This window comes from Nostoc sp. LPT (genome assembly GCF_017115165.1).
Lineage (GTDB): Bacteria > Cyanobacteriota > Cyanobacteriia > Cyanobacteriales > Nostocaceae > Nostoc.
Genome location: NZ_JABXKF010000179.1, coordinates 57,672 through 115,342 on the forward strand (window position 1 = coordinate 57,672; position 57,671 = coordinate 115,342).

A 57,671-nucleotide genomic window follows, 5' to 3' on the forward strand; every position below is an offset into this window, starting at 1 on the left:
TATCTGGGACGTTGATTTTTTCAAATCTTACAATGATACTTATGGTCATCTTTTGGGCGATCGCTGTTTGAAAGAAATTGCAAAAACTATCAAAAATTTTCTGAAGCGTTCTACAGACCTAGTTGCCCGTTATGGTGGAGAAGAATTTGCTGCGATATTGCCTAACACGGATGTGGAGGGGGCAACATCAGTAGCCCAAACAATTTGCTCTGCTGTTCGCACACTGGCAATTCCACATAGGAATTCATTAGTAAGCAGTCATGTTACTTTGAGTGCTGGGCTTGCTACAGCGATTCCTAGACCTGGTTCTGATTTTGAACAAATAATTCTTGCGGCAGATCGGTCGTTATATCAGGCAAAGGCAGCAGGACGGAATCGTTTTCTGCATAACAGTTATCAGTGACATACTCCTACACTGATGCAACGCAAGTCAAATGATATGATGTCCGGGTAATTAACCATAATAACCGCAACTCCACCCCGCAAAAGCTGCGCTTTAGCTCCCCTGCTGAAAAGCGGGGAGGGGTTGGGGGTGGGGTTCTACAAGCGTTGCGGAACATGGGTATGAAGCCCTGCCCAACGAGAGCGATTGTCTGGGGCAAAGTACAAGCTCCGTCCTAGCCTCTCCCCAAGCTTTGAGCTCCCTGCTTCCCTGCCTCTTTTGACAAGCTCTGCACAGAAAAAATGAGACAATCAGAAAGCTAAAAAATATATGAAAGTACAAAAAGTTGTCAGCAACATCAGAGATAAAAATTAAAAATATCGAGCATTTTTATTGCTTAGATAAATTATTTTTCTGATAAAATAATTTATCTTTGAGTATTTCTTTTCAAAATTAGATTGTTTGACTGTTCTTTTCTTAATTGTCTTGATTTTTTGCGTTTTTACTAATTGTAATTTTTTTGTATTTAAATTTGAAGTGCAAAATGTGGGGTTTAAAAAGCTAGCTAGCAACACAAGAAAAGGACTTGAGAATCTAAGGCTCATGTCGGCAGGTAAACCTCTAAATCACTTGCTTGAGCTAAGTTGTTTAAACATTAATTATAACAACCTAACTTTATACACAAGTATACTCAAGCGTACAGAAGTGCTACAATAATCGTCAGTACTCAATCGGATATAAACTTTATACTTGCCACAGCACCAGAGTTACTAGATATACAAAAAGTTCCTCATACAGAATAAAAAAGTAAAAAAGATACTTTAATTAATCAGATTATACTGATCAAACCGCAATGATAGAATATTAGCTGAAGATGCTTTAAATAAATCAATAGCATTTAAAAATAGCTTACTTAGTTTCTAAGTAGTTCCGAAACGACATGTTGCAATAATGTCAAATTGAAGAATTCTTATTTGATGTGTGTAAGCTCCTATGGTCAAGCGATCGCTCCAAGGATCGGTAACTGGGATTCAAGAAGCCAAAAAAGCGTTCGCTCATAAGGGGTGGACACAAGACAATTTGGCTTTTGAAGTCAACTTAAAGACTCGCCAACCAATTTGGCGGTTTTTTACTGGACGTCCGGTTGAGCGTCATATCTTTATAGAAATTTGTTCGGTGTTGTCGTTGAACTGGCGGGAGATTGCGGCTAATCCTCCAGAAGAGTTTCCTGAATCAAAAGAACTTGGTGCTGAATTTTTAGATATTGATGCTCTAGTACAACAAGTGCGATCGCAACGCTTTGAGAAAATTGAAGATCAGTGGGGCACTTTGCAGTTATTAGATATTAGTCGCCCTGTTAAAATCGACGACATTTACATCGATGTTAACATTTTGGAGGAGATTGCAAACCTTCAGTGGTTAGAGTTTGCTGACTTGCAAAATTTTACGTCAAAAGAATTTGATCGCTTTGGCTTAGGTGAGGTATCCCAGACACAAATCGCGGGGATTAGCGCAGTTAAAACTTATTCAAAGCTGCGGGTGTTGGGAAAACCAGGAGCAGGTAAAACTACCTTTTTGCAATATCTAGCGATTCAATGCAACCGAGGTAGATTTGCCGCAAATCGGGTTGCCATTTTTGTCACTTTAAGGGATTTTGCAGACGAATCTAGAAAAGCAGGAGAGTTGCATTTACTCAACTATATTTGCAAGGAATTCCTCACCTCTGGGATTTCAGATGCGTCTGTGATTGAAACTTTGTTGTTGGAAGGCAGAGTGTTGCTGTTGCTGGATGGATTAGATGAAGTACTCGAGCAACAAAGCAACGCTGTCGTCAACGAGATTCGCAGACTCTCTGAAAAGTACGAAAAGAATATGTTTGTCGTGACTTGCCGCACCGGGGCTAAAGCTTCCAGCCTCAGACGCTTCACAGATGTCGAAATGGCCCCATTTACCTCTGAGCAAATTGCTGCCTTTGCTCATAAGTGGTTTACAAAACTCACAAAAACGAATGTCTACCAGGGGCTTGAACAGGCAGTTGAGTTTACCCTGAAACTAGATTTGCCCGAAAACTTACAATTTCGGAGACTTGTCGTCAACCCTTTATTTTTGCACCTCGCTTGCTGGGTTTTTGATCAGCAGAACAAATTCCCAACCCAAAAAGCTGCGTTTTATAAGCAATGTTTAGACCTTTTGCTGATCAAATGGGACGAAACTAAAGCAATTGAGCGAGATGAAGTGTACCAAGGTTTTTTATTACCACAAAAGCTGAAGTTGCTAAGTCAAATTGCTAGCACCACATTTGAGCAGGGTAATTACTTTTTTGAACAACGCCTTGTTGAGCAATACATTGGCGACTATATCCGTGATTTGCCGAATGCTTCCACAGAACCAGAGGAATTGCAATTAGATAGTGAAGGGGTACTTAAGGCAATAGAGTTGCAACATGGATTACTGGCAGAACGAGTGCGGGGGATTTTTTCCTTCTCTTATTTGACGTTTCAAGAATACCTGACTGCTCGACAAATCGTTGCCAATCATAATCTACAAGCATTAGAACAACCCTTAGAACGTCTGGTGAGTCATATTACTCAACCCCGGTGGCGTGAAATCTTTTTGTTAACGGTTGCCATGCTGCGGAGTGCAGATTTCCTGGTACAGTTGATGAAGCAAGAAATTGATGCGCTAGTGGCTGAAGATCCATATTTGCAAAAATTCTTAACTTGGGCAAGCCAAAAGTCCTTTGTTCCTCTTCCCCAGCCTGCTGCAATTCGGGCGTTTTACCTTGCCCTAGCTAGGACTCCTCACCTTATTAACCCACCCTTTGCTCTTGCCTGCATCCTTGATCAGAGTATTTTTCTGGATGCGGCATTGGACAAGCTAGTAATGGAATGCACTATTGACAGCAAATCTAATTTTGGCAATGCCCTAGTCTGCAACGATGCTTTGAGTAATGCTTTAGCGATTGTTCAAGATACTGGCTTACATCAAGCTTTACAACAACTTAAAGACCTACTGCCTGATCCAAAACAAAGTAAAGAAAGGTTTCAGACATGGTGGCAAATAAGTTTCCCTGCCTGGATGGAGCAGTTAAAGGCGATGCTCGCCAAGCATCGAAACATTCAGCATTACTGGCACTTCAGCCCTGAGCAACAGCAAGTATTGCAACAATATTACTATGCCAATCAGTTGCTTATCGATTGCCTCAATAGCAACTGTCAGCTAACAGACGTTGTGCGGCAGGAGATTGAAGCTAGTTTATTCTTGCCGATAAAAGAACTCTCCCAGCGAGAATGGCAAGGATTGTGATATCATATCGTGTCCGGTTAGGAACTTCCAAATAAAAAATATACCATCGCTATAGAGGCAGGGGGCAGGGAGCTCTTAGCTGGGGGAAGGATAAGTCGTAGTGAAGTCCAGAAATTGGATAATTTATTTTTTGGAGTTTCCTTAAAGACTTATCTATTTAGGCCGCAGTTCTTGCTAGGGGCAGGGGGGGAGAGGAGATATATTTTAGAATGCAACAATGAGCCTTTGATATTCATTAATGAGTCTTTGAACTCCATTAATGAGGCTCGGAACTCCATTAATGAGCCTTTGATATTCATTAATGAGGCTTGGAACTCCATTAATGAGCCTTTGATATTCATTAATGAGTCTTTGAACTCCATTAATGAGGCTCGGAACTCCATTAATGAGCTTTTGATATTCATTAATGAGGCTTATACCATGTTCTGAAAAGTTTTGATGTTTAATTATTCAAAAGACATAGATAACATTGCGCTGCTTTTATTCACTAAGAAAAGAAATTTATGCTTGGACACGACATTATTGTTATTGGCACTTCGGCAGGTGGACTCAAAGCACTAGGCGCAATCTTGGGTGCTCTGCCTGCTGAGATTGATGCTGTCTTTTTCATAGTCCAGCACCTCGCAGCGGATAAGCCCAGCATTCTCCCCCAAATTCTTACAGATGTAGGCTCTCTCCCAGCATCTCACCCGGCAGATGGAGAGCCAATTCAAACCGGGCGAATCTATGTCGCACCGCCCGATTATCACCTGTTGGTCAATCAAGGCTCAATGCGTCTCGTGCGCGGGCCTCAAGAAAACCGCTTTCGACCCGCGATCGATGCGTTATTTCGTTCAGCCGCCCGCGCTTATAGTACAAGGGTGGTAGGTGTGGTACTCACTGGCTATCTTGATGATGGCACGGTGGGGTTGCAGGCAATCAAAAAACGGGGCGGAGTGGCGATCGTTCAAGACCCGAAGGAAGCAGAATACCCCAGCATGGCCAAGAGTGCCTTGCGGTATGTGAAGGTCGATTACTGCCTGCCGCTCGCAGAAATCCCAGACCTGTTAGTGGAGTTGTCAAAGGAACCTGCCGCCGAGGAGGAGGCATATCCCGTGACCGAAGAGATCGAAATTGAATCCAAGATTGCTGAACAGCAGATGAATACCCAGGAGTTTTTAAAGAATGTAGAAGCGATCGGGACTCGAACGACTTACACCTGCCCTGAATGCAACGGCAGCATTTGGCAAATTGGCGCATCTCAGCCGCTACGGTTTCGCTGTCACATAGGGCATTCCTTTACAGCTAGTGTGTTTCTGGCAGAGCAAACTCAGAATCTCGAAAATGCGCTGTGGTCGGCTGTGCGGGCAATGGAGGAAAAGGTTACATTCTCCCGTCAAATGGCAGAACAGATGAGAAACTACAATTTAACTAGTGCCGTAACAAAATATGAGGATCATGCAGTGAATTTGGATAAAGAGGTGTCCTTAATTCGAGATATCATTCTCAATGGCTTTGCCACGAAACGAACTATTGCCCCAATAGAGGAAGATCAGCCGGAGTAGCTATAGGCTCACCCTTGGGAAATAGCCAATTGCTGGCAAACACTGTTGTCAAGCTTTTGAACAATTTGTTGAATGGCTGCGAGGTCGGTATAACAGTTAGCAACATCAATAAGGCTAGTACTGGTCATCGATCGCAACCCGACCACTTCAACCCGAACTCCTTGACTAGCAATGGTATTCACCACATAAGCAAAATCTCCATCGCCACTGACTAACACAGCTGTATCGCAATGTTGAGCCAGCCTGATCATATCCACTGCAATTTCTACATCCAGATTGGCTTTTTTGGCATTATTCTTCAACTGTGTCACTGCTTTAGTAATGACGCAAAAGCCGTTGTGACGCATCCTGGAAAGAAACCCATGCTGCTTCTGGTTCGTCGGATCGTAGCCCGTGTAGTAAAAAACATGAACCAGGTAATCTCTAGCTGTCAAATAATGCAAAAGTTTGACGTAATCAATTTCAATATTGAGGTGTGAAGCTGCATAAAACAGATTCGAGCCATCAATAAAAACAATCACTCGACCGCGATCGCCTTGATTGGGGATGCAGTTTTTATCAACAGTAAGTGGATGGGTCGCTTCAAGCGTGGTATCTGTAAAACTGGATTTTTGATTAGATACCTTCTGAGTTGCTTTTCCTAAAATCTTTTTCTTAATAACAGTATCTGCCACTTATAACTCCTTGATGAGGTGGCTAGAAAAACTCTCTTTGTTTATCAAAGCAGAATTCAGTCGCCAGAATGGGCTAAACGCCCCGCTACCGCTAACAGAATTGAATTCTCTGCGAGTGGTGAATGAATAAATGGGTTTAAGACGATGTTTGAAAAGTCGTGATTGATGTATCAAATATTTTTTACCCCTCCCTAACCCTCCCCTTTACAAGGGGAAAGAACCAAATTTTTCTTGTTTCCCCCCAATGCATCGGGGGGAGTAAGGGGGGTAACAACGCAATTAAAATCACAGCCAATCACTTTTCAAACAACCTTTAAGACCCCCGCTAAATTAAAAATTTAGCGGTCTACAATTAGTGGGGGATTCAGACCCGCCACTAATTGATTCTGACGCCTTGGCGGAGCGTCTCCGGCTCCGCTCCTGAATACTGACTTCTGGATTCTTCTTCAAGAATTTTTCTGCGATGTTAAAGCTTTTATGAAAAAAGCACTTGTTCAAAACCTTGCCCCTTGTGGGCAAAAAAAATCCTTATTTCCCAAGGCAGGTAGAAACCCCACCCGCAAGTGGCGTGGCTGTATAAAATGTTTGAATGCGTGAATGCGTGAATTTTGAATGCGTGAATTTTGAATGCGTGAATTCCGCCTTGCGGTACTAGGTTGTAGCCCTGTCAAAAGCCTGATTATGTCGTCCGTAAATCTGCTTCGTTGAGGAATATCATCGTTTCTGCACCAACTCTGCCAAAGTCAGGCTCTAGCCCTAATGCCATCTCAATGAGATACGTCCATGTGCCAGATTCAGGTGTGTAGCTGCGTACAATCCCTTCTCCACCAACAAAGCTCACCCATTGAGTATTGCGAAACTTAGGTGCTTTCATGAAGGTTGCAGTCATGCTTTTGATTCCTCAATTCATAGTTCATACTTTCTGTTTTAGGAGAAAAAATCAAATATGTTTTGTATCTTTTTAAGTAAAAATGTCAAATATTATCTATAACTTCCGAATGTTTTAGGGGGAAATTATACAATTTATACGTAATTAAAACGTTTGCTTCAACATGATTTTTGACAACAGCATGTAAAGCTAATTGCCAGTAACAAATTGATTGTAGAATCCGCCGTTATAACTCAATTATCAAATAGTTTATCTGCCGACTATATCAACAAAATTCTGGCGTTGTTATGTCAACGATACGCCTAATATCAATAGCGCTTCTCGTTTGCGTGAGGTACACCCGTAGGGGCACGGCACTGCCGTGCCCCTACACCGCGCGATATAATGTTGTACCGCATCTGAATGGGAACCGCTATAGTTCGGATTCCAAATATTCCAAATTGCTACTTTTAGCGTATTGTTTTTCAGGAGAAAAACTCTTGTTTAACAAGTGGTGGGGGTTTAAGTCCCCTGTCTCTACAGGCACTTCTGTTTTGTGTTGGGATCTAAATCCCCGTCACAAAATGTAATTGCGAATGGGCGAAAAAGCGAATTGTTTTAAAGCACTACTAAAAATTTCTCCAATCAGGTTGTCTACTGGAGTTTTAGTAAATAAAATTGCTAACCGAAAAGGAAAAGGGTACAAGCCCCTAAATTGATTTATGGGGATTAAAAATTATTGAATTTTGAATTTTGAATGCGTGAATTTTGAATTTGGAGCGCAGCGACGTGACGATCGCCTACTTATATCGTGTCCGGTTAAACACTTATAATATATGTAGGTTGGGTTGAGGAACGAAACCCAACATTTTATGAAAAAAGCACTTATTCAAAACCTTGCCCCTTGTGGGCAAAAAAAATCCTTATTTCCCAAGGCAGGTAGAAACCCCACCCGCAAGTGGCGTGGCTGTATAAAATGTTTGAATGCGTGAATGCGTGAATTTTGAATTGATTCATCCTTGTTCACGTTGGGTTTCACTACGTTTCAGTCGGGGTTTAAATGGAACGTAGTTGCCACAACGCTCTTAAAGAGCGCATCGCCCTTGGCGTCTCCCCGCAGGAGTTGGCACTTCTCAACTCTTAGAGACGCACTCGCGTTCGTCTGAAAATGTCTTGAATGCGTGAATGCGTGAATGCGTGAATTCCCCAAAGGGGTTGACTGCGCTGATTTATCTGGCTCGGAGTCCACACAAGTTTGCAATCATCAATACCAATTGAGTCGGGTCAATCGGTTTAGCTATATGCATTTGGAACCCAGCATCAATTGCCATTTGCTGCTCTTGCTCGCTGACATAGGCAGTGATTGCCACCGCTGGAATTTGTCCCTCCCTAGAGGCGTCAAGCGCTCTCACCTGACGAATCAGGGAGTAACCATCTTCCTCTGGCATCCCAATATCTGCTAAAAGCAGATTATATCTATCAGGAGATTCAGTTAGAGCAGGGATCGCTTCCCTTGCCGATGTCACAACCACTACTTCAGCCCCAAAGTCTTCTAAAATCCACTTGATTAAGTCGCGGCTGTCTGCTTGATCATCTACAACTAGGATGCACAGCCCTTCAAGGGTAAGGGATGGATTTTTACCATTTAATGTGTCCATCCCTGACAAAATGCTTGGCTCTAAATAAGTTGGCGGTATAATTTCCGGTGGCATTGAGCGCAGAGGCAGCCTAACGGTGATCGTGGTTCCTTGTCCCTCGCCTGGACTTTGCGCTTCAACTGTTCCACCGTGAAGTTCTATAAGATGACGGACGATTGACAAGCCCAATCCAAGTCCCTGAGTTGCTTTGCTGCTGCTAGAATTTCCTTGGCGGAAGCGCTCAAAAATATAGGGCAGCAACTCTGCCGAAATGCCAATTCCTGTATCGCTGACTTGAATCTGGGCGTGAGTATCTACAGGTTCGAGCCTGATTTCCACTCGCCCACCGGCTGGAGTGAACTTAATCGCGTTAGTAAGTAAATTCCATAGAACTTGCTGTAAGCGATCAAAATCTCCGACAACTGTCGCCGAGTTCAACTGTGAAACAATTTGAATGGTTTTCGCCTCTGCGGAAAATTGGACAGACTCGATGGCGACATCCACTACTGAAACTAGATCAATTAGACGAGTGTTTAAATGAAGCTTGCCACTCGTAATCCGTGAAATATCCAGCATATCATCAATTAACTGAGCTTGCACCCTAGCACTCCGCTCCACGACTTCCCAGGCACGGGTGATTGCTGAAGAATCAAAATCACGGGTGCGCGAGAGTTGCGCCCAGCCCAGTATAGTATTGAGCGGGTTACGAAGTTCATGGGAGAGGTTCGACAGGAATTCATCTTTAGCTCGGTTGGCGATTTGGGCCTGTTGACGGGCTAACTGCTCCTGTGTTAGAAGTTGCGATCGCTCTAACTCAAACTGCTTGCGCTCGGTGATATCTTCAATCGCCAGCAAAATCATTTGAGCATCTCCCTGTTGAATAATTTTCCAACCATTGAGCAGCATAGTTTTTTGCCCAATTTGCTCAAAACGATGCTCTACTTCCAAGTTTTGAATACTGGTATCATTGGCGAGAATGTCTTCTAAGAGCGATCGCAGTTCGGGCAGGTTCCACTGACCGTTGCCTAACTCAAAAATCAGAGATTGCGCTGTCTGTGATGGTGAAACCTGAAACGTTTCATAAAACGAGCGATTGGCTTTGTTCACCCGCAAATCAGAATCAAGCACGATTAACGGTACTTGTACTGTCTCCACAATTGCTTCAGCGTAATTCCGGGCTTGTTCTAAGGTTGCTGCACTGCGTTTGAGAACATCAATATCTATTAATACCAACACTACACCGTCAATCTGGTTTTCTATGGTGCGATAAGGACGGATGCGGAGGTTGTACCAATGTCCCCCCAAGGTTTGGACTTCTAATTCTTTGATGCTGAGTGTGTCAAGTACCTCCAAAATTAGAGGTTCTAAGTCAGGAATATCGAGATTCGTTCTGATGTCGCTCAAGGGTCGTCCAGCATCGGCGGGAATTAAATTGAAAAGCCGCTGCGCCATTGGCGTAAAACGTCGAATGCGTAAGTCCGAAGTCAATATCAAAATTGGGATATTGATACTGGCCAGCAAATTCGTCAGATCGTTGTTGACTTGGTGTAATTCCAGATTTCGAGAGCGAAGTTCTTCATTGGTTGTGTTGAGTTCTTCGTTGGTTGCCTGAATCTCTTCTTTGGCAGTTTCTAGCTCTTCATTGGTGCTTTGCAACTCTTCATTACTGGAGAGGATTTCTTCATTGGCAACTTTCAGGTCTTGATTGATGTGCTCCTGCTGTTGAATCACCGCTTGCAGATACTCTTGAGTCCCAACCTGCTCTTGCTTGGCGGTTGCGAGTTCCTGCTTGAGCCGAACAATCTCAAGCTCTAAGTCTGCCTGCTCTGAGCTTTCAGGATTAAAAGAGCTAAGGTTGCTAACTGCGGGTAGAGCTTCTTCAAATAAAACCAGAAAGTAGAATTCTTCGTCAGTCTCAGGCTTGAATGGAATCACCTCAAGATTGACGATTTTTGAAAGCTCACTCTCTTCAATCCGTAACCCTTCCCTTCTAACTAGAATTTTTTGCTGTTGTGCCTGATAAATTGTGGCGCGTAGCTCAACGAGCAAACCCTGGCGCACCATTTTGAATAAGTTGAGACTTGGTTTTCCAGGTGCAAGTTTTAGGTAGAGATCGATTTCTCCCCGAAATTGCAGCACCTCCATCTTGTCGTTGATTACCACACCCACTGGGGCATAGCGACTCAAGATCAGTTGGTCAGTTTTTTTCTCTAAGTCAAACTCATCCGATGGATTTGAATTCTGAGGTTGAAGTTCGTCCAGTTTTGCGATCGGATAATTGCTGGTAACGAACGAAAAAATTGGACGATTTGCAGTTACCTTCTTGGCATAGATTTTATACTTTTTGTCAATCAGAGTAAACAAGTCCGAATATTTACCTGTGCTTTCTGAAGTCCCTAGCAGCAGAAAGCCAGTTGGGTTGAGACTGTAATGAAAAATGGGCAGTATCCGTTTTTGCAACGTTTCGTCCAAATAAATCAGTACATTCCGACAGCTAATTATATCTAAGTTGGAAAAAGGAGGGTCACTGCCCAAGTCTTGTCGGGCAAACACACACAGGTCGCGGACAGCTTTGTTAATTTGATATCCACGGTCCTCAATGGCATTAAAGAATCTGCGGCGACGCTCTGGTGAGACGTCCACCATTTGATTCTCTGCATAAATGCCGGATCTGGCTTTGTCAATTGCCATCTCGCTGATGTCTGTGGCAAAAATCTGGATCGGCGGCGGGGTTAATTTATCTGACAAAAACTCCAGCAAGCAGATGGCGATCGAATAGACCTCCTCGCCTGTCGAACACCCCGCTACCCAAATCCGAATCGGCAACTCTGCCGACTTAGAGAGCATCATACTGACAAAGACTCGCTCTTTCAACAGTTGAAATACTTCGGTGTCGCGGAAAAAAGAGGTGACGTGGATCAGAATTTCTTCATAGAGCGCCTTGACTTCAGCCGGATTCTCTTGCAAATACTGGGCATAATCCTCTAATCGTTGTAGTTTGTACAACAGCATTCGCCGCTGGATTCGCCGATCAAGCGTATTGGGCTTGTAGTGGCTGAAGTCAACGCCAAGTGCCGATCGCAATAACCTAAAAATAGTCGCTAGGGCATCTTCCTGTTCAGGCAATTTCTCAGGCGTTATCAGCGGCTGTGAGTCAGAAAGAAAAGGATTACGACTGAGGTTTACCAGTTCCTCCGCAATTTTTCCAGGCGGCAGCACAAAATCGACATTCCCTGTGGCAACAGCGGTATTGGGCATACTATCGAATTTGGCCGTGTCTTCACACTGAGCAAAAGTCACACCTCCGGCTGCCTTGATTGCCTTCAGTCCTAGTGAACCGTCTCCATCCGCTCCAGATAATACCACTGCGATCGCTTTCCGCCCTCGATCCACTGCCAATGAACTAAAGAACGCATCAGCAGGCATATATTTCCCCTGAACTTTCTCTCGCGGCGTCAGTTGCAACACCCCATCAGACAAGATCATTTTAGTATTAGGCGGAATGATGTAGACTTGGTTTGGTTCTACAGTCACCCCGGATTGCACTTCACTCACAGGCATTTGAGTTTCTCTCGCCAGAATCTCGCTCAACAGACTCTTGTGCTTAGGGTGTAAGTGCTGAATCAGCACAAATGCCATTCCTGTATCGGTAAGCAGATGCTTGAGTAACTGCGTAAATGCCTCTAATCCACCCGCAGAGGCGGCAATACCAACGATGGGAAATAAAGCATTTATATTCTCAAGCTGCTTTGCGTCCAACGCTTCATTAGCGGCAGATTCAGATGCAGGTTGCTCAGAGGGTTGATCGGATGTCATAGGATGAAATTTAGTACTGCAATGGTTTGGCAGCTAGAGTTTATATTTTATGGTATAAATAATCAACTTGGAAAACACAGGTCATTTATTTGTAAAGGATCAAGCAATTAGATAAACTAGCAAACCTTTTACAGCATAGTAAAATTTTCACCCCTACACCTTGTTTTTACTCTCTTAGCCCAAGTTGGGGAAACGTAATAGATTAGCTGAGATATTGCCAAATAATTTACATTATAATATAAATCGATTTTTGCTAAAGCTAAAGTTCCGAACATAAGTGGTACTAACTTAATATTAAAACCTGATCAAGACTTGGTGGAGGAAGTAAACCATTGTCTGCAAGAGAAAAAAAATCGAAATAAGCACGGACATAAATAAATCTTTAACTCATCCCCCGGCTTGAAGCCGGGGGATTTCAAGTCATTAGTCATTAGTTATTAGTCATTAGTAATTATATTTAATTTCCCGTGTTCAGTAATACTAATGACTAAGACGACAAGGCGACAATTGCCCCCATCCCTAGAAAGAATGGGCTTCTTTGTCGTCTTTCGGTGACTCACTAAATTATTTATAGATAAGAGAGGACAATTAACTAAATTTTAACTTGAAAATGAAGTTTTTAATATCTCCAGAGTTAACATTGGATAACTCCCTTTGAAACTTCAATATTTTGGGAATTTAGCAGTTTTATATTTGAGCTAATCTTCCCAAAATCTCACTTATAAATAATTTAAGTTTCCTAAATCCAAGTCACTGCCAACAAGTAGGAAGCTAGAATAAATCCAATACCAAGAATTCCGCTACTTAAGAGCAAAACTAATTGAGTTGAAACATACACTTTATAAATCATGAGATTAATCCTATCGTTTATCAAGTTCATTAGTAGCGTTTCCAAAATAATGAGACCCACCAATAAATGACCCATATCATTACTTATCAAAACTTAGACTACTATATCTAAAACATGAATTAGAGCTAGTTAGCATGAGCGCAAATGAGGATTATTGGCAATTGCTAAAATGCCAAGTACAGCAACGAAATCATCAATAACTATGGGTTTAGCAAAGCATAGACTAAACCCAGCTAAGAGAGCATGTTGATACATATCTTCAGTTACAGTGCCTGTCAGAGCGATCGCTGGCACTACTTTGCCTCGCTCTCCCGTAAGTGTTCTCACTTGGTGAATCAGAGCATAACCATCTTCCTTTGGCGAGGAAATACCATTCAAGAGGACATCAGGTTGCCATTCCACAAATATTTCCAGAGCTTGCTCTTTTAAAAATGCCGCTTGCACGTTCACACCATAGGATTGCAACATCGGCGTCAGCGAATTGCAGAAATTTACATCATTATCTACAAGGAGTACTCGTAGTCCTTGTAGAAATGAAGGATTAGTAGTCAATCTACTATTTAGATACATCACAGTTACAAAATTGAGATTTTATTGAGCTTTGGAATGTCCTTAAGCAGTGCATCTATTGTGCTTGCTTGAAGTTCAGTAAACGTGTCATTACCAGGTACAAAAACGCTGAATGAGTATTACCTTTGAAAGTATCTACTCCCTTAGCAGCTTTGATTGCAGCAACTAGTATACTAAAAGTACTAGTTTTCATTGCAACATCGCCAATATTAACCATTTATTTTATATACTAAGCAGAAATTTTATTAACAATGTTGACTATAACATCCTGTTGTTAAACTTGATGTTTGAATAAATGTTTGAATAGCGTATAATTTGTATAAGATGTATAAATTATAGTAATAAATTTTATGACATAAAAACATTTCAATTATGACAATGATCAGTAACTACTGCTATCAACATTGAGTAGACCGAAAAGTTCTGTGAGCGCCAAAAAATAGTAGTTTATGATACCGTTTGTTGGGAAACGTACAAAAGCTGGTTGCTAAAGATGAATGATTTACTGAGTTTATAAAACTAGAGCCAAAGATCAAATAAAATCAGTCAGATGCAGATGGCACGAAACTACAAGCTGGTGCGAGATTGGTACTAATCCATCGGCAGAATTTATTGACCAAGAAGAATTCATCCAGCCTTCTGTGGTGGATATTGATAGATTAGTGTAACAAGTGCGATCAATTTGAATTCTCTAGGGAAAATTACGGGTCAAGAAAAATAGGTTTGCCGTCTTGCTGAAGAGATACTGTTAGAGCAGCAAGAATTTCTACTAACTCAGTGCCTACCCAGCCAGATGAAACCTTTGAGGGAGTATTGTTGAGAATAGAGACAACAAAGCAGGAGCAAACCCGCTGCAATGGTTCGCCTGTTTCTAATTCCAGCACTATCTGCCTTTGATTCACAGGAATAAATTGATTGCCCTGCTGTTCAAACTCCCCATTCAGAAGGGTTAGAGGTGATGATAGTGACATTTCATCAAAAATCAAGCTGCCAAGGCTGCCCACAATCCCCAGCCGTCGCTGTTTATCAGGATTCAGCCAGCACAAGTGAATATAAGCTTGAAAGCCATCTGGGTATGTCAGTGTTAGCCATACTAAGTCAGCTAGTCCTTGGGATGAGGGGGATGAGGAAGATGAGGAAGATGAGGAAGATGAGGGGGAATAAATAGTAATTGGCTCCCTCATCTCCCCCTGCTCTCCTGCTCCCTGTAGCCACACTGTACCCGTTGCTTGTACTTTCACAGGAATTTGATCTAGCCAAGCGTTAAATATCGCAATATCGTGAATGGCTAAGTCCCATAGCGCATCAACATCTTGCCGGACAGGGCCTAAATGGGTGCGGGTGGCGTAGCCATAGCGTAAATCACCTAATTTACCTGCTTGTACTACAATTTTTCCTCGCTCAACTGCTGGGTGAAATAAATAAGTATGGTCAACCATCAGTATTAAATGATGCTGCTCTGCTAAATTACAAAGTTCCCGACATTCTGCTGGATTGAGAGTTAGAGGTTTTTCTGCCAAAACATGATATCCCTGTTGGAGAGCGTCTTTAATGAAAGCATAGTGGGTGGTAGCAGGAGTTGCGATCGCCACTCCTGTTAATCCTGGCACTGTTTTTAAATATTGCCACTGGGTTGTTAATAGTACATTTTCATCTAAGTTAAACTGCTGCTTTATCGCCGCTAATCGTTCTGGATGGGGGTCTACTACAGCAACTACATTTACTTGGGGATGTGCTAAGAAATTCCGCAGCAGATGCACTCCCCAACGCCCAACTCCGATGACAGCAATATTAATTTTATTTGTCATTTGTCATTTGTCATTTGTCATTTGTCATTTGTCATTTGTCATTTGTATACAAAGGACGAGGGACAAATGACCACTGACAATCAACTGATTATCGACTAATTGCCCTTCTTTTAAGCTCAGGGTATTTGCGGTTTGGGAATTGCTAAAAAAGCTACCTTAGCTGCTGCTTGTTCTGCGGTTTTGATTGAGCGTCCTTTACCAACTCCTAGCATGTTTCCATGCAGCCACACTTCAGCCATGAAACGTTCTTGATTGCGATGCGGTTGAGTAACTTCCACAACCCGATACTCTGGTAAAACTTTAAATTGCGCCTGAGTCCATTCTTGGAGAGCAGCTTTGTAATTAAGTCTGGCAGGATCGAGGCGAATTTCTGTGGCTAGTTGGTGGAAGTGGGGATCTAACCAAGAGCGAATCAATTCCAGATTTTGAGTACTTAAGTAAAGCGCACCTAAAACCGCTTCAAAGGCATCTGCCAGTCGTGACTCTAGACCAACTTTATCAGCGGTAGCACTGCCAGCAACTAGTAAGTATAGCTCCAAACCATAAACTCTGGCCAATTGGGCGAGGATGCGATCGCTCACCAACACCGAACGAATTGCCGCAAAATCCCCCACCGGACAATCGGGATAATTTTCCCATAACACAACAGCCGACACCAGGCGCACCACTGCATCGCCAACAAACTCCAGCTGTTCATAATTTGCCGAATCAGAGACAGTGGGATGAGTTAGCGCTAAATCCAGCAGTTCCCACTTTATAGGTGCTTCTAGCGACAAACCAAATTTTTGGACTAAACTTTCGAGTTGCCGCTGACGGCGTGGATAAGCAACGGGCATTACGTGATAAGGGGAAGTGGGCAGGGGGGCAGGGGGGCAGGGGAAGGCAACTAGTTATCTATCTTATATCCCTAAAGTTCTTGGACTATTAATCTAGCAACTTTTCGCTACTTCTCTCTATCTAGCTTCTCTTGGATAGCTTGACGACAAAATTCAGGAGGATCGTCCTTAGCTTTTACTTCTTGCTTCATTTCCTTGGTGACACGAAAATTCAATTGTTCAGTTAATTCCTTACTTGGTTGGTTTCCAAAATTTTCAGGTTTACCCTTAGCTTTAGCCATTTATATAGAAACGTAAATATAGCTTGAAGTCGATGTTAACAACGGAATAGACTTTAATATCGGTGGTGTTCGTGTCTTGCAAACTAGTTCACCACCGATTCCCACTTTTACAAGAGGTAACTCTATTTTATGTTTACACGCACAGAATTAGAAGTTAAAAGCTTGAGAGCGTTACGCGATTTATGTTTGATACAGTACGGCATCCAAGCAATAGGAAACCCTGCTGATAAAGCATCCTACATTAACGCACTCCTGACTTTTCCTGTTGTAGCTTGCAAGCAAGTATCAGAAAATAAAGGATTAAAGTCTCCGATATTCTCTCAAGTAGAAGCGCTAGAAGCAACGCTAGAAGCTATGGGAACACCGACACCAGAGCAGTCAGCATTACTCAAGGTAACAATGGAGGGAAGGAAACTAGAGTACCCAGCACGTTACAGTCAAGAGAAACTGTTTGGACTCTATCGGGTTAAATGGCATCTGGATACAGCATTAGAGATCCTGGGAATGCTTTAGATGATCAATTAGCGATGTCTACGACGAGCTTCGCTTACGCACAAAATCCGTACAAAAATAATGGAGTACAAACCGTCAAAGGTTTATACTCCATTGCAGGGGAGAGAGCAGGACATAAGCCGGGTTCTGTTCTCTTGCGAGGGCAGTTATCTATCTGGGACGCCTGTTACCAAACGCCTCAAGCGGCTCTCATTGAGCGGAACTGGTAAAAGACCAACCGTAGTTCCTATCGCCTTGCTCCCAACCGGGGTTTACCGAGCCAGCACCTCTCGATACTGCTGGTGCGCTCTTACCGCACCTTTGCACCCTTACCAAAACAGTTGTGAGTGCTGAGTGCTGAGTGCTAAGTTTTCTTTACTCAGCACTCAGCACTCATTGCTCAACACTGGTTTTGGCGGTATCTTTCTGTGGCACTATCCTCACGATTACTCGCACTGGACGTTATCCAGCAAGTTTGGTCTTTCGGGAGTCCGGACTTTCCTCAAATCAGTAACTATGACTGATCTGCAACCGCCTGCACCTACTCTCTCCTTAGATCCAGTGTACCCGGTTGACAGAAGGGGTTGACAGGTTATTACTTTTTTTTATTCCAAGGTAGAGCGTAAGTCCAAGGTAGTTTCCTGACTGTGAAAGGACAATTGATAATACTAATGGGAGGAAAATCGCCACCTGGGGCTAGACCTAAACGCACTTCAGATATCCTAAGCACTAATTGCAGGGAAAAATCCAACTCTTTTTTTCTACTAATAAAGTCGTTATACAACTTTTTTTGTCCTTTTTGTAGCCCATTGATATCAATTAGTGGTTTTTTTGCTGAATAGGTTCCAGCTACTTGATCGCGCTCGAAAACATCTTCTGCTGTCACTGTTTCAGAAAGTGTTTTCTTGGGAGCAATCAAGCTAGGACTTTGGGGTACTGCTAAGTCGCGGGTTAAGTCTGGTGATTTCCGAATTACGCGGCGCGATTGCTTACTATGTTCAACTACTAAAGAACTGTTATCCCAGTCAACGTATACGGCAACATTATCCGATTTATTTTCAATACTAATTCCTAAATCTTTCAAATCGTCAATTGGGTATGAGGGTTTGAGTTTAAAGGAAATTCCAATTTTATCGTCGAGATTTTGTTCTTTGAGTTGCTCGTCAACGATTCCTTTTTTAAACTCAAATTTAACTTGGTCATCGATGGATTCAATCATGCGGTTGAAAACATAAGAAACACCGATAATATAAATCGTCAAAACTACTAAATTCTGGTCGCTACTCCTCATAAATCAAAAATCTTAACTCCCGGTGCTAATAAATGTATATTTGACTTGTCGCTAATCTACAATTTGTAAGAATTCAGGAGTCAGAATTCAAGATTCAGAATAGTTAAAAAATCAGAAGGAACATTTGATGAATAAATATACTAATTATTCTAGATTCCTTATAAATTATGACTCCTGACTCCTGGGTGCTGAATCCTTACTACAATTTTTAATTGCGCTTAATTTCTACAGAATTTTGCAGCCAGCCTCGTCGCCAAAAAAAGAATAGCAAACTAAATGCGATCGCTAACATCACTGCCCAGCAAAGTGGATAGCCCCAATACCAATTCAATTCAGGCATATTATATGGCGATTTTTCAGTATTGAAATTCATACCATATATTCCGGCAATAAAAGTCAGTGGAATAAAAATTGTTGAAACTATCGTTAGTACCTTCATGATTTCGTTCATTTTATTACTCACTGCCGAAAGGTACACATCCATTAATCCAGACGCTAGTTCTCGATAAGTTTCTACCATATCCATCACTTGCACTGTATGGTCATAACAATCTCGCAGGTAGATTCGCACCTCTTCACAAATCAAATCGGGATCATCTCGAATTAAGGAATTAATTGCATCTCGCTGAGGCCAGATAGCACGACGTAGTTGCAGTAATTCTCGCCTAATTTGATAAATATTTTGTAGTGTTTGTGGAGTAGGTCTGACTATTACCTCCTCTTCTAACTCTTCAATTCGCTCTCCATAAAGCTCCAGCACTGGAAAAAAGCCATCAATAATTGCATCTAACAGGGCGTAAGCTAAATAATCCGCTCCCTGTTTGCGGATAAGACCTTTATTTTTTTCAATTCGCGATCGCACTCCTTCAAAACAATCATGTTCTGGTTCTTCTTGTACTGTCAGCAAATAATTTTTTCCCAATATCAAACTCACTTGCTCGCTATAAAAACCACATGTTCTTTCCTTTGGTACTACCATCCGGGCAATGAAAAGCAATTGATCTTCATAATCCTCTGTTTTGGGACGCTCTGGTACATTGACTACATCTTCTAAAACTAGAGGGTGTAACTTAAAAACCTTACCCAATCGTTGTAATATGTCTTGACTACCTAAGCCTTGTACGTCTACCCAAGAAATCGATTCCGCCTCCAGATAGGGGACACACTCCTCTGGAGTTTCTATTTGTTTGCGGATGAAATTGGTTTGGTTATAGTCAATCAAAAAAATTACTGGTGGTGGAGCATCTGCATCAATAAAAATGGTTCCAGGTATAGTCCCTGGTTGGTGATGGAACTCGTCTTCATAAAGCTTGGGAACTATTTTAGGAAAGCTACGTAGTTTTCGTGCCATGCAATATTACCTAATAGTAATTTGTCATTGGTCATTGGTCATTTGTCATTAGTAAATAACAAAGGACATAAGGATAACTTACACGTTGTTTTACAAATATTAATATAAAGACGGTAATTTCTAAATTAGGCAATTATTTAGGTTGCTAATTTGATCGTCAGCCAGATTTAATCTGACGAATTACGAATTGGTATAACATATTGCCTGTAAATGAGCAATGCTACAAAAAACAGTTTGCCTTGGCAAGACAAACTGTTTAAAAAATATTTATCTGGGTCAGCAGAAGTTAGAACATGCCCATGCCGCCCATGCCGCCCATGCCGCCCATGCCGCCCATGCCACCCATGCCACCCATGCCGCCCATGTCAGGGGCAGGAGCAGCAGATTTCTTCTCTGGCTTTTCAACAACGATCGCTTCGGTGGTTAAGACCAAACCAGCAATGGAACCAGCGTTTTGCAAAGCTGAACGCACGACCTTGGCAGGGTCAATAATACCAGCAGCAATCAAGTCTTCAAATTCGCCAGTAGCGGCGTTGTAGCCAATGTTGAAGTCGCTATCCCGGACTTTCGAGACGATTACAGAACCTTCAGCACCAGCGTTGTCTGCTATTTGGCGCAAGGGGGCTTCTAGCGCTCGTTCAACAATATCAGCCCCAATTCTTTCTTCGTCATTTTGTAAGGTATTTTTGATTGCTTCTACCGCCTTAGCTAAGTGAATTAAGGTTGTTCCACCACCAGGAACAATACCTTCTTCCACAGCAGCTTTAGTAGCATTCAGCGCGTCTTCAATCCGCAATTTACGGTCTTTGAGTTCGGTTTCGGTTGCCGCACCCACTTTAATCACTGCCACGCCGCCAGCAAGCTTGGCGATGCGTTCTTGGAGTTTTTCTTTATCGTAGTCAGAATCAGTTTCTTCCAACTGTCTGCGAATTTGACCAATCCGCTTTTGTACTTCTGGCTTGGTGACACTGCCAGCGACAATTGTGGTGGTTTCTTTGTCAATGGTGATTTTGCGGGCAGTTCCCAGCGCTTCTAGAGCAGCGGTATCCAAGCTTAAGCCGATTTCTTCAGAAATCAACTGTCCATCGGTGAGAATAGCAATATCTTCTAACAAAGCTTTGCGGCGATCGCCAAACCCAGGCGCTTTAATCCCAGCCACCGCTAGTACACCCCGCGCTTTGTTCACCACCAAAGTTGCCAAAGCATCACCTTCGACATCCTCAGCAATAATTAGCAAAGGCTGACCAGAACGGGCAACTTTTTCTAAAATCGGCACTAAATCTTGGATGCTGCTGATTTTTTTGTCAGTAACCAAGATTCGGGCGTTTTCAAATTCGACGATTTGCCGTTCGTTGTTGGTGACAAAGTAGGGAGAAATATAACCCCTGTCAATCTGCATCCCCTCAACTACTTCTAGTTCGGTGGTTAGGGATTTGGATTCTTCAACGGTAATTACACCATCTTTGGTGACTTTTTCCATTGCTTGAGCTAACATTTGGCCAACTTCTTCATCGTTACCAGCAGAGACAGTGGCAACTTGAGCGATCGCACTTCCTTCTATGGGCTTGGCTACCCTGGCAATTTCCAGTACCAATGCCTCAATAGTTTTGTCGATCCCGCGTCTCAAGCTAACAGGGTTACTACCCGCCGCGACGTTCTTCAAACCTTCTCGAATCAAGGCTTGTGCTAATACTGTGGCGGTGGTTGTACCATCCCCAGCGACATCTTTAGTTTTTGAGGCCACTTCCTGGATGAGTCTTGCACCAGTATTTTCCAAAGGATCTTCTAATTCAATTTCCTTGGCAACAGTGATACCATCGTTGACAATTTGAGGTGCGCCAAATTTTTTCTCTAAAAGGACATTACGACCTTTGGGCCCCAAGGTGATTTTTACGGCATCCGCAAGGGCGTTAACACCCCTTTCTAGAGATCGCCGCGATTCCTCGTCAAATGCAATAATTTTCGCCATGTTTTATTTCTCCAGCGCTTCCATTAGACAATTTAGCACTCACAGCGCCAGAGTGCTAATCTCTCAAGCGGCTCAAGTTACAAATGGAAATAAAAAAAATTGATTAATATACAGGTGATGCTCATATTAGATACTGGCAGTAATGCTTGAATTGGGAGATGAATCTAGACAACTCCCTTAAGTCCCTTGGTATTGCCGACCCTAGCGGCACCGGCTGGTTGGCAGTAGTATTTACGTTCCTCTTGGCTTGGCTTGTAACTTGGCGTTTAATTCCGACAGTACGCAAATTCGCCCTGCGGGTAGGTTGGGCTGACCAACCCAACGCCCGGCGACTCAACCGAGAACCTTTACCCAATGCTGGGGGGCTGGCTATCTACGCGGGTGTGATTGCCGCGCTGGTATTAGCTAGCCTTTTACGGCCGATCGAACTCCAAAACGTATTGGCTCAGGTACTCACTATTCTGTTGGGGGGTTCGATATTAGTCCTTGTGGGCTTTATTGACGATCAGTTTGGCTTACCGCCCTCTGTGCGATTGTGGGCACAAATTGTCACGGCACTGTTACTGGTAGCTAATGGCATCAGCGTCAAAGTCCTGTTTGGCACTCCCATCGATTCGCTTCTGTCCATGTTACTAACAGTACTATGGGTAGTAGGGATTACCAACGCCATCAACTTGATGGATGGTATGGATGGTTTGGCAGGAGGAATTAGCTTTATTACCGCCATGAGTTTGTTGGGCGTTGCAGCTCAATTTAACAATCGTGCAGCGGCAATCTTGGTATTGGCAGCATTGGGAGGTGCTGCACTGGGATTTTTGCGCCATAATTTCCATCCATCACGAATTATTATGGGTGATGCCGGAGCATACTTTTTTGGCTATGTCCTAGCAGCAACTAGTATTTTAGGCAAACTGCAACAAAACACAGTTTATGCACTAATTCCCACGGTTTTATTTCTATTATTGCCGGTACTAGACACTACTCAAGTATTTGTGCGGCGGCTACTAGCAGGAAATAACCCTCTAAGTACTCCTGGCAAAGACCATCTGCACCACCGCTTACTTGCTTGGGGACTCTCCCAGCGCAATGCTGCGTTTACCCTTTGGTCAATTACCTTAGTTTTCAACTTGCTAGCGATGAGAATACAAGGTATGAGTTTGGCTGTGATGCTGATAACCGCCAGTAGTATTATCCTGCTTTTGGGCTTTACAGTCTGGCAAAGGATACGCCAACAGCCTTAGTTACTTGTAGGGTAGGCATTGTAATGCTGGCCCTACTATGGTTTATTCAGTCCATCAAAAATTCAAGCTTGAGTTAAATTATCTTGCAACCAAGCAACTAAATCTCCTTCTGTGGAAAAATCCAACAGTGCCTCGGCTAGATTTTCAAGCTGTTCAATAGATAACTGAGTGATGCGGTCTTGCAATTGCTGACTCAAATTGCCAATGCGTCGTCGCAGCAGACGCATAACTACTTCTAGGGTCTGTTCTTGCCTAACTTGATCACGGACTTCCTCATAAATTCTGGTAGTTTTGATATCAAAATTATCAAGTCCAAACATTCTGATCAACTCCTGACAACTAGTACGTGGCAGTTTTCATTGTCTGAAATTTCCTGTTGCGTTACTACTACTCAAGTCAACCTAGATTGCTTGGTAGGCATTTAGCTAAACAGTTGCCCAATTCTATTAGCTTTAGAGCATTAAGATTAGCCTACAGGATAAATTCGCGTATATTTGCAAAAATTCGTTGATAATAAGAGGTTTACAAGCTGTGAAGTTAGTTTAGAAGTTGAAAACTCGATTTTGAAGTTGAAAACTTGATTTAGAAGTGCAAAACTCGATTTTGAAGTTGAAAACTCGATTTACAAGAGTGAACTACCTGAAATAAAATCGGTGCGTTACGCCGAAAGCGTAACACACCCTACGAAAATTGCTGTAGACGCGATGAATCGCGTCTCTACTTACGCCATTACCATGCCGCCATCGACGTTAAAAACTTGTCCGGTGATGTAGGCTGCGGCGGGGTCGGCGGCGAGGAAGCGCACCATCCCAGCGATTTCTTCAGGCTGACCGAAGCGACCGAGTGGGATGTATTTGAGAATATCTTCGGGGTTGTTGAGATTGCTGGTCATGTCGGTGGTGATAAATCCAGGGGCGACGGCGTTAACGGTGATCCCGCGAGTAGCAAGTTCTTTGGCAACGCTTTTGGTGAAGCCGATTACACCTGCTTTAGCAGCGCTGTAGTTGGACTGACCTGGGTTGCCGATTTGCCCAGCAACAGAGGTAATGTTGATAATCCGTCCCGATCGCTGTTTGAGCATGATTTTACTGACTGCGCGTGTACATAAGAAAACACCGGTTAGATTCAGGTCTATGACAGCTTGCCAATCTTCTGGCTTCAAACGCAAAAGCAGGGTATCGCGGGTAATACCTGCGTTATTGACCAAAATATCCACGCGACTGAACTTTTCGATGACGGCGTTAACTAGTGCCTCTACTCGATCGCTTTTAGAAACGTCAGCTTGGATAGCAATCGCCTCACCTCCCGCATCTGTAATTTCTGTAACAACTGCTTCAGCTGCGGCACTTGAACTGGCATAATTGACAACTGCGATCGCTCCTTGTGAGGCTAATTCAATTGCGATCGCTCGGCCAATTCCTCTTGATGCACCTGTGACAATTGCGACTTTATCTTGTAATAGCGTCATTTAATATTCCTCAATCTTAGAAATACCGCGCTAATTATCTTATGATGATTTCGGGAACATCTGAATATTGTCTAAATAATATCTAACTCTTGCGGGATGACAATCTTGCTCTCATGCTACAAATTTAGATAGCTAATAGATCAAGTTATACGTCGTATTTAGCTAGATATAGCTATCTGAATCAAACGCGCAGAAACAAGACCCCCGACTTCATAAAAGTTATCGGGAATCTGCGGGTTGCAATTTTCACAAATTAAATAGGATTACTACATAACTCAATTAACACGAATTAACGTTTTCCTATAATTAAATATTTATAGTTATTTCTCTGTGAATGGATCGATAACTTTAAGTAATATATTCGCCTGACTGGATAGACTAGAAAGTGTTGCATCTACACCTTTCGTAGACATCACTCTTGTGAAAGCCTCTATAATTATTTGGCTGGTCAGGATAGGTTTAAATATATATTTAATCCAAATGCACAACTTAAAATAATATACGTGTTTTATTATAATTATTTAAGATTTTTGGCTGGGAAATCATCTTATATTAACTAATCTAATCTTTTACCAACAAAAACCCATGAACCTATACCGATTTTATTTTCTAAGAACTACTATTGAAACAAACAATTGAAAATCGGTGTGTGTCACATGGCAACGAAAAAGCAATTTAACAGTTTTGAAGATATGCTGTCTGCTTCTGATGTACCTGTATTAGTAGATTTTTACGCTGACTGGTGTGGCCCCTGTCAAATGATGGTGCCAATTTTAGAGCAAGTCAATGCCCAACTTAAGGAGCGTTTACGGATTGTCAAAATCGACACAGAAAAATACACAGATTTGGCTACTGAGTATCAAATTGCTTCTCTCCCAACCTTAGTATTGTTTAAGCAGGGTAAGCCTGTAGAGCGGATAGAAGGAGTGATGCAAGCACCGCAGTTGGTGCAATATCTACAAACAAAGATTTAAGCTAACCTTAGAATTTTAATTTTGGTTCTTAGAGGCGCGAAATATCGCGTCTCTTTCAATAGATAGATAATAATGTGCGCCATATTAATCAAATCACTGTTTGGTTGAACTTCTAAAAGCTATAGGACTCCTATTTAATTGCGTGAAAAAACTCTGTATAATTAAGGCTGATTCCCTACTCCCTGCCTCTGGCGCTTGCGCTGTACTTTGAGTACCACGCAAATAAGTTTAAAAATCAAATCGGATTGCGATAAAACCTTAAGCAAATCTTAAGCATATCTACTTATATATCTACAGAAAGTAGTTTAGAAATTGAGAAGACTATATTGTATAGATATAACAAAATATATTGACAAGTAAAACCATATATGAAAGGAAAGCAGCAAAGACCTGAGAAATCATATATTTGGGCGAATATTGATTTTGATAAGGTTAAAAATAGAATAGATGCGGTGACTTGCCAGATTGAGCGGGTTATACAAAAACACCACCTTTCAAATCAAACTGCTAAATCAGGTAGAAGAAATAATTAGGTTATCTGTGGAGCGATATCTACGATGAGCTACACCGACACAGTTTATTTTTAATCTAGCCCGCACTTCCGCTATTCGGTAAGCTCAGTCACCACCATAGACATCGCACTAGTTTTGCATAACAGATTTTGGGCAATGCGACTATATTTTTGTCAAAAACCAAACAATATTATTCAATAAACATCTACCAAATTTCTACGTATTTATTAGTCATTATTTTATCCTCAACACTCCTTTTAAAGATGTGACTAATGGACAGCCAAAGCATCGGGGTGGGGTTTTTGATGGTTGATTTATGCAAGAGGTCTACTGTGAACTTTGTTATCCAATCTCAAAATCCCCCAATTTCTTGGGGGATTTTAACTGCCTACTTCCTATCTCTTAAAATGTGAAAGTAGTCCGAAGTACACCTACAGTCGTAGTCTCATTGTTGCTGTTACCTTCTGGGTTAAAGAGAACAAACGCACCAGGGGTAATGCTGATATTATCGCTAACTTGAAGGCGGTAATAAGCTTCTAAATGGTAAGGAGTCGCCCGATTGTCGCCTGTAGGCGTAAGTTGAGCAGCACCACCAGTATCACTACGAAAAAGCGGCTGACCAAAAAGAATCCCGGCTGTGTTTCCTGACTTGAATAAATCTTTAAAGTGAATTCCCGCCATCCAACTTGTAAAGGTGGTGGAAGCATCCACGGCATTGGAAGCAGCATCAACAAATATTGCTGCACCGTAGCCAGATAATGCTATTTTGGGAGACAATCGCCATGTTACCGTACCGCCAACAGAGTTGAGTGTGAGCGGTGTTCCAACTGCAACTCCTGATAAAGCACCGATATCACTACTAACTAATCCTGTAGCCAAAATATTGATTTCGTGATAACTGTGGGCATAGTTTAAACCAATATCCAAAGCAGGACTTGGCTTGAAGGTTAACTGTGTGGCAATAATACTACTACCACTAAATAAACCTGCTCCCAAAGGTGTAGTAGAAACTCCTGGTACTGCTTCATTAGCAGATTTTTCCGGTAAATTGGCATTTACACTGCCGTATAAAGCTCTTAAATCAAAATTTGGCGAAATGTTAAAAATAAATCCCGCCGCTGATGCTAAACCAGTACCCGAAGTTCCACCAGAAACCCGTAGCACAGGATTCAAGTTGCCAAAACGAGAAATTGACTCTTGTCCTTCACCATAAAAAGGCGTAATTACTGGGAAAGCATCTGATGTCTCTGCCGCAGTTCCCGCAAACAAGGTTAATTTATTAGCGACGGGAAAGACATACAGCAATTTGTAAACCTGAATACTGTTTGCGCCAACACCCGACAAAGTATTGACATTTAACCCCGGAAATTGCGGCTCAAAACTGGTACGAGCGCTACTTGCACTCAAAAGTGGCGAAGCTAATCCTAAACCTTGTTGCAGGCTACCCTGTCCATCGGCTCCACCCAAAAAGTTATAGGCTTGCAATCCAGTAATTAATGAATCTTTACCAGTAAAGCTAGTGGTGAGATTTAACCGTACTCTATTGACTAGGATAATGTTCGGGTCACTGTCATTAGGAGCGCCACCAGTAGCACCAATACCAGCAATAATTGCCTCTCCATTAAGTTTGGTCGTAGTAGAAAACCGATTTGCTTCTAGTTCTGCTGTGCGAGCTTCTACAGCATCTACTCGACCCCGCAATGTTGCCAATTCCGCCGCAAATTGTTCTTGTAGTTTCTGCAAGGTGGCTAAATCTTGTTTATTGACCAAATCACCAGTTGCAGTCGCAATCAGTTCGTTGATTCGGTCTAAACAAGCATTTAAGCCAGCAGCAAATTCATAGCGAGTCATCGCCCGATTACCGCGATAGGTTTGATTGGGATAACCTGCGATACAACCATAGCGCTCGACTAAAGATTGGAGTGCCTGAAAAGCCCAATCAGTCGGCTGTACATCAGACAACTGGGATACGGATGTTACTTGTGCAAGTTTGTATGAGGTTGAAGATAAACTTGCAGGTTGTGGTGTGATTGGCTGCGACAAGTTAACAGCAGAATTTACTCCTATATCTTGAATTTTTTGCTGTTGATTGACTGAGGGTAAGTTTTTTTGAGTTTCATTAGCTATCAGCAATTTACTGGAAAGATTATTTGTTAAATTGCTTTGATGAGAATAATTCTTTTCATAGCTGCCGTCATTTTGATTAACAGCTACGTTTTTATCTGCAATTTTTAAACTAGGAAGGGCTTGCACAGGTGATAACCCGACAATTAAACATAAAAATCCCATCCCACTAGCAAAAGCTAGTAGATATTTTGCCATCATGACTCCCAACACCTATAAAATAGTGGAAAAATTCATTGCGATTTTAAAATGGATTGATAAGTAAATTTAAAGTAGATTTAGCAAGAGAATCTTGTTTACTTTAAATTTTGGATATCAGGTTTTTTTCTGAATTAACTTCCCAAAACATCAGCTTATATCGCAAGTATTAAATTCTAGTAAATACTATTTTTGGAAAGAATTAACAATACATCATATTGATAGTTTTTATAATTACGATAGGAATCCTAAATGGTTTTTTAACAATACATTACGTAAAATGCTTGATTCATAAGCATTTCAAATTTTCTCTGTTCAAATATAAAAAATAATTGCTATATTGACAAAATAATAATTACAAAAGTCTAATTTTGTGATACTGAATATAGTATTGAGCCGACATCAGCGACTCAATATCTAACAAAGAATAATTTACTCAAAAAAAATCAACAGGCTGCGATCGCTGCTTAATTTGGGTGTAGGCTAAGAGCAAGAAGAAAACAGCATATTGTAGTCCACGATTTCTCTGATTGAGATATTTCAAGTATTCAATCCCACCAATAACAAACAATGACCGCATCAGAATATCGGTGAACATCTTCACCTGATAGGGCCCCTTCTAATCGAGTTCTTAGTCGGCGCTTCAGCCGCGAACCATAATCTTCATTCGTGCCATCACTTACCTCTACTGAATCAGCTCGCCATTTTTTGCCCAAGTCTAAAAGCTCTGACACTTTTGTGTCTTGGTTCTCTGCAAGGATGTATAGTGTATCGGCAGGATAGGCAATGAAATGGATGATGCTGGTTTCAGGCATGGGACGATAATTTGCCATTGCAAGTAGGGTATCGACCATACCACCAAAGCTTAAACCGTTTTCATCTGGTGCAAAGATTGGTTTTGTGAACAGAAAGCTTGACCATAGATTTCTGTGGTTGGAAAGGTCAGTAATCACTTCTTCGCCATCAAACTCATTGAACCGACGCTGCCAAACCAAAGCAGCAAAGAGTTCTTGAGGAGAATATGATTTTGCAATCGATTGGATTTTGCCTAAATCAAGCATCACATTTCCGGTAAGTAATATTTTTAACAAAACATTTGTAACTACCCTTGCAGTTTATTTACCCAGTGCCTGCTATTCTTATAGTTACTTCGGTCTGTCATAGCAGATAGATTATCCTCGATAATGTTTTATTTGTGAGCGCTCATATACCATCGTGGTAGTATGGGTGCTTTTACTTTATCAATAAAGGCAGAAGGCAGAAGGCAGAAGGAATATTGCCCTCTGCCTCCTGCCTTCTTCACGCGATGTTTGGTGTTTGGTACACTAAGCTGATAATGAAGCTTTAACTTGACCAAAACGGCGATCGCGATTTTGGTAGCTCAACAAAGCTTGATGAAATGCTTCTCGATTAAAATCTGGCCAAAGAATATCGGTGAAATACATCTCTGTATACGCCATTTGCCACAAAAGAAAATTACTCAATCGCATCTCACCACTGGTACGAATCAGCAAATCGGGTTCTGGAGTATCTGCTGTGTAGAGGTGTTGTTCTAGAAGAGTTTCATTCACTTCTTGGGCACTGAGTTCGCCTTGTTCCACGAGTTGAGCTACTTGACGGCAAACTTTGGTAATTTCGTTGCGGCTACCGTAATTGACTGCAACCGTAAAGTGGATTGCTTGATTGTTCAATGTCTCTATCATTGAACGTTCCATTTCTGTCTGTAGAGACTTGGGTAAAGCCGATAAATCTCCAATAAACGAGATTCGTACTCCTTCTTGATGCATCTGAGCTAACTCGCGGCGTAGTAATCGCTCAAACAAATGCATCAGAAAATCCACTTCTTCAACGGGACGTTGCCAATTTTCTGTTGAGAAAGCGTAGGCTGTCAACGCTTTGATTCCCCAATTTTTACAGCAACGCAATAGTTCTTTGAGTGTCTTTGCTCCTTGGCGATGTCCAGCGATGCGCGGTAATCCTCGACTGCTTGCCCATCGTCCGTTACCATCCATGATGACGGCGATATGTTGGGGGATTTTTTGAGGGTTTAAATCAGTGGGTAATTTTGATTTGTCATTTGTCATTTGTCATTTGTCCTTTGTTTTGACTAATTAGTTTCAAATAAATTTTGCAGATAGTCTGGTGTGAGGCTATTGTTCCAACTCCACAAGCGATGCATTGTGTAAGTGAAGGTGAAGAGGAGAGTTATTTTGTTGGTTAATGACCAAGCATTCCAGTTGAGAGTACCCATCATGCGGCGTAAAGTACGCATGAGGTTGTTGCGTTGATAGTTTGGCGATCGCGTTTTGATTAGCGTCCGTCCAATTCGCATCAACCCAGTATCAGGGAAAGTCCAGACCCCAAACCCCCAGAATTTGGTCATGTGGTTGATTTCATCCTGTGCTAGTTCCTCTAAAACATCCTGGAGTGCGCCAGTAGTGTGAGCCATGAGCCAAATATAAAGACAGGTAGCACCGTATTCTGTGGCAATGCGGTGTAAGCCGTGGTGATATAAGTCTTCTTTGGCGTCATCTGTGGGGAGATAGCTTCTAACAGTACGAAGTTTGGGGGTAATTTTCTCGCCTGTTAATTGGGTGTAGATTTTGATTAATGCAGGTGTGTGCTGACGTTCTTCCTTTTCCCACAAACCAAGTTCTAGCAGTTCACCATTTTCACTGACAGTTCCACCAACAAACCGAGCCATCTGAGGATGCAATTTTTCCAAATACTGGCGACTGGTTTGGGTATAGCCGCGAATGGGAGCTTCTGTATCCATCGCACCGATCAATATAGATAAAAATACCTCTGTGTCTAAGCCGATAATTTGATTACGGTTAATTGTTTGCCAGTCGATGAGTTTCCAGGGACGCGGTTGGGGATTGGCAAACTGTAACGGTAAATCTTGCAGACGCTCGTGTAGTTTTTCAACTGCAAGATATTTGTCTATAAGGGAACGAATGCGCTGCTGTGTTTGCAAGTAATGAGGAATAGGATAGCTTTTACCTGCTAAGTCTTCTGCAATTGGGCTGAGGGTGTTAAGCATATTTTTATACTTAAATTTTTATCTCTATGCCCAATAAGCCTAAGCGATCGTACTTGCTTTTGTCAGTCGGCTGAAGTCGGCAGTTTTATGTGATAGGGTTGCAAAAGTCGGGGAAAAAGTTGGTTATAGAAAATTTGGGTTTCAAACTTCGCCTTTCTAAGACGACTTTACAAAGTTAGAAAAGAGAATTGCAGAGAATGTAGCGAAATTGTTAGAACAAGGGTAGATAAAAGTTGAGTAACAGGATAAATCATGAACGCTTATAAAACATATATCACTATTGCAGATCCAAAGCAGTTAGTATTATCTGATTTACCATTTAAAGCCGGACAAAGAGTTGAGGTGATTATTTTGACAGACGATAATCAAAGGATTACTTTAGCAGAAGAATTAAAAAAATTATTCAAAGAAATACAAGGGATACACGCAGATAATCCCTTGACTGATGAAGAAATAGCAGCAGAGATTGAAGCTTATAGACGGGGAGAATGAAAGTTATTATTGATACTAATATCGTAGTCTCTGCTGCTATAGCTGATAAAAATCCAGAGGCAGTAATTTTATTTGTGATTGCTAATTCTGCTTTTGAGTGGGTTGTATCGGCAGAGATTATCGCAGAATATAAGGAAGTTTTAAAGCGTCCTCGTTTAAAATTAACTAAGGCACAATACGAAAGATGGGTTTATTTAATTGATTCAGTTACAACACTAATTGATGTGGATGTGGAGGTTGATTTCCCCAGAGATAGGAAAGATGCAAAGTTTTTAGCTTGTGCTATTGCCGCAGGAGCAGATTTTTTTATTACGGGTGATGCTGATTTTAATGAAGCGCAAACTTTGTTAAATACAACTATTATTTCTCTGTCTTTATTTAAAAGGTTAGTTTGTGATGTGAGGGAATAAGCTTCAATTGTCAGCCCTCATCTTAAATTTATAGGTGAGGGCTAATCTATTGTTAATAACAAATATGAACAATCGCCCCTTACGCTTCTGGCAGTTCCCCAAATTGCTGACGGTAACGCTCAAGTTGTTGTTGCACTAATTCTAACTGCTGGCGAGTTTGCTGCTCAACTTCTTCTGGAGTTTGATAGCGCTTTCCTTGTTGGTCATACCAATACAAAACCTGACGCTGGATATTACCAGATACGTATTGCCCTCTACCAATTCCCAAACCAATTTCTGGCATCCAAAAGGGTTCACCAATTTGCAATTGATAGTTACCATCTACTAAGCGATAAACTTCAAAAGGTTGATGGCGGTCTCTTTGCCAATACTCTGGATTATAAATAATGTAGTACAGTACCCCTAACTTAGCATAGATGTCTAATTTTTTGTCGTATTCTCCACCCGGAGTTAAGGAAACAATTTCTAAAGCCAAGATAGGCACAATGTTGTTTTCTTCCCAAACAACATAGCTTTTACGGGATTTATCCGCCTTGTGGCGTTCTACACCTAAGCTCAAAAATCCGTCTGGTACAATCGGCACAAGTGGACTAACCCCTGTGGTATGGTAAACGCCCATATCCACACTGAAAAACCAGTCATTACGGTTTGCCCAAATGTATTGCAGCAAAAAGAGAAGCAAATTGGGAATAAAGTTCTGGTCTTCGTTATCCACAGGGGTATCGTCTGAACAAGGAAGTTCAGCACTGCTAGGCAATTGGCGGGGGTCTGATTTCACCATAAGTAATGATGGTGCTGGAGTGACCTAATGAGTTTTATTTTATCAAGAAAGGCAGAGGGCAGAATGCGATCGCCGAGGATTAAATTTATCTCAAAGGCTTTATGCGTTCGATGATGAGATATCGCCATTAATGTAACGCTGATTATATGTCCTGGCATATTCTTGAAACTGCTGCTCTTTTTCGGGTAATTGAATTTGCGAGATAATCTCTTGCCATATATTTGACATCAAGCAAACAGTTCATTTCTTCATTTATAATATCCCAAGCTTTTTCTTTTTCCACAAAGTAAGCTGCTTCATACCAATCTGCTCCATGCAAAATTAGGTTAGTCAAATTGTGGTAACGCAATGAATAGTCATTACATTCTGAGTCGTATATGCGTATGATGCTATTTCTCTGTGCATTAGGCACAACTGTATACAAAACACCGCCGTTACACCAAAGCTGGAAAATAGGGAAACTATGTTCAAACCAGTATGCTTCTTCACGCTCATGATAGCGAATTTCACCCATTTGCTCATGGTAAGCACTTACAGCTGCATTCAAAGACATAAATTCATAATTTTCAAATAGGAAGTTATATCCTGATGAACCATTACGCCATTGATACAGTTCATAAACCTCTTCAGGTAATTTAAATGACAGAAATCTAGTACTTTGTTCAATATCTTCACGCGAAAGTCCTGGAGCTAGACAAGAAATTTGCTCAGGTCTATTTTCTGTAAACCATGTATGAATTCGTTTTAGTCCTTCAGTTAGTTCTGACATTTTACGCTCAAATTTTCCCAAACTAAAGAATCTAGTCTATTTACAGAACAATTTTGTAGGTTTTTTAACACCAATTGTGCAACTTCTTTCCTATTTTGGCATGGTGATGCTTAGAAGGGTTTAGCCCATCTTGCATAGGTTTTATCAGTTTAGCTGGAGGCTTCCAGCCAAGGTCGGAAAAGTCGGGAAAAAAGTCGGATTTACAGAATCTTATCCGAAAACTTCAGCAACATAACTGTAGATTGATTTATAGTTGTCCTTAAAATCTGACCTACCTCTTCGTTACACAATGGACGCCCAAGCAGCATTAGCATGGTTAGACGCCATAATTCCCCCTCAGACTGGGGAACGGTTGAGCGATTTGCAAAAAGTGATTCTTGTGCAAGTTTGGTTGGGTAGAAAATACTTGGATATCGCTCATTCTTACGGTTGTACGGAAGGACACGCCAAGGATGCTGGTTCTGAGTTATGGAAGTTACTTTCTAAAGTATTGCGAGAAAAGATTACCAAAAGTAATTGTCGCGCTACTTTGGAGCGAGTTCTGAGAAAAACTACTGCCATATCATCAAGTCTGATTGATTACTCGCGATCGCCACATCCCACCCCAAAATTAGAGGATACCAATTTTATTGGACGAACAGAAGCGATCGCTCACCTGAATACTTTGGTAAATCAAGGCTCGAAAGTGATTGTCATCCAAGGTGAAGGCGGTTTAGGAAAAACTACTCTAGCGCAGCAATATCTCCAAACTCAGGGGTTTGACTTGGTTTTAGAACTGCTGATGGCGAAGGAAACGCAAAATATCACCCCCGCCGAACGAGTAGTAGAGGAATGGCTCAAACAAGATTTTGATCGAGAACCTGGGGTAGAATTTGGGGTTACATTGGGACGACTCAAGCGCGAACTCCACAATCGCCGGATTGGGGTGTTAATTGACAATCTCGAACCTGCATTAGATCGACAAGGTGGGTTGATTGCTTCTCACCACAACTATGTAGAACTATTACGGGTATTGGCTGATGCTAGAGTGCAATCTGTTACCTTGATTACCAGTCGCGATCGCCTTTGTGAACCTGGGCTAAATGTGAATCACTATCGGCTTCCTGGCTTAGATGAAAGCGCATGGCAACAGTTTTTTAGCAACCGGGGATTAGCTATCAACTCACCAACTTTGCAAATCATCCATCGTACTTATGGCGGTAATGCTAAAGCAATGGGAATTCTCTGTGGTTCGATTCTGGAGGATTTCGACGGTGACATGGTTCTTTATTGGCAAGAAAATCATGCCGATCCTTTAGCAGCAACGGACTTAAAAAATTTAGCCGTTAGTCAAATCAATCGTCTGCAAGCCCTCGACCCCCAAGCATATCGCTTACTTTGCCGTTTGGGATGTTATCGTTACCAAGATATACCCACCATTCCATCTCAAGGGTTGTTTTATTTACTTTGGGATGTCCCATCTGAGCAACATCGCCAAATTATCGCCTCGTTGAGAAATCGGTCTTTAGTGGAGTGCGACAAAGGTGAATACTGGTTGCATCCGGTGATTCGTGCAGAGGCGATCGCACGTTTACGCCCCAGCAATGAATGGGAAATTGCCAACCACAAAGCCGCAGAATTTTGGACAACTAGTGTTAAACAAATTGAAACCTTTAAGGATGCTTTGCAAGCTCTGGAAGCATATTATCACTACATAGAAATTCATGAATTTGAATTGGCGGGTAAGGTCATTTTAAAAAGCCGAAATAATCAATGGCAGCAGTTTTTACCTCTTGGGAGTACGTTGTATCGGATGGGTTTAATTCAACCGATACTTGCGGCAATTAATCAAGTTGTTAACAATCTGGAAGATGACCAAAATCTCAGCGAACTTTATAATATATTAGGCGATTTATATTGGATAACAGGTAAAATTAGTCAAGCGATCGCCTGTCAAAAAAAGACTATTACTCTGGCAACCCAAGCACTCAAATCACTTGCACCTCAGCCAGAAAATAAACATACAGTTTACTATCTAAGGATGCTAGAAGTAGATTCTCTATTAAGTATTGGTCTTTATCAAATAGATTTGTGGGAACTAGAGGCAGCCGCAAAGTTATTTCAACAAGTAATTTACTTAGCTCAAAACACCGAGCATCATCGCTGGGCAGAGAAAGCTTCAGTCTGTTTAGCTTTGGTGTATTCTTATTTAGGTTTGCATGATGCCTCGTCTGCATTAGCAGATGTAGCTTATCAAAATATTACGAACGAAAAATTGGTAGAACAGACTGGAAGATTTGTCTATTTCATGCAAATTTTAGCTCAAACCTATGTCAATTTGGGCGAATTTTACCAGGCAAATCAGATATTCCATCAAGCTTTGACTTTTGCTGAAGAAAGTCACTATACGCAGGTAAAAGCAAAAACACTCAATGGTTTAGCAGAAATCCATCGACAACAAACAGATTTTGCATTAGCTCTTGTTAATCAGACAGAAGCAATCGAACTTTTGGATAAAATAGGTGCAAAGTGTGACCTGGCTGAAGCTTATTTTCAATTGGGTTTAACTAATCAAAAGATGGCAACACTTGATGAAAGTCAAATAAATTTTAATCGAGCTATTCAGCTATTTACTGAAATCAAAGCACCAAAACAAGTTGAAAAAGTTTTAAACTGCGCTGCTCAAATCTGTGTTACCACTCGCAGATTGGAAACGATGTAAAATCTTTGATTTAGTAGACGGCTTTGTAAATAAATATTAGCCTAAGTGTCTATAGAGCGATGCTTCTATTTTCGCCCTTTTTTTCAGTGGCGTTGGCATTGCGCGCCGCAGGCATCGCTTCTTCAAGAGTAGGATGAAGATTTTTTATCGGCTTTCTTGGCTATTGTTACCAGATTCGGTCATCTAGCAAGAATGGAGAATTGCGATCGCATTTCACAATATCAAGCAGGAATTGCTGTACTACTTCCATAAGACCAACAACTCCCTGGACCAACAGAAAGTACGTTACCATCTGGTGCATAGAGAAACCAGTGATCGTAGTTTTGAGAGTAAATTGCAAACAGTCGTAGGACAACCTGATGTTCAAAGGTAAAAACTGCATCCCAGGCAGGGGGTAGCAGATCAATAGACTGCAACGTAAGATTGTCTAAACGATGAATTGCAGTTTCAAGCTGATCTCGTTCATCCCCGGAGGCTGCTAGAATTCTATCCTCTTCCTCTAATCGCCATACACAGTTATAAAGCCATAAGTGCCATTCTCCATGAATCTTTTGATGTTCATTGCTTGGTGGTAAAGGTTGACCAAACTCTAAAGTTAGAAAGCTACCAAATCCTAAAGAAACACCCCAAGTTTTCTGTCCCAATAACGGATTGACTTTTAGTTGGACTTCCTGAATACTCATACGTTTATATTTCCTTAGCTTGGGAACATTCTTAAGCCTTCTTCTACTATGTCATGATAGCCATAATCCTGACCACTGATGCTATCGTGTAGACGACGTATCTCATCTTTAGTAAGTTTTCGACCTATACGTTTTTGAATCTCACGAACAGCATCAGCAAACTGCTTGTTCTGAGCTTGATTATTCCTCGGCGTACCTCCTGAAGACATGAGAATATATCCTGCTGCGGCAAGTCCAACGATGAGAATGCCAATGGCAACAACATCTCCTGGACCAGGGGCTGGTGAATCAACCTGTGAAGCAATACCAGCAGCAACAGCATATCTAGTAAATACATTCCAAGCAATAGCTTCTGCTGCTTGTCGAAGGATTATATCTTGAGTTGCTTGCAATTTAGCTTGAACAGCCGCAGGTTCTTCGTTATTCTGTTTTACCCTTAAGAAACCAGCTTCTAAAGCTGTCTTTATGATCTTTTCGTAACCGACTGTTTGAAGTGCTTCTCGTCCTATATCTGCCGCTTCATCTTCACCAGGAGTGTGGTTAAACTCTTCAGGTGCAGGGGTGTAATTTAGTTCTTCAGCTGGAGTATAGTTTTCATCAACAGTAGGTTGAATTAACTCAGATTGGATAGATGCGTTCAGAGATTTAGTTTGTATTTCCTCTTCCTGCTCTGGTATCGCTTCTCTTTGTACTAGGGGAGTTATCGCAGCTGCGAAGGGCTTGGTTTGCACTTCCTCTTGAGTGTGTTTCTCTGGTATTATCTTCTGTTGCAAAGTAGGGGCTGGCATTGACATGACTCGATTTGCCATCCAATCGGCTTCCTGCTCATACTGGTCTGTTGGTTCTCCAACTGTGAGTTTTGCCTGTGGACGACGCAAGGATATACGACTAATGTCGTGACTCAGGGGCTTTTCTTTGATGGCTTCTGATTCCGATAATTGCTCATCAGCAGACTGGGCTTCTTGAAAGTCTGGTGCTACCTTGATTATCGTTTGGGGCGGGGCAATTTGTGAACCAAAGCCGCGTATTGGATTCGCCAGTGTCGGAATATCTGGCGAGGCAAGCGACGGATTCGTAAAAGTTGATGCGGCTGATTTCTTACGCTGAACGGTGCGATCGCTCATCTCACCCTACCTCATACTCACAAGGCGTATTTTTGAGACAGATTATACAATTTGTCTAGTGGTGATCGCTATCGACTTAAGTAGAAATTATTCTGTGTCAGCAATCAAGACTTATGTATGAAAATGCGATCGCTTTTGAAGGTGAATGAATTGGGTTAAGTTAGATTTATCTTGTCACAATAAAAATTATTATGTCTTCTGCTCAAGATTTAGGAATAATTTTAGAAGACACATCAGAACATGTTATATTTCCTCCTGGTGATTTATACAGTGATGAACCACCTTTGGAAACAGAAGTTAACTTGCGGCAAATACTGCTGTTGATGCAATGTTTAGAATGGTTGTGGCAGGAGCGTCAAGATTTCTACGCTTGCGGTAACATGACGATTTATTACAGTCCGCGTCAGCGTAAGTCTGAGCAATTTAGAGGCCCCGATTTCTTTGTAGTTTTAAATACCCAACGCAAAATACGCAAAAGCTGGGTAGTTTGGGAAGAAGATGGCAAATACCCAAATGTGATTGTAGAAATTCTTTCTGACAAAACAGCTGCTACTGATAGAGGGTTGAAAAAGGAAATCTATCAAGATATTTGGCGGACTCCTGATTATTTTTGGTTTGACCCGGTAAGTTTAGAATTTAAAGGATTTCATTTATTAGATGGCCGTTATCAAGAACTAGAAGCAAATGAAGCAGGTTGGTTATGGAGTCAGCAATTGCAGTTATATTTGGGAGTTTATCAATCGAAGTTGCGCTTTTTCACTCCTGATGGACAACTGACACCCACGCTAGAAGAAGTAGCACACCAAGAACAGCAACAGCGTCAACAAGCCGAGCAACAACTTGCCCAAATGGAGTCCATGCTTGCTCGCTATCGGGAAAGATTTGGTGAATTACCAGAGTAAAATCACATCCATCCCCCAACTTCTGCATCTGTCAAGGGTTTCTCTAACTTACTGTATTCTGTTTGAGCCGCCCGCAATACGTGTTTCATCTGTACTGGTTCCCCAGCATCGGCAGCCAAAAAAGCTGCATTTAAAGCAATGTTACGGATATTACCCCCAGCGACATTGAGCCGTGCTAGTTGCAGAGCATCTAAATCTGCGGTTGGGGTTTCGGCTGGAAAGATGCGTCGCCAAATCTCGGCTCGTTGCATTGTATCGGGGAAGGGGAACTGCACTACAAAGCGAATCCGCCGCAGGAAGGCTGTATCAATTGCACTCTTCAGGTTGGTAGTCAAGACTGCTAGACCTGGGTAGCTTTCCATCCGTTGCAATAGATAGCTAACTTCTATATTGGCATAGCGATCGCGCGCATCTTTGACTTCACTCCGTTTACCAAATAAAGCGTCGGCTTCATCAAATAACAAAATCACTCCACCTTGTTCTGCGGCATCAAATACCCGACGCAAATTCTTCTCTGTCTCGCCAATATATTTGCTAACTACCGATGATAGGTCAATACGATAGAGGTCGAGGCGTAATTTCTGAGCCAGTACTTCGGCCCCCAAGGTTTTACCAGTGCCACTACTACCTGCAAATAGAGCGCTGATTCCCAATCCCCGCGCACTCTTGCCCCCAAAACCCCAATTATTATATACAGTACTACGTTGGCGCACATGAGCTTCAATTTCCCGGAGAACTTGTTTCTGTGCCTCTGGTAATACTAAGTCCTCCCAATCACCAGATGGCTCAATCCGTTGGGCGAGTTCATCCAAGCGTGGACGTGCTTGCACGCGGCAGGCATCCCATAAAATGCTAGTAATATCGCTTTCTGGCGTTTGTGCTAACTGTCCTGCGGCTTCTGCACAAGCAGCGCGAATAGTTGCCGCACTGAGGTTAAACTGATCCACTAAGGTTTTGACTTGCCCATTCATTTGCGATGCGCTTGCCCCTAATGCATCTTGCCAAACTGCACCTTGTTCTTTGCTAGTTGGCTGATGTACGTCAAAATTAACTACTAGGCGTTGTGATAAGCCGAGCCGTTCTCGACTTGTGACTATTAAAAAGCCCTTTGTGCGTTCGATGAAACGAGCGATCGCATTCAGCCGCGCTGTATCATTAGTATCCAGTTCGTTGCAGTCAATGAGTAAAGCACTCTTACTTAAAATTGTCTCGCGAGTCCACAGGCGGATGAGATTATCCAACTCGCCAGGTGCTAAGGGAATGACTTGTGCAGGTATTACCCACAAGCTTAAACCCTGAAGTTGACAAATTGTCGCGGCAATGGCACGTTTACTAGCAGTTTCACCACTAGATAACTGGATAATTGGCAAGTTATTAACGTTGTCAGCTTGCGACCAAACTGCTGCCACTCGCTCTGCTAAATCTTGGTGTGAGGGTACTAAATCGCTAACCTCTGGTAATGGCTCAATGATACCAGCTAGCCGTTCATCAAGATATTGAATCCCCGTGAGATAATGTAAAATCCGCTCGTCAATTTTCAAGGGACTGAGAGTCAGGGCATGACCATCACCAATTTGAATTAACCGCCAATGACGTAAGGGAGCATTTGGAGCGATCGCATCCCAGTGGACGTTAGGTAAAGCTGCCAAAGCTAAACCCAAAGTTGGGTAAGCTCGTTGTGAATCATCATGAACTATAGCACACAATTTGGCAAAATCTCCATTTAATTCCATACCTGCACACAACAGCAACAAATCTCGTTCAAAGGATGAGAGGCGAAACATTTTGCATACTCTCTCCAATGCTGATGGTGCAGGCATAGCAGCAGCGGCTTCCTGTAACACTTGCTGTAAATGCTCTTGGTTGTTCTCTTCAGGTTGATTTTGCTCTTTTGCCGTGTGATTTTCCAAAATACCACGCACCACGGCTAGGGCTGCTGATAGGTAGCGGTAGTTTGCCTCATCCCAATTGTGATTAATTGTCGTAGCATTCATAAAATTGTCACCTGTGGCGAATCATATTCACCCAATTGATTCTTTTGTAGTGGACTTTCAGCACCATCTACCCGCACCCGAACAATATAAGTTCCTGGCTTGACGTTTTTAACCGGAATAGTAATTGCATCAGTGTCTTGAGTCGGTGGTGCAGCCAAGAAAGAGTAAGCTACCGGATTATCACCTGATACCTCATTGAGTAGCAAAACTACCCGCTGTGTCTTGCCTACTTTGGGCTGGAATTTAACGGTAATTTCTGCTGTGCGTAAATTGTCGCCGCTATTTTCCACTTGAGTGACGAATGCTGTAATTGTTGGATGTAAGACAAAAGCTGCAACGTTTGATTCAACTAGATGATTTGTTTGCCCTGCATTACCTATTGTTAGATGTACAACTTGGACACCCTGAACGCTTGCGTATAAATCTGGCGGGACTAACAAACTGACTTGCGTTTCTTTGACTTCTTGAGGTACTAGTAATGTCTCTGTATTACCGAAACGAACTCGTGTGATATCACCGCGTAACCGTTTACCACGAATTACTAATGTTGTACCTGCAACAATCATTTGTTCAGTTTTTGTTGGAGCTATAACTTGCTCTATATTCGGTTGAGACAAAGGCATAATGTAAAAATTTTCAGACTTGTCATTGCTACTCTCAATCAATACCATTGATGCTAAATAGGTAGCTGAAGGTCGATAGTGTGTTTGTAAAGCAGACCATAACTTAGAAGTTTCTTCCATGTTAAAAAACTCTGGAGTCAGTTTTATCTGCCCAATTTGTTCAGCTAAATCGGATACAGACACACTTGCTACAGCTTGGGAAAAAGCACTTGAGGTATTGGTTGTAGATGCATTTATCAAAGTATTTTCAATAATATCAGATGTGATAGCTGGTGTTTTGTGTAATAAATGCATTGCATAGCCTAGTAGAAGCTCTGCCTGAAAATCCTTGGCTCCGTAGGCTGTTAATAAGTAGTGAAGGTCAAGAGCTAGTGGTGGAGTCGCAGAGCGCGAGTTTCCATTAATACGTGAATGCCTGCTCCGAAATTCTTGAGATACCCAATCGACATTGCGATTCTGCGTTACTTGATAGAGAAAAAGGTTAATTTGGGCACGCTCGTCAGCTTCAACTGAAATTCGATCGGGCGGTAGGGCAGTTACAATCACATCACCAACACTAGCAGCGATCGGATCGCTGACTAAACCATTTTCCAGCAAGACTTTTAGTACTGCTGTCACTGCGGCTATAGAGAGCACATTACTCATCCTGATTCCTCATGGAAATAGCACATATTAATCATGTACGCCAGAGTACATTAATAGAATATATTTTGCAAAACTTTAAGTCCTGTTGTCGCAAAGACTATCAGCACGGCAGACAAAAGTGCATTGTCAACTATTAGTACAGCACGGCATAAATCTACCTACCATATCAATTAAAAAGACTCGGCAATAGTCAAAATTTCATTATTAAAAGTAGCTAAATTTCCACTCCAAGCTACCTAATGTACTTGAGCAGTAAAACTTTTAAAACATCCTCTTAATTAAGATTTTAAATAATTAAAACTAAAGTGCCTATGACTACTAACCCAGTTCCTAAAATTATCTTCCAGTTTAATGTTTCTCCCAAAAAAATGACTATGCTGCAAAGCCAGCTGACAATAATGCATATATCCACCATGTTGTGGTGTTGCTTTCCATCTTAGCCTCCTGATTCACTAGTTCAAATTAGCAGTGTAATTTAAGAAGAGTGTTAAATTAAATTACTTGTCTATCAAGTTTGACTTGCTAGGTTCGTAGTTTGCGCTCTACTTTTCACTCTCTTAGTCACTCAGCACTACTGAAGCTGACGATTCTCGTAGAACTTGCGCTAAATTAAATATCAGGAACAAATTTCAACTGCTACAGGTCTTAAGTTTAAACATTTTATCAAATTTATTGCATTACTTAAGTTACTAATATGTTAAGCTGAGTATAATTAGATAATTACTAGTAGCATATATTACTAATATTCATCTAAGTTATGAAGCAATCATATTTGTAATACTAGTATTATCTCTGAATAAAGTTAACACTTAAAGTAACTAGGATGGGTTGCCCCAGATGAAATCCCCACCTTCTTCAAATTCTTGGAATGGTCGCTTCGTAGGTGATAACCAGCGATACCGTTTAGACAGACGGTTAGGCGGGGGTGGCATGGGAGAAGTTTTCCTGGCAACAGATACCCGTGTCGGTCAGCAGGTAGCGTTGAAGTTGCTCAAAGATACGCTAGTGGCATCGCTCGAAATGAGAAAGCGTTTTGAGCGGGAGGTGGCAGTTTGTGCTGCTTTGCAAAGCGACCACATTGTTAAGATTAGTGACTGTGGAGTCACCCCGGAAGGTTTTCCATTTTATGTAATGGAATATTTGCGGGGACAAACGCTTGGGCAATTACTGCTGCGCCAAAAGCGGCTGTCTGTTGAGCGGACGGTGAAGATTATGGCGCAAGTTTGTAAAGGTCTACAGCTTGCTCATCAAGGAGTGACTCTCCAACGGGATGGCGGAAAAACCACTGAACATATTCAGGTAGTTCATCGTGACCTGAAACCAGACAATATATTTTTGATGCCGACAGATTTGGGAGAGTGGGTGAAGGTTTTGGATTTTGGTGTTGCCAAAATTCGTAGTGAATCTTCAGAAAATTCCAATATTACAAATATAACTAGTACATTTATTGGTACATTTCGTTACGCACCTCCCGAACAAATCCAAAGCGATCAAAACCTGGACGCCAGAGGTGATATTTACAGCTTAGGGATTATCCTTTATGAAATGCTGAGTGCAGCCGACCCATTTGGAATCAGCATTAAGGGTAGTCATATCAGTGAGGCTTCTTGGGTATTAGCTCATGCTTATGAGCCACCAAAGCCACTGCGATCGCAACCAGAGTGTGAGAATTTACCTGTACAATTGGAAGCGGTGGTGATGAAATGCCTCCAAAAGAACCCAGCTAACCGATTTGCAACGGTAGAAGAACTAAATCAGGCTTTGCAAGCTGCTGCAAAATTTGCCACAGAATTTAGTGTAGCCGGAGAAATTACTGGGCGATCGCAACCTTCTTCTAATCAAGGTTCAAATCACGAAACTGTTCCCAGACAATCAAACGACGACACGATTGTGCGTCCTCCATCTGCTTTCAATCAAGGTTCAAATCACGAAACTGTTCCTAGACAATCGAACGACGACACGATTCTACGTCCTCCATCTGCTTCCAATCAAGATTCAAATCACGAAACTGTTCCCAGACAATCGAACGACGACACAATTGTGCATCCTCCATCTGCTTTCAATCAAGGCTCAAATCACGAAACTGTTCCCAGACCATTTAACCCGATTAAGCAAAACCAATCTGAGCAAACCGTTCCTCCCATTCAGTCTGGACAGCCCCAAGGTTCAAATCACGAAACCGTTCCCAGACCATTTAACCCAGTTGAGCAAAATCAACAAAGTCCTGTGAATAATCCGAACGCCAGCAAACCTGATGTGACGTTATATCAACCACGGCCAGGAGCTAATCAAGGTGGTCAACAAGTACCACCAGACAAAACGTTGTTTCAACCACGACCAGGATCTAATCAAGGCGGTCAACAAGTATCACCAGATAAGACGTTGTTTCAACCACGACCAGGATCTAATCAAAATAGACCACCAGTTCCAGCAGATAAGACGTTGTTTCAGCCGCGACCAGCATCTAATCAAAGTAGACCACCAATGCAACCAGATGTGACGTTGTATCAGCCACGACCTGCGTCTAATCAAAGCAGACCACAAGCACGAACGGATGATACTATTTACCAACCAAGGTTAAGTGAGCAGCTAAGTACGAGAATTACTCCCAATTTCTTGGGAATTCTGGGAGTGGTGTTGGCCATTGGGCTGACTTTAGCAGTAGTAACCTATATATATACTCAATTGCAATCTCGTAAACAGCCAAACACCCAGCAAAATTTACCTAACAGCGATCAGCGCATTTAGAACTTATCAGCTATGTCTAGTTAACTTATCAAGACCACAGATGGGAGGGATTTTTGGGCTTTCTGCATAGATTCGGGAATTACAACTGATTAGTCAGGCATAATCTCATCGGGGCACAAGGTTGTGCCCCTGCCATGTATTACAAACAACATTCCTTAACTATAATTCATCCCAAACTACGGGAAAGGAATAATCTGAAAACGCCGAGTAATCACGATTTTCGCCGCGTGTTTCTTCATCCAGAACTTTGACAACTTTGTTATAAATGTCTTGTGCTTGTTGCGGAGAATCACCAATGCTGGTTAATCCCACCTTGCCAAACTGTGAAAGGCAACCCATCAGATGAAACACTGTACCGGTTTCTGTACCGCTGTCGAAGTGCAATCTGTGGTGAGCAATAATATCCATTAAATCATTAGGTAATAATCCCTGATAGCGCTCTTTTTGCAGATTATCAGTAGCAATGTAATATTTTGGACGACCTTGTTGACTATAAAATAAACCTGTGGAAAGGTCATAGCGGCCGTTCGTTAATAATTTTAGGGTCATGAATGGATGAGTTGTACCGCCTTTACGTAGGTTAATTTCGATCGCCTGAATATCCCACTCTCCGTTACCCTTGTCAACGGCAATAAAATCTAATCCAAATCGCTCTAAAGTGCCTTTCTCTGCTAATTTTTTGCCGACTTGAAGTCCTAATTGCTGTAATTGCAATCGATATCTTTCATCAGCAGGAAAGCGACAACCAAGGTAAATCTGACCGTCTGGGCCTCCGAGAATTTGGTCGTGAGTTGAAAGGATTTCCACTTCGCCCTGGGGTGTGATCCGTCCTTGGACGCTGGGCGATCGCTTAATTTCCCCTTCCACAAATGCTTCAGCGATTGCGCCTAACTCAGGCATTTTTCCCAAAAAACTATCCCAAGTTTCTTGTTTTGCTTGAAAGCGCATCGTTGATAAGCGATCGCTAATTGCTGCTATCCTTTCAGCATGAGTACCAATGTTTGGCGCTAAATTCTCAATCGGTCTAAGATCCAACAATGCATTCCCCTCTCCAGAAATGCCCTCGTTGAGTTTTACTACTACCCGTTTTAATGTTGGTTGGCGTTCCCACAAATCAACGGTAGCTTCTGCCATATCTGTGTGGTTCCAAACTTTTTCGCTGCCATCTGGATGCGGTATTCCGCTTTCTTTGAAGATTTTCCGACTACCACTTTTTGTCCCCCAAATTTGTAAATCTGGTGCAGCAGCATACAGTGGCACACCTAATTTTAAAGACAATTCGCCTTCCCAGTAGGTAGAGTTGTAGCAGATCATAAATGATTTGTCTAGCCTCAAAGATTGACGAATCCGCTCTAGCAAGCGGGGGCGTTCTAAAATCTTTTGGCTCAGAGGCTTTAAGGAGGAATCGTAAGTAGAAAGTAGCAGTAAGCGATTGCGAGCATGAGAAAAGGGAATTCCTGGCAACAGTTGCAGATAATAATCAATGATACTAGGATGCAGTGGTACTGATGTTACATAAATCAGTCGAGTCTGCGGATTCTGCAACCGAATTAAGGAAAATAGTAATCTTTCTTCATAATGCTCGCAGCCTTCGATTTTTTGGAGTTCGCCCTGGTCGATACTCAGGGAGGGAATAATTAAAATATCTGCTTCACTATTGTCAAATAGTTCGCTCGTTTTCCAGCGATCGCGCAGGGTTAATTGTAAGTGGCGGAACTTTTCAACTTGTTCTAACTCAGAAATATTTAATGTTGCCATAACCCATGCCCTCTAATGATCTCAATGTAGCGCACCACGCACCCTTTTGGACGATGTATAGTTGCCGTGTCAGTATTTAGATAGTTTTACAAAAAATTTCCGTAAGTCCGCAAGGAACGATCGAACTATAGCGACTCGTAAATCGCCAACTTTTTTATTCTTTATTTTCGTTTCCATCTTAAGGTTGAGCTAATTGCTGCTTAGTTTACCTCTAGGGGGCGATAAAGTACAGCAATATAATAGTTAACTTGAAAGCAGATCAAAAAGATAAATTCTTCATCACATCAGAGTTGTGTATTTATTTTCGAGGATTGATAATGTAAGTTGCATACAGTTGCTAGGATATAAGTAAGTTTGGCAAACATCCAGGATATAAATGCCTAAAAGTGCAAATGGCTAATGAGAGTAAAAGCAAAAAATAAACCTTGGGTTGAATTTTCGATCCAAGGTTTAGTTATGAAATAGGGAATGGGAGAGACGATAAAAATGGGGTCTAATCAATGCCCAATGCCCCATTCCCAATGCCCAATTCAATATTAAATTATCAAGGTAAAACAGATGGCTAAATCAAAAGAAAAAAAAGAGCAAAAATTACAACCGCCACAGCAACAAGAAACACCAGGTGTTGAATCAGAAATGACACCAAAACCCAAAGCAGATGATGCTCAGTATCGGGGTAGTGGCAAGTTACAAGATAAAGTAGCATTGATTACGGGTGCAGATAGTGGTATTGGTCGTGCTGTTGCGATCGCATTTGCAAAAGAAGGTGCAGATGTGGCGATCCTTTACCTTAACGAACATGATGATGCCAAAGAAACAAAAGATTTGGTCGAAAAACAAGGGCGTCGTGCAGTAACCATCGCAGGTGATATTGGCAATGAAACTTTTTGTCAGCAAGCTATACAACAAACAGTTGGTGAGTTTGGCAAACTCGATATTCTCATCAATAACGCCGCCGAACAACATCCGAAAGAAAGTATTGAAGAAATCACCGAAGAACAGCTAGAGCGAACTTTCCGCACTAATATCTTCTCAATGTTTTTCCTGACTAAAGCTGCACTCAAGCATTTACAAGCGGGCAGCGCTATCATCAATACCACATCGGTAACAGCTTATAAAGGTAATCCCCAACTACTAGATTATTCCTCTACAAAAGGTGCGATCGTTGCTTTTACTCGCTCCTTATCAAAAAATTTGGTGTCAAAAGGAATTCGCGTTAATGCAGTTGCGCCAGGACCAATTTGGACACCTTTAATTCCCTCAACTTTTCCCGAAGAGAAAGTTGAAACTTTTGGTAAACAAGTACCAATGGAACGAGCCGGACAACCAGAAGAAGTTGCTCCTAGCTACGTATATTTAGCCTCTGATGATAGTTCTTATGTCTCTGGACAGGTGTTACATGTTAATGGTGGAGATGTTGTCAATGGTTAAGTAGAATAGTTAGGGATTACTCAATTTTGGATTTGAGGTTTTGGATTTTAGATTTTTCTTTCAATCCCAAATTTAAAATCCAAAATCGCTAGAATTTGCAGTCATAATTTTTTGTTTTTTCATTCTTAACTCCACCCTCATGGTCATCCATTGGAGGGATGATTTAATGTGTAAATATTGATAATCTGTCTAACAGCGTACATTTAAGAAATAATAACTACGTTTATGGCATCTCTTACACCACTGCATGGCAGAGAACTAGTAGATTGTGCTAGAGCAAATGCCCAGCAAGGAATTGAAACTGCTGCTTATCAATGTGGCTATGGTCAAGACCTCAACAAATTTGCCCAAGAACTAAGACAAGCTTGTGAAGACATGAATTTACAAGTGAAAGAACTTAGCGGATTGATTACTGACCAGGACATGATATTGCAATTGGGTACTGGCGAAATTGTTGCTCCAGATACGGAATCAGAATTGTAAAAGTTAAGTTAGTCATTTGTCCTTTGTCATTTGTAGTGTGTTATTCACTAATGACTAATGACCAATAACTCTTTTCATAACTTTAAAATTACCCGCGCCAAATTGAAGTAGATCAAAACGCCTACGACATCAACTGCTGTGGTGATGAATGGTGCTGACATTAATGCCGGATCTAAACGCAGATAGCGAAATAGAAACGGCAGTGCTGAACCGGAGATCGAAGCTAAAATAGAGATAGCTACCAAACTAGTGCCTACAGCGATCGCTACTTCTAATCGTCCTTGCAGAAAATAAGCCCAGACAGTAGCGATCGTACCTAACATTCCTCCCAATAATGCCCCAGCGATCGCTTCTCGGCCGATTACCTGCAATACCCCAAGCGATCGGATTTCATCGGTGTTCATCCCGCGAATCACCACTGTAGAAGATTGAGCGCCTACATTACCCCCAGTACCAGTCAACAAGGGGATAAAGGCCGTCAGTGTCACCACTTTTGCTAAAAGATCCTCTTGCGACTTAATAATCGTGCCCGTGACAGTATTGGTTATAAGTAACACCAATAACCAGACAACCCGCTTCCGAGCAATTTCCAGCAAATTCATTTGAAAATAATTGTCGCCCCCCGACTGCACACCACCCAAGGCATAGATATCCTCGGTGGTTTCTTGTTGCAGAATATCAATCACATCATCCACCGTAACAATACCTACTAGAAGCTGTTCTCGATCTACCACTGGCAGAGCTAAAAAATCATATCTTTGGATTAATCTTGTAACTTCTTCCTGGTCTGTATCAGTGTAGACAAACACCACATCACGGGTCATAATTTCGCCAATAATTTGCTCAGGCTGAGACGTTACTAATTCCCGCAACGATACAATCCCCGTTAAGCGCCTTGCCGCATCCATGACATAAAGATAATAAATCATCTCACTGGCATTAGCTAAGTTGCGAATTCGCTCTAGAGCTTGAGATACTGTCAAATTTTCTTTCAGCGAGATTAACTCTAGTGTCATGATTCGCCCAGCTGTATCAGCTTCATAACCCAATAGTTGGGCTGTAGCTTGACGTTCTGCTGGACTCAGTTGTTCTAGCAGGCGATTGACAACTTTTGCCGGTAATTCATCAAATAACCTAGCTCGGTCATCCGGCGACATTTGATCGACAATATCGCAGACTTCCTGGCTTTTAAGTTCTTCAATTAACCGTTCTTGAACACTGTAGTCAAGATATTCATAAACTTCGATTGCCTCATCCTTAGAAAGCAAGCGAAAAGCCAAAGCGTGCATTGCTTCTGGTAAACCCTCAATCGCCTCAGCGATATCCGCAGGCTGCACGGGTACGAGAATAGATTTTGCTCCCTGCAAGTCTCCTGCTTCCAGGAGCATTTGCAGCTGAGTCCGCACTAAATCTCGCAATTCCCTGCGTGAGAGATTCTGGATGGTAGAGTTTAAATTGTTTGTCTCAGTCAAAGTCCACTTTCCTCAGCCAGTTTGAACAAGGTTGCTGCACCTAGTCTAGGGGAAAGTGGGATGTGCAACGTCAAACTTGTAATTTTTCTAACTTGGAGTAAATTGAAAACTTTTGTAAATGAACGAAAGAGTAGGGTTTCGGACGCTGACAATTCTTTGCTCGCGGTGTCTCGTTGGCGTAGCCTCTGATGGAGAAACTGTCGCGTAGCGATTCGCAGGATAATCCACCCGCAACAAAGTTACTCAAAAAGTACGATTATTTCTTGATTCCAGCAGATTGTGTTTCCTAGCTTAAATGCATGAATGGTAAGGCTCTTGCAAAAGTTTTTGCTCTACTGATTTTAGGTTATTGCTATATTTCTGCTGGTTCTGGTAAAAATACGTAAAATAATAGTCAAGATTAAGTATAGATAAATATTAATTGTTCAAATCTTTAAATATTAAAATTTTTCTTTACAAAATCTTTATATAGTTAATAAATCTGTAGAGAAAACAGATTAAATTATCCGGTACTTTGGCAATTTTTATTTAAAAATCATCAAAACTTTTATATTCCTTTAAATAAGGATATATCAATGTGAAATTTAAACAAAGTTCCATAAACAAGATAGACATAACACTGCGATCTATTGTCAAATATGTAAAAGTAAAAGAATACTTAAATAATCTATGTAAAGTTATTGAATTTGACTAATTACGTATGTACCTGCTTTTCTTGGGCATCGCTTGCCTCAAGGAATATGCATCTACAGATCAGTGAGATTAGAGGCTCTCAAGAATTCAGAAATTTGTTGAAATAAAACAAAGACTAATATGTTCTTCAACTAGTTATTCATAATTAGCAATTACTAAATATATATATTTATAGGTCAATTAATGATTAGCTTATCAATATATCTATCTCCAGCTTTATGATGCATTTTTTGTTGAAAATATTCATCAATGCAAAACTAATCCTGAAACAATCATTATGGCATCAAATCAAAAATTATCGACATCTGTAAGTCCAGTAATTACTACTAAATCATCTCTAGAAAGCATTGATCAGGGACAAACCAGGATTTCTGCTCGGTCTAGCCTACTCTCTCAAGGAGATGGACTCAAGGCAGAGTATTACGACAACATCGACTTCACCAACCTGAAGGTAACTCGTACAGATCCAACGGTGAACTTTAACTGGCGCGCTGGTTCTCCCGATTCGTTGATTGATGCAGATACTTTCTCAGCGCGGTGGACAGGTCAGGTAGAAGCCAAGTACAGCGAAACTTACAAGTTCTACACCACTGCTGATGATGGTGTGCGACTGTGGGTGAATGGTCAACAAATCATCGATAAGTTTATCGATCAACCTGCCACCGAATCCAGTGGCTCGATCGCATTGGTTGCAGGTCAGAAGTACGATATTAAACTTGAGTACTACGAAAAGAAATCCAATGCCGTTTCTCAACTGCGTTGGTCAAGCGCCTCTCAGGTGAAGGAAATCATTTCTAAGTCCCAACTGTATAGTAATATCAGCACAACTAGTAATGGCAACGGACTAAAAGCAGAGTACTACGACAACATCGACTTCACCAACCTGAAGGTAACTACTACAGATCCGACGGTGAACTTTAATTGGGGCGCTGATTCTCCCGCTCCGTCGATTGATGCAGATACTTTCTCAGCGCGGTGGACAGGTCAGGTAGAAGCCAAGTACAGCGAAACTTACAAGTTCTACACCACTGCTGATGATGGTGTGCGACTGTGGGTGAATGGTCAACAAATCATCGATAAGTTTATCGATCAACCTGCCACCGAATCCAGTGGCTCGATCGCATTGGTTGCAGGTCAGAAGTACGATATTAAACTTGAGTACTATGAAAAGAAAGGCAATGCCGTTTCTCAACTGCGTTGGTCAAGCGTTTCTCAGGCTAAGGAAATCATTCCCCAGTCTCAACTTTATTCACCAGTTCTTCAGACCACTATCACCTTAGGCTCGTCTTCGATGACTGTGAACGAAGGCAGTGATAGTGTTACCGTAAAACTAATTAGAAGTGGAGATGTAAGTGGTACATCTTCAATTAAGTATGCAACTATAGGTAATACTGCCACAAAAGGAGTTGACTATGGGAGTGAAGGCATTGAAAGTGCTGGAACACTGACTTTTGCGCCGGGACAAAGCAGCGCACAGGTATCCATTCCGATCAATGATGATTCTTTGATAGAAGCAGATGAAACCTTTAATTTTGTCATCGATCAGGCAGAGGGGGCAACACTAGGAGTCCAAAGAACTCTCGCGATTACGATTCAAGACAATGATCGCTCTGGCCTCGATTTCAGTCAGCCAGTAGTTAATGAGAGTGACGGTACTGCTAAGGTGACAGTTACACGGGGCAATGCTTCGGCGGCTGCTAGCGTCAACTACATAACCCAAGATGGGACTGCTAAAGCTGGATCTGACTACCAGACTGTATCTGGAAGCTTAAGTTTTGTAGCCGGACAAACCAGCAACACCATTGTTATCCCCATTCTTAATGACAACGTTGGGGAATCAAATGAAACATTTGCTTTGAAGTTCAGTAACGCAGTTGGAGTGCAGCTAACTAATCAACAGACAAGTATCACTATTATTGATAATGACTCTGGTAACTTTGCTTTAGATACAGTAGCTTCTGGTTTGAATCAACCTACAGCTTTTGAATGGGCACCTGATGGTAACAGCATGTTCATTGCCCAGAAAAATGGGGTAGTGCGAGTCATGAAAAACGGTAGCTTATTATCAACACCATTTACTGATATTCGCGGACAGGTAAATGATACGCGCGATCGCGGTCTATTAGGCATTGCCGTACATCCAGATTTTGGCAAAAGTCCAAACGGCAACAACTATGTTTACCTGTTATATACCTACGATCCACCAGAAACTAATCCAAACAATTCTAATAATAATCCCAATAGTACATTGGACGATCCTGACCAGAATGGGAATCGTACTGCACGCCTAAGTCGCTTTACAGCTGACCCCAACACTAATTATACTACTGCAATTGCTGGCAGTGAAGTTGTGCTACTCGGCACAAATGGCACTTGGGCGAATATTAGCAAGCCAGATGGAAATAGTACAAATGTCTCACTTGGCTATGCACCATCAGGAATTCTCAACAAAGATACTGGTAAGCCGTTTACCAGCTTGCAAGATTATCTGAATAATCTCGATAAAGTCCAAAATATCCAGAATTTTATAGCCAATGATAGTGAATCTCACTCAGTTGGTTCTGTGCGTTTTGGTACTGATGGTTCTCTGTTTGTTAGCTTAGGAGATGGTACTTCCTACAATGGGATAGACCCGCGAGCAATTCGCGTCCAGGATAAGAATAATCTGTCCGGCAAGATTCTGCGGATTGACCCGATTACTGGTAAAGGCTTATCAAGCAATCCTTTCTACAACGGTGATGCCAATAGCAATATTTCCAAAGTTTATGACTTAGGTCTGCGTAACCCCTTCCGTTTCACAATTGATAAAAAGACCAATACCCCCTATATTGGCGATGTTGGCTTTGGTACCTACGAAGAGGTGAATGTCGGAAAACCAGGGGCTAACTTCGGCTGGCCATTCTATGAAGGTGGCCTTGATGCAAATGGTAATACCGTCAGTCTGAAACAATCATCCTACGCTAGTTTAGATGCAGCAAAAGCTTTCTATAATAGTGGCTCATCTGTTACAGAACCATTGTACACTTACAAGCATTTTGGTTCTAATTCAATCCTCGTGGGTGACTTTTACACAGGTAATACTTTCCCTGATATCTATCAAGGTGCCTTATTCATTGGTGATTTCAGTCAAGGAACTATCGATGCTTTGATATTAGATAGTAAGGGCAAAGTTACCTCAGTTAAGCAGTTTGCTTCCCAAAAGGACAGGCCTAATCTCGGACTGCCTACACAAATCACTACTGGGCCTGATGGTAATCTGTATTACGCAAACTTGACTGGAGGTGAGATTGATCGTTTCCGACCTGTTTAGAGATAAATACAGTTTAGAATCAGCAACAAAACTCTGATGTAAAGACGCGATTTATCGCGTTTTGAAAGAGCAATTATCCTTAACCCAAACGTATTGGTTTAGAGATGACATAATAATTATTAGTTATCAGCGAACAGTTATCCGACCGTTCGCTGATTTTGCTTAAGATAACTTTGTCAGAAATCCCAACAATTTTTTGGTATTTGATGTTAGGAGTGTTCGACGATAAGCATCAGCTGCTTTTTTAATCGCTTCGGCTTGAGTGGGATAAGGATGAATTACACTGCTTAACTTGCTCAAACCAATCTTATTCACCATTGCCGTAGTCACTTCTGAAATCATCTCACCCGCGTGACTGGCGACAATAGTTGCACCGATAATTTCATCAGACCCTTTTTTATGGTGGATTTTGAGAAATCCTAATTCTTCACCATCTGCGATCGCTCGATCTACACTACTAAAAGGTATGTTGATTGTCGTCACTTCAATACCCAATTTCTGCGCCTCATGTTCATATAACCCTACGTGGGCAATTTCTGGGTCAGTATAAGTTACCCAAGGCATCACCAAACTACTGAGTTTCGAGCGTCCCAAGCCAAAGGGAGAAAACAGCGTATTCTTAATTACAATCCGCGCTGCTGCATCAGCTGCATGGGTAAACTTCCAGTTCATGCAGATATCGCCAGCGGCATAAATTTTGGGATTGGTCGTCTGGAGGTAATCATTTACCTTCACGCCTTTGTGCTTGTCATATTCTACACCCACTGATTCTAAATTCAAACCTTCCACATTTGGCGATCGCCCCGCACCGACTAAAATTTCATCGACTGTCACCGAATCTCGATGACCATTAGCAGAAAAGTAAAGCCGTTTCCCCTCGGTGACAGTTACCACTTCCTCCAACTTGGAATTGAGTACTACGCGAATTCCTTCGTTAATCAAAACCTTTTGGAGAATATTAGCGGCTTCAGCGTCTTCTTTATTCAGGAGATGAGAACCGCTATGGAAAAGCACTACCTCACAACCCAAACGTCGGAAGGCTTGCGCTAATTCGCAACCAATGGGCCCGCCACCAATTACCGCCAAATGTTCCGGTCGTTGAATCAGCGAAAAAACCGTCTCATTAGTTAGATAACCCGCCTGTTCAATTCCCGGAATCGACAGTTGTGCGGCTCTTGCGCCAGTTGCAATCACAGCTTTTTTAAACTTGAGGGTTTTGTCGCCAACTTCCACGGTATTTTTACTCGCAAATCGACCGCTACCCAAGAAGACATCGACACCCAAGTTTTGAAACCGTTCCGCCGAGTCATTATGGCTGATATCAGCCCTGATTCGCCGTATCCTGGCCATAACTTTGGAAAAATCAACATTAATATTATGTTGAGGAATATTAACTCCCAAACCTTTAGCATCCCAGATTTCGCCAACGACGCGGGCAGACCGAATAATCGTTTTAGATGGTACGCAACCAACATTTAAGCAATCTCCACCCATGAGATGCTTTTCAATCAACGCCACCTTTAAACCCAAATCTAGTCCCGCAGCACCCGCCGCCACGACTAATCCCGCCGTACCAGCACCAATTACTACTAAGTCGTAAACATCGGCGGGTTGAGGATTCACCCAATTTGGTGGATGGACGTAAGACACCAACTTTTGGTTATACTCATCCATTGGGCGAACAGTGACTCTCTCGAATTCTGAATTGGTCATTGGCGAAACCTCCTTGAAAAATTGAAAATGCCAAATTCACCTGATGGCTATCAACTGAAGAAATAAATATGAATTACAGCAGATTGCAACTTAGTGAGGTACAGATTATTGTAAGTTGTGCCCCTACCTGTGTACCTCATTTACCTGAAAAACGCTGTAGTTTCATGCAGAGGCGCAGAGGCGCAGAGAGTAAGAGTTGAGAAGAGTTGATTTTTGAATTTCATATTCTAATTCAGTAACGCCTAATTTTTAATTGTTGCTCACTTCTTCTTCTAAGGCTTTGCGAGCAATCCGGGTGATATAAATTTTAACGGGGGTGCATCCCAGTTTTTATTATTCGATGAAATAATAAAAATTAACATGTCGTTGCGAACGTGAGTGCGTCTCGTAGAGAGGAGGAATGACGGAAGATTGTCTGCCTTCTGCCTTCCTCGATAAATAGGGCATTTCACAAATTATTTAACACTGCCATAGTTAATAAAATTAATGTTAGCTGGGGGAGAAAAATATGCTAGAAGTAAATAATTTGTATCGAGCCACGTTCATATCTAAAGATTGCTCAACTAGACAACAAAAACATTCAGGCGCTAGCAGAACCTAGAGTTATTACCTTAAAACTTTACGTAAAGCGATCGCTTAGTCAAATACAGCCAAGCAAATTGCTCAAAGAGATTACGAAAAGTCCAAGCTCTTGCGATCGCTTGGGAAAAAAAATACAAATTGCTTTGAGCAACTCCAGCGAAGAGCGGGTTGATCGGGCACTAGCTAATCAAAAAATTTATACCGCCAAAGCACGACAACTAAAAACTTTAGTAGAACGTCATACTATGCATATCAGCACCCTCGAAACCCAACTGGCTTTTTGGGAAAATCAACTGCTTACCTGAAGTTTGATCGCACAAATGCTTTCAATAAACACATAATCTTAAATTAATCAATTCTTAACTCTTTTGGATCACCATTTGTAGTAAAAATACGTGTAAAAGTTAAGACCAATAATATATTTGAGTGTCAAAGAATGTTTTAAAAGTCTTATTGTCAGTAGCAAAATGTTCTAGATCCTCCTAAATCTACCGAGAAATTGGGGAACTTTGATTCCGGTTCCCCTCTTAAAAAGGGGGCTAGAGAGGAGCAATAAGTGCCTAAAATCATAGCCAACAACTTTTCCAGCAACTTCTAACTGTTTTTGTTAAGCAGAACACATGACTCATGCCATGTGTGCATATCGATACACTCATTTCCATGAAGAAAAATGTAGCAATTGCAAGGAGTAGCTGTGTTTTTTGTGAAAAAACTTAATCAGAAGTTTCTGAAATTTTTAACTGTTGCTTTCTTCGTGCTGACGTTAGTTTTATACCCTTCTCTTTGGGGAAGTGTACCATTAGTCAGCTCACTTTCATCAGAGGTTAGCATTATCCCGGCGTTGGCAAAGCCTCTCCAAGAGAGTATCGCTCCTGAAAATGCACCAGCAATCATTCAATTTGATACTAGTCAAGCTGCCTTTGCATCTGGAGGTTCAGAAGCAAAAGGCGGCAAGAAAGATCCTGTCCTTGACTTCTTCAAAATGGGGATGGGTGCGTTAGCAGGTTTAGTGCTGTTTATCTTTGGTGTCACCCGTCTGTCTGAAGGGCTAGAAAACCTGGGGACAGAGCGGATGAAAAATTTCTTAAGTAAATGTACCACCAATCGTTTTGCCGGTGTACT

43 protein-coding genes and 1 other RNA gene (2 of these 44 cut by a window edge) are annotated in these 57,671 nt (G+C 41.8%); 17 read left to right on the forward strand and 27 right to left on the reverse strand.

Annotated features, from left to right (window positions below):
* The 3 genes from HWQ58_RS35505 to HWQ58_RS35515 all read left to right on the forward strand — a co-directional run.
* On the forward strand, positions 1-403 hold the final stretch of the coding sequence (locus tag HWQ58_RS35505; RefSeq protein WP_292873138.1) for a PleD family two-component system response regulator. The gene continues 593 nt to the left of window position 1, outside the view; only the last 403 of its 996 coding nucleotides appear in the window; its start codon lies beyond the left edge, outside the window; it ends in the stop codon at positions 401-403.
* 972 nt (positions 404-1,375) lie between these two features.
* Positions 1,376-3,688, forward strand: coding sequence for an NACHT domain-containing NTPase (locus HWQ58_RS35510; protein ID WP_292873140.1), 2,313 nt, complete (start codon positions 1,376-1,378; stop codon positions 3,686-3,688).
* A 503-nt stretch (positions 3,689-4,191) separates the two neighbouring features.
* Positions 4,192-5,232, forward strand: a complete 1,041-nt coding sequence (locus HWQ58_RS35515; RefSeq protein ID WP_292873142.1) for a chemotaxis protein CheB — start codon at positions 4,192-4,194, stop codon at positions 5,230-5,232.
* Positions 5,233-5,240: 8 nt separating this feature from the next.
* Here the strand turns inward: HWQ58_RS35515 and HWQ58_RS35520 are convergent, their stop codons facing one another.
* The 8 genes from HWQ58_RS35520 to HWQ58_RS35555 all read right to left on the reverse strand — a co-directional run bounded on the left by HWQ58_RS35520 (position 5,241) and on the right by HWQ58_RS35555 (position 16,572).
* On the reverse strand, positions 5,241-5,906 hold the full coding sequence (locus tag HWQ58_RS35520) for an NYN domain-containing protein (protein WP_292873144.1): 666 nt from the start codon (positions 5,904-5,906) through the stop codon (positions 5,241-5,243).
* 679 nt (positions 5,907-6,585) lie between these two features.
* Positions 6,586-6,795 (reverse strand): hypothetical protein, encoded by a 210-nt coding sequence (locus tag HWQ58_RS35525; RefSeq protein WP_292873146.1) that lies wholly within the window; start codon positions 6,793-6,795, stop codon positions 6,586-6,588.
* A gap of 1,208 nt (positions 6,796-8,003) precedes the next feature.
* Positions 8,004-12,227 (reverse strand): chemotaxis protein CheB, encoded by a 4,224-nt coding sequence (locus HWQ58_RS35530; protein ID WP_292873148.1) that lies wholly within the window; start codon positions 12,225-12,227, stop codon positions 8,004-8,006.
* Between the two features lie 979 nt (positions 12,228-13,206).
* Positions 13,207-13,647 carry a response regulator gene (locus HWQ58_RS35535; RefSeq protein WP_292873236.1) on the reverse strand — a complete coding sequence of 147 codons (441 nt, stop codon included), beginning with the start codon at positions 13,645-13,647 and terminating at the stop codon, positions 13,207-13,209.
* A gap of 55 nt (positions 13,648-13,702) precedes the next feature.
* A complete protein-coding gene (locus tag HWQ58_RS35540; protein ID WP_292873150.1) occupies positions 13,703-13,864 on the reverse strand; it encodes a hypothetical protein in 162 nt (53 codons plus the stop codon).
* 484 nt (positions 13,865-14,348) lie between these two features.
* The gene (locus HWQ58_RS35545; RefSeq protein WP_292873152.1) at positions 14,349-15,455 is read right to left on the reverse strand and encodes a Gfo/Idh/MocA family oxidoreductase; all 1,107 of its coding nucleotides are present in this window, start codon (positions 15,453-15,455) and stop codon (positions 14,349-14,351) included.
* A gap of 116 nt (positions 15,456-15,571) precedes the next feature.
* Entirely contained in the window at positions 15,572-16,291 is a 720-nt protein-coding gene (gene rnc / locus HWQ58_RS35550; RefSeq protein ID WP_292873154.1) for a ribonuclease III, read from the reverse strand.
* A 107-nt stretch (positions 16,292-16,398) separates the two neighbouring features.
* On the reverse strand, positions 16,399-16,572 hold the full coding sequence (locus HWQ58_RS35555) for a hypothetical protein (RefSeq protein ID WP_289798473.1): 174 nt from the start codon (positions 16,570-16,572) through the stop codon (positions 16,399-16,401).
* Positions 16,573-16,701: 129 nt separating this feature from the next.
* Between HWQ58_RS35555 and HWQ58_RS35560 the strand changes: the two genes are divergently transcribed.
* The gene (locus tag HWQ58_RS35560; protein ID WP_292873156.1) at positions 16,702-17,085 is read left to right on the forward strand and encodes a hypothetical protein; all 384 of its coding nucleotides are present in this window, start codon (positions 16,702-16,704) and stop codon (positions 17,083-17,085) included.
* Between the two features lie 99 nt (positions 17,086-17,184).
* Here the strand turns inward: HWQ58_RS35560 and rnpB are convergent.
* The 4 genes from rnpB to groL form a co-directional block, all read right to left on the reverse strand.
* Positions 17,185-17,613, reverse strand: an RNA gene (gene rnpB, locus HWQ58_RS35565) — RNase P RNA component class A.
* Between the two features lie 46 nt (positions 17,614-17,659).
* Positions 17,660-18,355: a hypothetical protein gene (locus HWQ58_RS35570; RefSeq protein ID WP_292873158.1), complete on the reverse strand. Its 696-nt coding sequence runs from the start codon at positions 18,353-18,355 to the stop codon at positions 17,660-17,662.
* A 208-nt stretch (positions 18,356-18,563) separates the two neighbouring features.
* Entirely contained in the window at positions 18,564-19,706 is a 1,143-nt protein-coding gene (gene corA / locus HWQ58_RS35575; RefSeq protein WP_292873160.1) for a magnesium/cobalt transporter CorA, read from the reverse strand.
* Between the two features lie 286 nt (positions 19,707-19,992).
* Positions 19,993-21,675 carry a chaperonin GroEL gene (gene groL / locus HWQ58_RS35580; RefSeq protein ID WP_292873162.1) on the reverse strand — a complete coding sequence of 561 codons (1,683 nt, stop codon included), beginning with the start codon at positions 21,673-21,675 and terminating at the stop codon, positions 19,993-19,995.
* Between the two features lie 158 nt (positions 21,676-21,833).
* Here groL and HWQ58_RS35585 point away from each other — a divergent pair, with 158 nt between their 5' ends.
* On the forward strand, positions 21,834-22,916 hold the full coding sequence (locus HWQ58_RS35585) for an MraY family glycosyltransferase (RefSeq protein WP_292873164.1): 1,083 nt from the start codon (positions 21,834-21,836) through the stop codon (positions 22,914-22,916).
* A 62-nt stretch (positions 22,917-22,978) separates the two neighbouring features.
* On the opposite strand, the gene HWQ58_RS35590 is transcribed toward HWQ58_RS35585, so the two are convergent.
* A complete protein-coding gene (locus tag HWQ58_RS35590; protein ID WP_292873166.1) occupies positions 22,979-23,236 on the reverse strand; it encodes a DUF4351 domain-containing protein in 258 nt (85 codons plus the stop codon).
* Positions 23,237-23,637: 401 nt separating this feature from the next.
* Entirely contained in the window at positions 23,638-24,384 is a 747-nt protein-coding gene (gene fabG, locus HWQ58_RS35595) for a 3-oxoacyl-[acyl-carrier-protein] reductase (RefSeq protein WP_292873168.1), read from the reverse strand.
* Between the two features lie 656 nt (positions 24,385-25,040).
* Between fabG and trxA the strand changes: the two genes are divergently transcribed.
* Together trxA and HWQ58_RS35605 are read left to right on the forward strand one after the other, a co-directional pair.
* Positions 25,041-25,358 (forward strand): thioredoxin, encoded by a 318-nt coding sequence (gene trxA / locus HWQ58_RS35600; RefSeq protein ID WP_292873170.1) that lies wholly within the window; start codon positions 25,041-25,043, stop codon positions 25,356-25,358.
* A gap of 368 nt (positions 25,359-25,726) precedes the next feature.
* Entirely contained in the window at positions 25,727-25,891 is a 165-nt protein-coding gene (locus HWQ58_RS35605; protein ID WP_292873172.1) for a hypothetical protein, read from the forward strand.
* Between the two features lie 381 nt (positions 25,892-26,272).
* On the opposite strand, the gene HWQ58_RS35610 is transcribed toward HWQ58_RS35605, so the two are convergent.
* The 4 genes from HWQ58_RS35610 to HWQ58_RS35625 all read right to left on the reverse strand — a co-directional run bounded on the left by HWQ58_RS35610 (position 26,273) and on the right by HWQ58_RS35625 (position 31,235).
* Positions 26,273-28,192 (reverse strand): iron uptake porin, encoded by a 1,920-nt coding sequence (locus tag HWQ58_RS35610; protein WP_292873238.1) that lies wholly within the window; start codon positions 28,190-28,192, stop codon positions 26,273-26,275.
* Between the two features lie 548 nt (positions 28,193-28,740).
* Positions 28,741-29,253 (reverse strand): hypothetical protein, encoded by a 513-nt coding sequence (locus tag HWQ58_RS35615; RefSeq protein ID WP_292873240.1) that lies wholly within the window; start codon positions 29,251-29,253, stop codon positions 28,741-28,743.
* Positions 29,254-29,517: 264 nt separating this feature from the next.
* Positions 29,518-30,276 carry an isoprenyl transferase gene (locus tag HWQ58_RS35620; RefSeq protein WP_292873174.1) on the reverse strand — a complete coding sequence of 253 codons (759 nt, stop codon included), beginning with the start codon at positions 30,274-30,276 and terminating at the stop codon, positions 29,518-29,520.
* A gap of 23 nt (positions 30,277-30,299) precedes the next feature.
* Positions 30,300-31,235: a ferritin-like domain-containing protein gene (locus HWQ58_RS35625; RefSeq protein ID WP_292873176.1), complete on the reverse strand. Its 936-nt coding sequence runs from the start codon at positions 31,233-31,235 to the stop codon at positions 30,300-30,302.
* Between the two features lie 252 nt (positions 31,236-31,487).
* On the opposite strand from HWQ58_RS35625, the gene HWQ58_RS35630 reads away from it, so the two are divergent.
* Positions 31,488-31,727 (forward strand): hypothetical protein, encoded by a 240-nt coding sequence (locus HWQ58_RS35630; protein ID WP_292873178.1) that lies wholly within the window; start codon positions 31,488-31,490, stop codon positions 31,725-31,727.
* Positions 31,724-32,137 (forward strand): putative toxin-antitoxin system toxin component, PIN family, encoded by a 414-nt coding sequence (locus HWQ58_RS35635; protein ID WP_292873180.1) that lies wholly within the window; start codon positions 31,724-31,726, stop codon positions 32,135-32,137. Before HWQ58_RS35630 ends, HWQ58_RS35635 begins: the two co-directional genes overlap by 4 nt.
* A 79-nt stretch (positions 32,138-32,216) precedes the next feature.
* Here the strand turns inward: HWQ58_RS35635 and HWQ58_RS35640 are convergent, their stop codons facing one another.
* Together HWQ58_RS35640 and HWQ58_RS35645 are read right to left on the reverse strand one after the other, a co-directional pair.
* On the reverse strand, positions 32,217-32,918 hold the full coding sequence (locus tag HWQ58_RS35640; protein ID WP_292873182.1) for a Uma2 family endonuclease: 702 nt from the start codon (positions 32,916-32,918) through the stop codon (positions 32,217-32,219).
* A 142-nt stretch (positions 32,919-33,060) separates the two neighbouring features.
* On the reverse strand, positions 33,061-33,687 hold the full coding sequence (locus HWQ58_RS35645; protein WP_292873184.1) for an SMI1/KNR4 family protein: 627 nt from the start codon (positions 33,685-33,687) through the stop codon (positions 33,061-33,063).
* 289 nt (positions 33,688-33,976) lie between these two features.
* Here HWQ58_RS35645 and HWQ58_RS35650 point away from each other — a divergent pair, with 289 nt between their 5' ends.
* The gene (locus tag HWQ58_RS35650; protein WP_292873186.1) at positions 33,977-36,388 is read left to right on the forward strand and encodes a tetratricopeptide repeat protein; all 2,412 of its coding nucleotides are present in this window, start codon (positions 33,977-33,979) and stop codon (positions 36,386-36,388) included.
* A gap of 221 nt (positions 36,389-36,609) precedes the next feature.
* Here the strand turns inward: HWQ58_RS35650 and HWQ58_RS35655 are convergent, their stop codons facing one another.
* Together HWQ58_RS35655 and HWQ58_RS35660 are read right to left on the reverse strand one after the other, a co-directional pair.
* Positions 36,610-37,071, reverse strand: a complete 462-nt coding sequence (locus HWQ58_RS35655; RefSeq protein WP_292873188.1) for a hypothetical protein — start codon at positions 37,069-37,071, stop codon at positions 36,610-36,612.
* Between the two features lie 14 nt (positions 37,072-37,085).
* The gene (locus HWQ58_RS35660; protein WP_292873190.1) at positions 37,086-38,195 is read right to left on the reverse strand and encodes a hypothetical protein; all 1,110 of its coding nucleotides are present in this window, start codon (positions 38,193-38,195) and stop codon (positions 37,086-37,088) included.
* Positions 38,196-38,386: 191 nt separating this feature from the next.
* Between HWQ58_RS35660 and HWQ58_RS35665 the strand changes: the two genes are divergently transcribed.
* Positions 38,387-39,097 carry a Uma2 family endonuclease gene (locus HWQ58_RS35665; protein WP_292873192.1) on the forward strand — a complete coding sequence of 237 codons (711 nt, stop codon included), beginning with the start codon at positions 38,387-38,389 and terminating at the stop codon, positions 39,095-39,097.
* Between the two features lie 2 nt (positions 39,098-39,099).
* Here the strand turns inward: HWQ58_RS35665 and HWQ58_RS35670 are convergent, their stop codons facing one another.
* Together HWQ58_RS35670 and HWQ58_RS35675 are read right to left on the reverse strand one after the other, a co-directional pair.
* Entirely contained in the window at positions 39,100-41,091 is a 1,992-nt protein-coding gene (locus HWQ58_RS35670; RefSeq protein ID WP_292873194.1) for an ATP-binding protein, read from the reverse strand.
* Complete coding sequence (locus tag HWQ58_RS35675) at positions 41,088-42,359, reverse strand: DUF4255 domain-containing protein (RefSeq protein WP_292873196.1); 1,272 nt, start codon at positions 42,357-42,359, stop codon at positions 41,088-41,090. The genes HWQ58_RS35670 and HWQ58_RS35675 overlap by 4 nt, the downstream gene beginning before the upstream one ends.
* An 837-nt stretch (positions 42,360-43,196) precedes the next feature.
* On the opposite strand from HWQ58_RS35675, the gene HWQ58_RS35680 reads away from it, so the two are divergent.
* Positions 43,197-45,107, forward strand: coding sequence for a protein kinase (locus tag HWQ58_RS35680; RefSeq protein ID WP_292873198.1), 1,911 nt, complete (start codon positions 43,197-43,199; stop codon positions 45,105-45,107).
* Positions 45,108-45,266: 159 nt separating this feature from the next.
* On the opposite strand, the gene HWQ58_RS35685 is transcribed toward HWQ58_RS35680, so the two are convergent.
* Positions 45,267-46,865 carry a peptide ligase PGM1-related protein gene (locus HWQ58_RS35685; RefSeq protein WP_292873200.1) on the reverse strand — a complete coding sequence of 533 codons (1,599 nt, stop codon included), beginning with the start codon at positions 46,863-46,865 and terminating at the stop codon, positions 45,267-45,269.
* 558 nt (positions 46,866-47,423) lie between these two features.
* Here HWQ58_RS35685 and HWQ58_RS35690 point away from each other — a divergent pair.
* Together HWQ58_RS35690 and HWQ58_RS35695 are read left to right on the forward strand one after the other, a co-directional pair.
* Positions 47,424-48,296 (forward strand): SDR family oxidoreductase, encoded by an 873-nt coding sequence (locus HWQ58_RS35690; protein WP_292873202.1) that lies wholly within the window; start codon positions 47,424-47,426, stop codon positions 48,294-48,296.
* Positions 48,297-48,521: 225 nt separating this feature from the next.
* Complete coding sequence (locus tag HWQ58_RS35695; protein WP_292873204.1) at positions 48,522-48,779, forward strand: hypothetical protein; 258 nt, start codon at positions 48,522-48,524, stop codon at positions 48,777-48,779.
* A gap of 74 nt (positions 48,780-48,853) precedes the next feature.
* On the opposite strand, the gene mgtE is transcribed toward HWQ58_RS35695, so the two are convergent.
* The gene (gene mgtE / locus HWQ58_RS35700) at positions 48,854-50,251 is read right to left on the reverse strand and encodes a magnesium transporter (RefSeq protein ID WP_292873206.1); all 1,398 of its coding nucleotides are present in this window, start codon (positions 50,249-50,251) and stop codon (positions 48,854-48,856) included.
* Between the two features lie 970 nt (positions 50,252-51,221).
* Here mgtE and HWQ58_RS35705 point away from each other — a divergent pair.
* A complete protein-coding gene (locus tag HWQ58_RS35705) occupies positions 51,222-54,254 on the forward strand; it encodes a PA14 domain-containing protein (protein ID WP_292873208.1) in 3,033 nt (1,010 codons plus the stop codon).
* Between the two features lie 162 nt (positions 54,255-54,416).
* Here HWQ58_RS35705 and HWQ58_RS35710 read toward each other — a convergent pair whose 3' ends face one another.
* A complete protein-coding gene (locus tag HWQ58_RS35710) occupies positions 54,417-55,967 on the reverse strand; it encodes a mercuric reductase (RefSeq protein ID WP_292873210.1) in 1,551 nt (516 codons plus the stop codon).
* Positions 55,968-56,626: 659 nt separating this feature from the next.
* Between HWQ58_RS35710 and HWQ58_RS35715 the strand changes: the two genes are divergently transcribed.
* Positions 56,627-56,854, forward strand: a complete 228-nt coding sequence (locus tag HWQ58_RS35715) for a hypothetical protein (protein WP_292873212.1) — start codon at positions 56,627-56,629, stop codon at positions 56,852-56,854.
* Positions 56,855-57,252: 398 nt separating this feature from the next.
* Positions 57,253-57,671 carry the 5' end (the start) of a Na/Pi symporter gene (locus HWQ58_RS35720; protein WP_292873214.1) on the forward strand. It continues 859 nt past the right edge of the window, so only the first 419 of its 1,278 coding nucleotides appear in the window; the start codon lies at positions 57,253-57,255; its stop codon lies beyond the right edge, outside the window.

What these genes read in the sequence shown, in the direction of transcription:
- HWQ58_RS35510 (WP_292873140.1), top strand. Translation starts at nt 1,376, where the DNA reads ATGGTCAAGCGATCGCTCCAAGGATCGGTAACTGGGATTCAAGAAGCC.
- HWQ58_RS35515 (WP_292873142.1), top strand. Translation starts at nt 4,192, where the DNA reads ATGCTTGGACACGACATTATTGTTATTGGCACTTCGGCAGGTGGACTC.
- HWQ58_RS35525 (WP_292873146.1), bottom strand. Translation starts at nt 6,795, where the DNA reads ATGACTGCAACCTTCATGAAAGCACCTAAGTTTCGCAATACTCAATGG.
- HWQ58_RS35530 (WP_292873148.1), bottom strand. Translation starts at nt 12,227, where the DNA reads ATGACATCCGATCAACCCTCTGAGCAACCTGCATCTGAATCTGCCGCT.
- HWQ58_RS35535 (WP_292873236.1), bottom strand. Translation starts at nt 13,647, where the DNA reads ATGTATCTAAATAGTAGATTGACTACTAATCCTTCATTTCTACAAGGA.
- HWQ58_RS35540 (WP_292873150.1), bottom strand. Translation starts at nt 13,864, where the DNA reads ATGGTTAATATTGGCGATGTTGCAATGAAAACTAGTACTTTTAGTATA.
- HWQ58_RS35545 (WP_292873152.1), bottom strand. Translation starts at nt 15,455, where the DNA reads ATGACAAATAAAATTAATATTGCTGTCATCGGAGTTGGGCGTTGGGGA.
- rnc (WP_292873154.1), bottom strand. Translation starts at nt 16,291, where the DNA reads ATGCCCGTTGCTTATCCACGCCGTCAGCGGCAACTCGAAAGTTTAGTC.
- HWQ58_RS35555 (WP_289798473.1), bottom strand. Translation starts at nt 16,572, where the DNA reads ATGGCTAAAGCTAAGGGTAAACCTGAAAATTTTGGAAACCAACCAAGT.
- HWQ58_RS35560 (WP_292873156.1), top strand. Translation starts at nt 16,702, where the DNA reads ATGTTTACACGCACAGAATTAGAAGTTAAAAGCTTGAGAGCGTTACGC.
- HWQ58_RS35570 (WP_292873158.1), bottom strand. Translation starts at nt 18,355, where the DNA reads ATGAGGAGTAGCGACCAGAATTTAGTAGTTTTGACGATTTATATTATC.
- corA (WP_292873160.1), bottom strand. Translation starts at nt 19,706, where the DNA reads ATGGCACGAAAACTACGTAGCTTTCCTAAAATAGTTCCCAAGCTTTAT.
- groL (WP_292873162.1), bottom strand. Translation starts at nt 21,675, where the DNA reads ATGGCGAAAATTATTGCATTTGACGAGGAATCGCGGCGATCTCTAGAA.
- HWQ58_RS35585 (WP_292873164.1), top strand. Translation starts at nt 21,834, where the DNA reads ATGAATCTAGACAACTCCCTTAAGTCCCTTGGTATTGCCGACCCTAGC.
- HWQ58_RS35590 (WP_292873166.1), bottom strand. Translation starts at nt 23,236, where the DNA reads ATGTTTGGACTTGATAATTTTGATATCAAAACTACCAGAATTTATGAG.
- fabG (WP_292873168.1), bottom strand. Translation starts at nt 24,384, where the DNA reads ATGACGCTATTACAAGATAAAGTCGCAATTGTCACAGGTGCATCAAGA.
- trxA (WP_292873170.1), top strand. Translation starts at nt 25,041, where the DNA reads ATGGCAACGAAAAAGCAATTTAACAGTTTTGAAGATATGCTGTCTGCT.
- HWQ58_RS35605 (WP_292873172.1), top strand. Translation starts at nt 25,727, where the DNA reads ATGAAAGGAAAGCAGCAAAGACCTGAGAAATCATATATTTGGGCGAAT.
- HWQ58_RS35610 (WP_292873238.1), bottom strand. Translation starts at nt 28,192, where the DNA reads ATGGCAAAATATCTACTAGCTTTTGCTAGTGGGATGGGATTTTTATGT.
- HWQ58_RS35615 (WP_292873240.1), bottom strand. Translation starts at nt 29,253, where the DNA reads ATGCTTGATTTAGGCAAAATCCAATCGATTGCAAAATCATATTCTCCT.
- HWQ58_RS35620 (WP_292873174.1), bottom strand. Translation starts at nt 30,276, where the DNA reads ATGACAAATGACAAATCAAAATTACCCACTGATTTAAACCCTCAAAAA.
- HWQ58_RS35625 (WP_292873176.1), bottom strand. Translation starts at nt 31,235, where the DNA reads ATGCTTAACACCCTCAGCCCAATTGCAGAAGACTTAGCAGGTAAAAGC.
- HWQ58_RS35630 (WP_292873178.1), top strand. Translation starts at nt 31,488, where the DNA reads ATGAACGCTTATAAAACATATATCACTATTGCAGATCCAAAGCAGTTA.
- HWQ58_RS35635 (WP_292873180.1), top strand. Translation starts at nt 31,724, where the DNA reads ATGAAAGTTATTATTGATACTAATATCGTAGTCTCTGCTGCTATAGCT.
- HWQ58_RS35640 (WP_292873182.1), bottom strand. Translation starts at nt 32,918, where the DNA reads ATGGTGAAATCAGACCCCCGCCAATTGCCTAGCAGTGCTGAACTTCCT.
- HWQ58_RS35645 (WP_292873184.1), bottom strand. Translation starts at nt 33,687, where the DNA reads ATGTCAGAACTAACTGAAGGACTAAAACGAATTCATACATGGTTTACA.
- HWQ58_RS35650 (WP_292873186.1), top strand. Translation starts at nt 33,977, where the DNA reads ATGGACGCCCAAGCAGCATTAGCATGGTTAGACGCCATAATTCCCCCT.
- HWQ58_RS35655 (WP_292873188.1), bottom strand. Translation starts at nt 37,071, where the DNA reads ATGAGTATTCAGGAAGTCCAACTAAAAGTCAATCCGTTATTGGGACAG.
- HWQ58_RS35660 (WP_292873190.1), bottom strand. Translation starts at nt 38,195, where the DNA reads ATGAGCGATCGCACCGTTCAGCGTAAGAAATCAGCCGCATCAACTTTT.
- HWQ58_RS35665 (WP_292873192.1), top strand. Translation starts at nt 38,387, where the DNA reads ATGTCTTCTGCTCAAGATTTAGGAATAATTTTAGAAGACACATCAGAA.
- HWQ58_RS35670 (WP_292873194.1), bottom strand. Translation starts at nt 41,091, where the DNA reads ATGAATGCTACGACAATTAATCACAATTGGGATGAGGCAAACTACCGC.
- HWQ58_RS35675 (WP_292873196.1), bottom strand. Translation starts at nt 42,359, where the DNA reads ATGAGTAATGTGCTCTCTATAGCCGCAGTGACAGCAGTACTAAAAGTC.
- HWQ58_RS35680 (WP_292873198.1), top strand. Translation starts at nt 43,197, where the DNA reads ATGAAATCCCCACCTTCTTCAAATTCTTGGAATGGTCGCTTCGTAGGT.
- HWQ58_RS35685 (WP_292873200.1), bottom strand. Translation starts at nt 46,865, where the DNA reads ATGGCAACATTAAATATTTCTGAGTTAGAACAAGTTGAAAAGTTCCGC.
- HWQ58_RS35690 (WP_292873202.1), top strand. Translation starts at nt 47,424, where the DNA reads ATGGCTAAATCAAAAGAAAAAAAAGAGCAAAAATTACAACCGCCACAG.
- HWQ58_RS35695 (WP_292873204.1), top strand. Translation starts at nt 48,522, where the DNA reads ATGGCATCTCTTACACCACTGCATGGCAGAGAACTAGTAGATTGTGCT.
- HWQ58_RS35705 (WP_292873208.1), top strand. Translation starts at nt 51,222, where the DNA reads ATGGCATCAAATCAAAAATTATCGACATCTGTAAGTCCAGTAATTACT.
- HWQ58_RS35710 (WP_292873210.1), bottom strand. Translation starts at nt 55,967, where the DNA reads ATGACCAATTCAGAATTCGAGAGAGTCACTGTTCGCCCAATGGATGAG.